The sequence below is a fragment of the Bradyrhizobium sp. GW821-FHT13H05 genome (assembly GCF_058804065.1).
The window spans coordinates 727,799-782,603 of record NZ_JBXAPO010000003.1; the positions used below are offsets into that span (position 1 = coordinate 727,799).

Genomic DNA, 54,805 nt, shown 5'->3' on the forward strand with positions numbered 1-54,805 from the left:
CGGCGCGAATGGCTTCGCAGGGCGGGCAACCGTGAGCGAAGGCGTCGCGCACACGACCGGTGCCATCAGCGTACGGCAAAATCGTGTGGTCCTGACGCCCGGGGTCTGTGCGTCAAGTCTTGCGGTGATGTGGCGGCCCGACCGGGCCCGCGCATCAGCCATCCGCAAGGCGACGGGGGCAATAGTGCAACGCTCCCCGGGGAGAGCACGACATAAGCCGTAAAACCACTGCGCAGGGAAGGCCGGGATGCTCCGGTTGCCCTGTTACCCGCTGTGCATGAAGCATGCGCAATCTGCTCATGGCATAGCGGTCAATGGGAGCCAACCGGCTCCCGGCCTTCCCTGCGCCCTCTTTCATCGGGGGTGAGGCGACGAAGCAAAGCTCGGGCGAAATGCGCCGCGAGGATGATGAGCCATGTCAGCCGTTCAACGACAGTCTCGTGCCCCGGGCGCTGCGCAGCGCAAAGCGGTGCGCTGCAGAACCGGGGCCCATGCATCAGTGTGCCGTGCGGCTTGCTGGGTCCCGGCTCTGCGGAGCGTCACTGCGTGCCGCACCGCGTCCGGGACACGCGAGCTGGGACGCCGCCACTCTCCACTCCGTCATTGCGCGCTCGTGCGCGGCCGCGCTCAGCGCATTTGCACAGCCGTCATAGTCTCTAACACGCACTAACCAACACCAGACTTAAAACTGTCATAATCACTAAATTGGAACCGCACCTGCGTCCTTTTTACACGCCATTAAGTGCATCTGCATTGGATGCGCTCGGAAAGTGCGTTGGGGACTGCAATGAGTGCCGCGAAGAAGATGCCGGGAAAACCGGCCACCGAAATGTTTGACGACATCCCGGTGCTTCAGCGCAAATGGCGTGCCGCGTTGAAGCCGGGCGAACGGCTGCCGCGCTACGAGGACGTGATGCTCGGCAGCCTCGGGCGGCTCGCCGATCACATCGCGCTGCTGAAGAACGACGGTGCGCTCGAACTGTCGCGCAGTGGGCGCTATGTGCAGAAATGGCTGGGCGAGGAGCGCTGGGACATCCCGGTCGCAGAGCTCTCGCCGGACTGTGCCACCGCGTTGTCTGAAGCGGTGACGAGCGCGCTCCAGAACGGACGGCCGCACCAGGGAAGCGCGCATTGCGTGCGCGATGGCATGGTCAGGACCTACGATGTGCTCGCGCTGCCGACATCCTCGCGCTGGGGCGCCACGCTGGTCGGCGCCTATGTCAACGAGCGCGGCACGCAATACAATCTGCTGGACGCGGTCTTTTCCTCGACCGACGACGCGGTCGTCGCTCTGGCGACGCTGCGCGATGCCTCGGGCCAGCCGTTCGATCTCCAGATCGTGCATCACAACAAGAGCGCCGGAATGCTGCTGCAGGCCGCAGGTGCGGGCCTGTTGTGGCGACGGATCGGCGAGGGCGACACCTTGCTCGCCTCGCCCGAGATCATCCAATTCCTGCTCAAGACCGTCTCCGGCGGCCGCGGCGAGCAGCTCGAGATCGAGCACGATGGCCGCCATCTGCGCCTTAGCGCCACCGCCTTCGCCGACGTGGTCTCGCTGACGATCTCGGACGTCACCGCGTTGAAGCGGCGCGACGCCTCGTTCCGCCTGCTGTTCGACAACAATCCGATGCCGATGTGGGTGTTCGACGCGCAGAGCAAGGAGTTCCTTGGCGTCAACGATGCCGCGGTCCAGCATTACGGCTACAGCCGCGCCACCTTCCTGCGCATGAAGCTGCACGAGATATGGCCCGAGGACGAGTGGGACAGCCACGCCGAGGCGCTGGAGCGCGTCGGCGACACCTATCATTCCTCGCGCAACTGGCGGCACCTGCGCGCCGACGGCAGCGAGATCGAAGTGCTCACCTTCGGCCGACGCGTCGCCTTCGACGATCGCGACGGCTATCTGGTCGCGGTGGTCGATATCACCGAGCGGCGCAAGGCCGAGGCGCGGATCGCCCACATGGCGCATCATGACGGTCTCACCGACCTGCCGAACCGCGAATATTTCCAGGAACGGCTGAAGCAGGCGCTCGACCAGGCCGGCGGAAAACGGGTCGGCGTGCTCTACGTCGATCTCGACCTGTTCAAGAACATCAACGATTCCTTCGGCCATCCGGTGGGCGACCGCCTGCTGAAGGAGGTCGCCGCACGGCTGACCACGGCAGTCCGGGGCGTCAATCTTGCGGCCCGGCTCGGCGGCGACGAGTTCGCCGTGATCCTGGCGGCTGACGTCTCGCCGAACGAGGCCAGCGCCTGTGCGACGCTGCTGATCGACCTGCTGAAGACGCCCTATGAGATCGACGGCCAGGAGATGGTGATCGGCGCCAGCATCGGCATTGCGCTGTCGCCGGGTGACGGCGTGACCTCGGAGGAATTGATGCGCAACGCCGACATGGCGCTGTATCGGGCGAAGTCCGACGGCGGCGGCGTGCATCATTTCTTCGAGCGTGAGATGGACCTCCAGGCGCAGAAGCGCCGCGACATGGAGCTCGATCTGCGCCGTGCGTTTGCCAATGGCGAGTTCGAGCTGCATTACCAGCCGCTGGTGTCGATCGCCTCCGACCGCATCTCCGGCTTCGAATCGCTGCTGCGCTGGCGTCATCCCGACAAGGGCATGATCTCGCCGGCGGAGTTCATTCCGGTCGCAGAAGATATCGGCCTGATCACCCAGCTCGGCGAGTGGGTGCTGCGCGAAGCCTGCGCGGAAGCGGTGAAATGGCCTGTTGACGTCAAGGTCGCGGTGAATCTGTCGCCGGCGCAATTCCGCAGCCGCAATCTGGTGCAGGTCGTCATCTCCGCGCTGGCGCAATCAGGCCTGTCACCGAAGCGGCTCGAGCTGGAGATCACCGAGTCGATCTTCCTCGCCGAGACCGATGCCAATCTTGCGATCCTGCATCAGCTGCGCGAACTCGGCGTCAGCATCTCCATGGATGATTTCGGCACCGGCTATTCCAGCCTGAGCTATCTGCGCAGCTTTCCGTTCGACAAGATCAAGATCGACCGCTCCTTCGTCAAGGATCTGGCACAGCGGCCCGATTGCGTCGCGATCGTGCGCGCGATCTCCGGCCTCGGCCGCAGCCTCAACATCACCACGACCGCGGAGGGCGTCGAGACCGAGGATCAGCTCGATTGGCTGCGGGCGGAGGGCTGCAACGAGGTGCAGGGGTTTTTGTTCAGCGCGGCGCGGCCCGCCGCCGAGATCGCAAAGCTGCTGGCCGATTTCGGCCAGCGTCCCTCACGGGCGGCGTAGCCCTTCCGGGTAGCAGCCGTAGACCAGTTCCTTGAAGGCGGGCGTGATGCGGCTGCGCTCGTTCTGGGTCTGCTGCATCAAGAGGTAGACCATGTCGAGCTTGGGATCGACGCCGAAATAGGTGCCGCTCCCTGAGTCCCATTTCAACTCGCCGATCGAGCCGGCCGGCGGCGGCCTGGCATTGCCGGGATCGGTGCGCACGCCGATTCCGTAGCCATAACCAAAACCGTCGCCCGGGAAATAGAAATAGTCGCGCCCCACACCCGAGCCGGGCCCGATGTGATCGGTCGTCATCGCCTTGAACGCGGCGGGGCTGAGGTAACGCTTGCCCTCGAACTCGCCGCCGTTGAGCAGCATCTGGGAGAAGCGTTGATAGTCGGTGATGGTCGAGAGCAGCCCGCCGCCGCCGGATTCCCATTCGGGATGGGCGAGGCGGTCGCGTTCGCCTTCGAGCAGGACCGGGTCGTTCGGCAGCGGCCGCGCCATCCGCGCGCGCTCTTCCGGAGTTTTCAGCACGAATTTGGTGCTGTTCATACCGAGGGGATCGAGAATGCGCAGCTTGAGGAATTCATACAGCGTCTGGCCCGAGATGATCTCGATGACCGCGCCGAGCACGTCGGTGGAATGGCCATAGCGCCACAGCGTTCCGGGCTGGCGCGTCAGCGGCAGGCGGGCGATGCGGTCGGCGAATTGTCTGTTGTTGAAGGGCCCGTCAAAAATGTTGGCGGCCTGGTAAACCTGCATCACCCAGGGGGCGCCGATATAGTCATAGCTGATGCCCGAGGTGTGCCGCAGCAGATCCTCGATGTTGACAGGTCGGATCGGTGCCTCGAGTTGCAGCTTCGCGCTGCCCTCGGGCTCCACGCCCACCTTGGTGTCGGCGAAGAGCGGGACGTATTTCGATACAGGATCGGTGAGCGCGAGCTTACCCTCGTCGATCAACATCATCGCGCCGAGACACGTGATCGGCTTGGTCATGGAGTGGATGGCGAAGATCGTGTCCGGCGCCATGGCAAGGCCGGTCCTGGTGTCGCGTACGCCGAAGGTCTTGAGATAGACCGGCTTGCCGTGTTGCTGGACCAGAACCACCGCGCCCGGCAAGCGACCGCTGGTCACCTCGTTGTCAAAATACGCGGTGATGCGGTCGAGCCCGTCGGGCGACGGAGCAGGGATGTCGGCTGCGCGGCTGCGGGCCATCGTGCCGGCGAGCAGCGCGGCTCCGACCAGAAATTCGCGACGCTTCATCCGGGCTTCCTCCCTCGCCGGGATCAAAGCCGCAAGACCTCAGAGACGTCAACAAGACTTCGATTAAAATCGCGTCACGATTTCCGAAAGGAACGGCCGCGGGCGGTCCTCGCTCGGTTTGGTCGGCGTACCCACGTGGATGAAGCCGGCGAGCTTTTCGTCCGGCTTGAGGCCGAGCCCGTCGAGCACGTCGCGGTCGAACGAGAACCAGCCGGTCAGCCAGCAAGCGCCATAGCCGAGCGCGGTTGCGGCCGTGACGATGTTCATGGCGCTGGCGCCCGCCGACAATTCCTGCTCGAACGCCGGCACCTTGGGATGCGGCCTGGTGAAGCTGACGATGCCGATCACCAGCGGCGCATCGGTGAGGCGCTTGCGCTCGGTCTCGACGTCGGCCGCGGGCGCCCCGGGATTCTTGCGGGCAAACACCTTGGCGATCACCTCGCCGGCACGTGCGCGAGCGTCGCCCTCGAAAATGATGAAGCGCCACGGCGCAAGCTTGCCATGGTCAGGCACGCGGGCACCGATGGTGAGGATGGTCTCGAGCTCGGCCGGGGAGGGCCCGGGGCCGGTCATTTCGCGCGGCTTGACCGAGCGGCGGGTCTTCAGGAGTTCGATGGCGTCAGGCACGGGGGCGTCCTTATGGCTTGCTGTTGTTGCCGGACATAAGCCTGGCAGAAGACGAATGGAAGGGATTTTAGAGGTATTATGAGATCTGCTGGTCGCAGGCCAGAAAGCTATGGTCCCAAGTTGGGACTATGCTAAGATGAATTGGATGAGGATCATAGCGCTCAGCACGATCAAGGCGTTTCTCGATCGGGCCGGCGAGGTCTCTGACGCACGCGAGCCCCTGATGGCCTGGTTTCGGCAGGTGAAACAGGCCGATTGGGCGAAGCCCGCGGACGTCAAGCGAGACATCCGAACCGCTAGTATCATCAGGGACGGCCGCGTCGTCTTCAACGTCGCCGGCAACAAATATCGCGTCGTGGTCTGGATCAACTATCCATATCGCGTGGTCTATATCCGTTTTGTCGGAACACATCGGCAGTACGACGCAATCGATGCTCAAACTGTTTAGAAGGTCGATGATGGAAATCGCGCCAATCAAGTCCAATCGGGATTATCGCCGCGTCCTCAAGCAGATCGAGACGTTGATGAGTGCGCGCCGGAACTCGCCTGAGGGCGATCGGCTGGATGTGCTCGTGACGCTGGTGGAGGCGTGGGAGCGTAAGCACTATCGGCTCGATCTTCCGGATCCGATCGAGGCGATCAAGTATCATATGGAACAGAGCGGCCTGCAGCCGAGAGATCTGATTCCCTTTATCGGTAGCCGAAACCGGGTTCACGAAGTGCTCAATCGGCGGCGTGAATTGACGCTCAGCATGATCCGCAGGCTGCATGAGGGGCTCGGCATTCCCGCCGAGTCCCTCATCAAAATCGGGCAAGATAGAGCCGCTTGAACGCCATCAGGCCGCGTCGCGGGCCCGCCGGACGTCCGGCGGGGTTGCCTCGTCCACCAGCGCGGTGATCGCCTCCGCGGTGGTCGTCACCTTCTGGCCGTCGCTGCCGAGCCGGCGGACAGAGACCGAATGCGTCTCTGCCTCCTTCTTGCCGACCACGAGCAGCGCCGGGATCTTGGCCAGCGAGTGCTCGCGGACCTTGTAGTTGATCTTCTCGTTGCGAAGGTCGATCTCGGCCCGAAGCCCGGCGCGGCGAACCTGCTCCAGCACCTGCTTGGCGTATTCGTCGGCTTCCGAGGTGATGGTGGTGACCACCACCTGTACCGGCGAGAGCCAGAGCGGGAAGTTGCCGGCATAGTGCTCGATCAGGATGCCGATGAAGCGCTCCATCGAACCGCAGATCGCGCGGTGGACCATGACCGGCGCCTTCTTGCCGCTGTCATGGTCGATGTAGAACGCGCCGAACCGTTCCGGCAGGTTGAAGTCGACCTGCGTGGTGCCGCACTGCCAGTCGCGGCCGATGGCATCGCGCAGCACATATTCGAACTTCGGCCCGTAGAAGGCGCCTTCGCCCGGATTGATCTCGGTCTTGATGTGGTTGTTCTGCGCCTGGATCTGGCTCAGCACGGTGGCCATCACGCGTTCGGCGTGATCCCACATCGCGTCGGTGCCGACACGCTTCTCCGGACGGGTCGACAGCTTGACCGTGAGATCGCCGGTGAAGCCGAAGTCCGCATAGGTCGACAGGATCAGGTCGTTGATCTTCAGGCACTCGTCGGCGAGCTGGTCCTCCATGCAGAAGACGTGCGCGTCGTCCTGGGTGAAGCCGCGCACGCGCATCAATCCGTGCATGGCGCCGGACGGCTCGTAGCGATGCACCACGCCGAACTCGGCGAGGCGCAAAGGCAGGTCGCGATAGCTCTTCAGGCCGTGCTTGAAGATCTGCACGTGGCCGGGGCAGTTCATCGGCTTCAGCGCAAACCAGCGCTTGTCCTCGGCCTCGTCGCCGGCCGACTGCGCCGCGAACATGTTCTCGCGATACCAGCCCCAATGGCCCGAGGTCTCCCACAAGGACTTGTCGAGGATCTGCGGCGCGTTGACCTCGCTGTAATCGCCGGCGAGGCGCCTGCGCATATAGGCGATCAGCTGCTGGAAGATGGTCCAGCCCTTGGCGTGCCAGAACACGACGCCCGGACCTTCCTCCTGGAAGTGGAAGAGGTCGAGCTCGCGCCCGAGCTTGCGATGGTCGCGCTTCTCGGCTTCCTCGATCTGCTTGAGGTAAGCGTCGAGGTCCTCCTGCTTGGCGAAGGCGGTGCCGTAGATGCGGGTCAGCATCGGGTTGTTGCTGTCGCCGCGCCAATAAGCGCCGGCCACCTTCATCAGCTTGAAGGCGCCTCCGACCTTGCCGGTCGAGGTCATGTGCGGGCCACGGCAGAGATCGAACCAGTCGCCCTGGTAATAGATCTTGATCGGCTCGTTGCCGGGAATGGCGTCGACCAGCTCGACCTTGAACGCCTCGCCCTTGTCGCGGAACACCTGCTTGGTCTTTTCGCGATCCCAAACCTCTTTGGTGAAAGGTTTGTCGCGCGCGATGATCTCGCGCATCTTCTTCTCGATCGCGGCAAAGTCCTCCGGCGTGAATGGCTCGTTGCGGAAGAAGTCGTAGTAGAAGCCGTTCTCGATCACGGGGCCGATGGTGACCTGGGTGCCGGGCCACAGCGACTGCACGGCCTCGGCCAGCACATGCGCGCAATCATGGCGGATCAGCTCGAGCGCGCGCGGATCGTCGCGGTTGATCAGCTCGATCTTGGCGTCAGCTTCGATGGGGTCGTCGAGGTCGGCGACCACGCCATCGAGCGCCATCGCAACCGTGCGCTTGGCCAGCGACGGCGAAATGCCCTTGGCGATCTCGAGGCCGGTGATGCTCTTGTCGTATTCGCGCCGGGCGCCGTCGGGGAAGGTCAGGGTGACTTTGGCGGCGGGGGTCACGGGCTTCAGATTGCTGAGGGAGTATTGGAAGCCGGATTCGGACTTGTTCTGGTCGGTCATTGCTTTTCTCCTGAAGCTCACTCCTGCGAACGAGCGCAGGTAAGCGGGAACGAGCGATATATCAGGCGATTCGGCCTGCGCAATCCGGCATTTCCAAGAAAGTGGCGCGCAAAAGCCGGGGCGATGCGCCAACTATTTCGCGCCGCGCCCTTTAACTGCCCACGGGTCTGCTCTACATGCATTTGCATGGAAAATCCGCCTGCCGCCGGCCGTTTCACGCCAACCGCCCTGATGCTTGGCAATCTCGTTACCGGCTGCTCGGTGCTGGCGCCGGCGGGCATGCTGCCGGAATTGTCGGCGGGGCTCGGCATCAGCATCCATGCGGCCGGGCTGCTGATCACCTTCGGCGCGGTGACGCTGTGCATCGGCTCGCCGCTGACGGCCTGGCTCACCAGCCGCATCGCGCGACGAACGCTGCTTGCGACGACGCTGGCGGTGCTCGCCTTGGGCAATCTCGCTTCGGCCTTTGCGCCCGACTATACGAGCCTCCTGATCATCCGCCTGGTGATGCTCGCGGTCGGCGCGCTCTATACGCCGCAGGCGGCCGGCACCGCGGCGCTGATCGTGCCGGTGGAGCGGCGCGGCAGCACGATTGCCTATATCTTCCTCGGCTGGTCGCTCGCAGCCGCCGTCGGCCTGCCGCTGATCACCTTCATCGCCAGCCGCTATGGCTGGCGCGCGGCCTATGGCGGGATCGGCGCGCTCGGCTGCATCAGCTTTCTGCTGTTGCTGCTGCGCCTGCCGGCCGGGCTGAAGGGCTCGCCCGTGGATATCAAGACCTGGAGCGCGGTTGCCCGCAGCAGGACGATTTTGCTCCTGCTCGCGATCACGATGCTGCAAATGTCCGGGCAGTTCGCGGTGTTCACCTTCATGGGTCCGCTGCTGAAGAAGCTAACCGGGGCAAGCCCCGATGCGATCGGCATGGTGTTCGCCATCTACGGTGTCTGCGGCTTCCTCGGCGTCGCCCTTGCAACCCGCATCGTCGACACCTGGGGGCCGTACCGAACGTCGCTGCTGTTCACCTGCCTCGTACTTGCAGGCATCACCGGATGGGCGCTGAGCGCCGGCACGCTTGTGATCATGGCGGGTGCGGTCGCGATCTGGGGCCTCGGCTTTGCCTCGACCAATTCGATGCAGCAGGTGCGGCTGGTTGCGGCCGCGCCACAGCTGGCATCGGCGACCGTCGCGCTCAACACCTCCGTCCTCTATATCGGCCAGGCGGTCGGCTCCGCCATCGGCGGATTGCTGTTCGCCCGCGATCTGCTTCATCCGCTCGGCTTCGTCGCGGTCGGCTTCGTCGTGGCGGCGCTGGTCCTGGTAATCCTGAGCCGGCCCCGGCCGGTGGCTGCCGCCACGGCCTGAAGGGCGCGTTTTCCTGTGCGCAAGGTGCTTGGCAAACCGCGCGGGAGAGCGCTAGAAGGCCGGTCATGGGGACCAAAGAGAGTTGACTGAAATGAGGATGATTCTGGCGGTTGCCGCGGTGCTCTATTCAGCCTCCGCGTTTGCGCAGACCGACAAGCCACCGATGGTGGGGGACAAGCCACTGGTGCAGGTCAAGCCGAAGGGGACCAAAGCGGGGACGAAGGAGGCCGCGGCCAAGCCGGCCGCAGCACCGAAGGGCAAGCCGCAATCGATCGCAGCGCGGCTCCAGGCCTGCCTCGACCTCGATGACGGCACCAAGGACCGGCTCAACTGTTACGACGCCATTATCCCGCCGACGCCGAAGCCGAAGCCCGCGAAGGCCAAGGGCTACGCCGATTGCCGTTTCTTCAAGGAAGAGGACGAGCGGCTGGCCTGCTTCAACGGCTTTGCCGAGAGCATTCCGAAGCTGCCCAAGACCTGACGTTTGAGAGCCGGACGGCTAATCGCTGATCCGGCTCAGCACGGCCCTGAAGGCAACGCCCGGCGCTTGCAGCGCGGTGCCTTCGAATTCCGCGGTGTCGCCGTCCTCGCGGCCGGTGAGCGTCAGCGTGATACGGTCGATGCCGAACAGCGCCTTGTAGGACGGATCGTCGTTGTAGCGCTGGGTCGAGATCTTGACCTTGATGCTGTCGCCTTCGCCCGTGTAGGTGCCGATGAAGGCGAAGGCGGAATTGCCGCCGCGCATTTTGCCATCCATCACATAGACGACGCCGCACCCGGTTCCGTGAACGGTGTGGAAGTCGACCTTGTACAATCCCTGACGCACCGTCTGTCCCCGCAGAATTCCAGCCAACACTTGGCCGGCAAATTATGATCGTTGCCAGCGGAAGCAATCCGGTGGCTCCCGGGGATGTCGGCCATCAACATCAGATTTTGATCAAGGCTCGAGAGAATTGCAGGCAGCGTGGCCAAATACCGGCTGGCGCAATATCAGACTATCGGTTCGATACCGATGGCGTGGTGGCGGCGACGCGCGTCAGCGCCAGCGCCGGCGTTGCCGACATCTTCACCAGCACGTCCTTGAGCGGATATTGCGTCCACGCGCGGTTGACGTAGTCGCGATGGGTGATGCCGTCGCCGGTCTCGACGAACACCACGCTGCCGGGACGCAAGGGGCCGTCCATGTCCTCGGCGACGCTGATGCCCTTCTGCCTCAGCATGCTCATCAGCTCGCGGTCGCGCCGCGCGGTGTAGTGGGTGTAGGAACTGACGAAGAAGCCTGAGCGGTGGCTCTCGATCCAGGCGGCGAATTTGTCCATTTCGCCATAGACGGCATCGAGCAGCACGACGCCGCGGACGCGGTCGCTGATGCCGCCGACCTCGAGGCTCCAGGCCGTCGGCAGGAAGCCGCCGCTGTAGCCGACGATGACGATCGGCATGTTGGCGAAGGCGCGCGCGCTGTTGGGATCGCCGGTGAGGCGGGCGAGGTGGCTCGCCGACTCCTCCATGAAGCGCTTGAGGCCGCCGGCCTGCCAGAACTTTCCGGCACTGGAATCGGCGGCATCGACCGCCATTTGCGGGGCGAGCAGGATGGCGTTGGCGCCGGAATCGGTGATCTGCTGCGGCACGAGCTGCCGGTCGCGCACGTCGCGCTCCAGCGTCGCGCCATTGCCGTGGAAGAACACCACGATCACGCCCGGCTTGCGGACGTCGAAATGCTCGGGCACGTGCATCAGCACGCGGCTGTCGCTGTAGGTTTCGTCCTGCCAGTAGACGCGGCCCGAATAGCTGCGATGGCCGCGGCGGTCGCCCTTGGCGATGTTGAGGAACGGCGCGTCGGACGCGGGGTTGTTGCCGAAATAGGGGAAGGCCGAGGACTTCATGCTGACGAGCGTCGTCAGGTCTTCGCGCGGCGGACGCTGATAGGGCACCTGCGGCGCGAGCGAAGCCACCTTGTAGGGCGCCTGCTCCGGCTGTGGCTGCTGCTGCACGGCGCGCTTGGGCGAGAAGTCCGACATCTGCCGTTGCAGAAAACTCTCGTTCGCCGAAGGGAAGCGTTCCCTGAACTGCGGGGCCGGGAAACGATCCTCGAACGTGTCGCCGCTCGCAACTTGCGGATTGGTTTTGGCGACGACCTGGACATTGGCCTGCGAGTTCGCCGCGAGCGCCGCCGGGTTCGGCGCCTTGCCGCATTGAACCAACGTCAGTGACAACGGCACCAAGGCTGAGATCAGGCCGATCCGGAGCGCACGACCGCGCGCACCGGACGTCGTCCGGTCGGCACACATGTCAGCTCTCAGTTTCGGAACGGCCCCGACCATCCACCCATGACCCCAAAGTCACGACCCAAGTCACACGTCCATCGGCAATCTCTCGACAATTGAGCCGACTGGCGTTTAGGCGACGTTAAACATCCGGAGAAACTTCCCCACATCCGGAACGCTCAAAAGGACCATGCAATCGTGTCGTGATTGTGGGGGAGGGAGACGGGATTCTCCGGTGCTTGGGCGGGTTTATTGCCCAGGAGCATGCATAAAAGGTGTCAAAATACCTATTTCGCTCGCCTCATTTAACCCTTGTTAACCCTGCTTGAATTGACTGGACCAAACTGCACGATGCTCCCCGCGAGGCGTGACGCCTGAGGTTAAGGACCCCGATGACGGCATCAGATGCGGGACCCGCGCCCTGGACCGGGCGGCTGACCGGAGGTGGCTCCGGGGTTTCCGTTCTGGTCGCGACCGCCATCGTCGTTGCCGACATGATCGGGGTCGGCGTCTTCACCAGCCTCGGCTTCCAGGTCAAGGACATCCCCTCCGGCTTCTCGATCCTGCTGCTTTGGAGCGTCGGCGGCATCGTCGCGCTGTGCGGAGTGTTCTCCTACAGCGAACTGGGCGCGATGTTTCCGCGCTCGAGCGGTGAATACAATTTCCTCGGCCGCGCCTATCATCCGGCCTTCGGCTTTCTCGCCGGCTGGGTCTCGGCGACCGTCGGCTTTGCCGCGCCGGTCGCGCTCGCGGCCATGGCGTTCGGCGAATACGCCAAATCTGTCGTGCCCGACCTGCCGCCGATTCCGCTTGCCATCGGCGTGGTGTGGCTGGTCTCGATCGTGCAACTGACCGGCGTCAGGCACTCCTCGACCTTCCAGCTGATCTCGACCATCTTGAAGGTCGTGCTGATCGTCGCTTTCCTGGTCGCGGGTTTCATCGTCGGCGTGCCGCAGCAGATCGCGTTCACGCCGCAGCCGGGCGATCTCGCGCATATTGTCAGCGCGCCTTTCGCGATCGGCCTCGTCTTCGTGATGTACTCGTTCTCGGGCTGGAATGCCGCGACCTACATCATCGGCGAGATGAACATGCCGCAGCGAGATCTGCCGCGCGCGCTGCTTGCGGGCACGCTGATCGTGCTGGTGCTCTATGTCGCGCTGAATGCGGTTTTTCTCTACTCCACGCCTGTCAGCGCGCTCGCCGGCCAGCTCGATGTCGCCAGCGTCGCCGGCAGCGCGATCTTCGGCAAGCTCGGCGGCAGGATCGTCGGCGCGATGATCTGCGTCGGCCTGATCTCGTCCATAAGTGCGATGATGTGGATCGGCCCGCGCGTGATGATGACGATGGGCGAGGACATTCCGGCGCTGCGCGCGTTCTCGAAGCGATCGGTGAGCGGCGCGCCGGCCTATGCCATCCTGTTTCAGCTTGCGGTCGCGACCCTGCTGCTGTTCACGCGCAGCTTCGAGGCCGTCCTCGACTTCATCCAGTTCGCGCTGTTGTTCTGCTCGTTCTTCACAGTCGCCGGCGTCATCAAGCTGCGCATCACCGATCCCGACCTCCCCAGGCCCTATCGCGCCTGGGGATACCCGTTCACCCCGCTCGTTTTCCTGCTCGTGACCGGGTTCATGATGTACTACCTTTTGACCGAGCGGCCGGTGCAGTCGCTCTCGGGAATGCTCGTCATGCTCTCGGGCCTGTTGATTTATGCTGTTTTCCGCAGGCGGCCGGTCGCCGCTGGCACTTCATCACATCGCGAATAGACATGTTTCGACTCATGAGATTTGCGGCCGTCGCCCTTGCCCTGCTGGCCGCGGCTGTCTCGTCCGCGCGTGCGGCCGACGTTACCTTTGACGATACCGCGCGTTTCCTCGCGGGCATGCAGCCTTCGGCGGACTCGCCGCTGGCGCCGCTCACAAAGGACCCGGGCTGGCAGCGCCACGCAAAATTCTTCGACGGCGCTTTCGCCCAGCTCGAGCAGCGGCAGCTCTCGAAGATCCGCAACTGGGCCGACCTCAATCTGGCCGCGCCCCGACCGACCATGTTCTACATGTTCAGCGGTCCGGATTTCCTCTACGCGAACGCGTTCTATTCCAAGGCCAGCACTTACGTGCTCGGCGCGCTGGAGCCGGTCGGCGCCGTGCCCGACCTGACACGGCTGCCGCGCGGCTCGGTCGGTGCGGCACTTTACAATGTCGAGCGCTCGCTCGGCTCGATCCTGAGCTTTTCGTTCTTCATCACCAAGCAGATGAAGGTCGACCTGCACGCCAACCAGGTCAACGGCACCTTGCCGATTCTCTATGTCTTCCTCGTCCGCTCCGGCAAGACCATTCGCAATGTCGAGATGGTCGCGCTCGACGACAAGGGCGGGATGCATGTCGGCAACGACAATCCGGGACCGAACGCGACACGCGGCGCCCGCATCACCTTTGCGGGCAGCGATGGGGAAGCGCGCACGCTGTATTATTTCTCGACCGACCTTTCCAATCCCGGCGCGCGCGCCGCAGGCTTCCTGAAGTTCTGCGAGACGCTCGGACCCGGCAACAGCCTGATCAAGAGCGCGTCCTATTTGCTGCACTCCGGCAACTTCACCGTTGCGCGCGACTGGCTGCTCGCCAACAGCGCGACCATCATCCAGGACGATTCCGGCATTCCGCTTGCGAACTATAATGCGCGGCAATGGCGGTTCTTCCCGTTCGGCCGGTACCTCGGACCGATCGGCGAGTTCCCCGGCCGCTACCAGGAGCGCTACGCCGAATTGTTCACGCGCGCCCAGCCGATCGATTTCGGCGTCGGCTATCGCTGGCGCATGCATGAATCCAACTTGCTGCTGTCGGTGAGGGTGCCGGGAAGCGAGGCCGCGCCGGCTGCTGAGGCCACCTCATCCGCCGAGCCGCCGCCCAAACCGGCGCGTCCGAAGCGGCCGCGTCCGCCCGAGCCGATCCCGCCGCCGCCCGGGCGCTTCTACTGGTTCCGCTAGGCGGTCAGCTGAAATCTGGCGTCACGAGCTCTGGGCTACGACGACCAGCACTTCCGCCTTCTGCCGGCCGAGGCTCCTGACCTCGTGCGGGGTCTCGCCTGAGAAATACAGGCAGTCGCCCTTGCCGAGTGTCAGCTCCTCGCCGTCGAGCTTGATCGAGATTTTGCCGTTGATGACGAACAGCAGCTCCTCGCCCGCATGCGAGGCGCGGGTCGCCGCCTTGTGCGGCGGGCTTAGCAGGAACGGCTCCATCATCTTGCGGGTGCGGCCGGTTGCCAGCGGGACTACGCCAAACGTGTCCTGGAACAACGGCACGTTGCCGCCTTCGCGGCGAAACAACGTGTAGCGCGGCGCGGGCTCCGCGTTCGGGTCGAAGAAGTTCGCGACATTGACCTCAAGGGCCGCGGCCATCCGCAGCAACGCGGCGAGCGAGGGGATCTTCAGGTTGCGCTCGACCAGCGAGATGTAGCCGCGCGTGAGATCGCTCTGCTTCGCAAGCTGATCCAGCGTCAGGCCCTTGGCAATCCGCGCCTGGCGGATATTGGCCCCGACCGCTGTCGCTTTGCTGACGTCAAGCACGCATGAGTCTCCCGAACTGCTGATGCCTCTTTTGCAACAGATGCGGCCGAACTGCCAGCCCGGCAGGGCGGGCTGCTCTTTACGCCCGCGGATGCGTGTATTCTAAAGGAAAACTCACGCGCAGAAATTTCGAGCAGGGCCGCAGATATTGTGAGCAGATGGGCTGGTATATCGCATGATTCAGCTGAAAATTGGAGCAATTTGCCTGTCCTGCCGCGATCGACGGCATTTGCCCCGTTCCGTGGCGTTGATTTCCATGAGTAAACATGATCGATTTTTACCGTCGCGGCTGCCGATGGGCTCCGCGGACCGAACCAACTGCTTTTCCCAGGCGCCGGTACCTTTTGGAGAGATCGATGACCGTAGCAGACGACGTAACCCTGAACGTAGCGCCGGACGAGGCGGCGAGCTTGCGGCGGATCGTGTGGTCGAGCGTGATCGGCACCGCGGTCGAGTGGTACGACTTCCTCATCTACGGCACGGCGACCGCGCTGGTGTTCAACAAGGTCTTCTTCGCCGCAGGCAATCCCACGCTCGCCACTATCGCCGCCTTCGGCACCTACGCAGTTGGCTTCCTGGCGCGGCCGCTCGGCGCTGCGATCTTCGGTCATTACGGCGACCGGGTCGGCCGCAAGGCGATGCTCGCGATCACCATCATGGTGATGGGCATCGGCACCTTCCTGATCGGCCTGCTGCCGACCTACCAGCAGATCGGCATTGCCGCGCCGCTGCTGCTGATCGGCCTCCGCTTTCTCCAGGGCATCGGCCTCGGCGGCGAATGGGGCGGGGCCGTGCTGATGGTGGTCGAGAATTGCCCGACGCACCGCCGCGGCCTGCTCGGCAGCATGGTGCAGGTCGGCAACCCCATCGGCAATCTCGCCGCGATCGGCATGTTCGCGCTGGTGGCGAGCCTGCCGGAGAGCGATTTCATGACCTACGGCTGGCGCATTCCGTTCCTGGTCTCGATCCTGCTGGTCGGCGTCGGCCTCTACATCCGTCTCAACATGGAAGAGACGGCGGCCTTTCGTCAGGTCCAGGCGAAAAAGGACGTCGCGAAGATGCCGCTGGTCGAGATCTTCAAGCACCACCGCAGGCCGTTCTTCACCGCTGTCGGGCTCAAGATTTCCGAGATCGCCTATGCCAGCATCGGTGGTGTGTTCGTGATGTCCTACGCCACCGCCAATCTCGGCCTGTCGCGCACAGTGGTGCTGAATGGCGCCTTCGCCGCATCGCTGGTCGCGCTGCTCGCGATTCCGCTGTTCGGGTGGCTATCCGACATCGTCGGCCGCAAGACAATGTTCTACGCGAGCTGCGTATTCTCGGCGCTGTTTGCCTTCCCGCTGTTCTGGCTGCTGAACACCCGCGATCCCACTATCGTCATCTGCACCATCGTGGTCGCGATCACCTTCGGCCAGATGGTGATGTTCGGTATCGGCGCGCCCTGGTATTCCGAGCTGTTCTCCGCGCGGCTGCGCTATAGCGGCGCCTCGCTCGGATTTCAGGTCGGCGCGGCGATCAGCGGCGGGTTGACGCCGCTGATCGCGGCGTCTCTGATGGCGTGGAGCGGCGGCGCCACCTGGCCGGTCTCGCTGCTGCTGATCGCCTGCGCGGCCGTCACGGCGACCGCGACCAATTTCGCGCCGGAGATGGCGAACAAGGAACTGACCTGATCCCGCGGCGCGCCGCCAACAGCGGCGCGCCATCGCCTCTCACAAGGATTTTGTCATGCTCGACACCATCAGCGCCGGCTCGGCACAGGGCGCAGCACAGCTTGGTTGGACCGGCGTGGTGCGCTTCCTTCATCTTACCCCGCGTGCGTTCCTGCCGATGCGCACTGCGGAAACGCTCACGCTCGTCGCTGGAAGAGGAATCGAAGGCGACCGCTACATGATCGGCAATGAGGAGGGGTTCTATTCGCACAAGCCTGAAGAGGGCCGGCAGGTCACGCTGTTCGAGCTCGAGACGCTGGTTGCGCTCAAGCGCGATGCCGGCATCGCGCTCGGCCCGGAAGAGCACCGGCGCAACGTCACGGTCGAAGGCGTGCCGCTGAACCATCTGGTCGGCCGCCGCTTCTGGCTTGGCGAGACCCTGCTGGAGGCAACCCGGCTGTCGGTGCCGTGCCGGCATATCGAGGAGATCACCGGCAAGGCGATCTTCGATCCCCTGATCAACCGCTCCGGCCTCAACTGCAGGATCCTGCAAGGCGGCGTTGTGAAGGTCGGCGATACCGTGCGGAACGCGGCATGAAGGCGCGCCCGATCACGACGGTCAAGACGGTCGTCACCGGCATCGAGGCAGCGGGGGCAGGCATCAAGCTGTTCACGCTGGCCGATCCGGACCGCTGGGAGCTACCGCCCTTCAAGCCGGGCGCGCATATTGACCTGCATCTGCCGAACGGGCTCGTGCGAACTTACTCGCTGTGCAACGAGCCCGCGGACAACACGCGCTATGTCATTGCGGTCAAGCGCGAGGCGGACGGGCGCGGCGGTTCGCGCGCGCTGCACGACGATGTCAGGGTCGGCGACGTCATCGGCGTCTCGCTGCCGCGCGGCGGGCTTGAACCCGATGCGCGCATCGGGCGCTACCTGTTCGTCGCTGGTGGCATCGGCGTGACGCCGTTTTTGTCCATGGCGCGGCATCTCGAACGAACGGAGCCGGCCGACTTCACGTTGCATCTGATCGTGCGCGAGGAGGTGCCGCTTGCCGTGCATCTCGGTGCGCTGATCGAACGGGGGCGTATCGTGGTGCACCGGACATCGCGGACCGGACGTCCTGATATTGCGGCGCTTGTCGGGGAAGGTGGATCGGACACGCTGGTTGCCTGTTGCGGTCCGGAAGGCATGACCGACGATTTCGAGCGGGCGACCACAGCATGGCCCGTAGCCAACGTTCACATCGAGCGTTTTGTCGCGCCGCCGCCGGTCATCGATCCCGACGCAAAGCCGTTCACGGTGTCACTGGCGCGCTCCGGCGCCGAGATCCAGGTCCGCGCCGGCCAGACCATGCTGGCCGCGTTGCAGGAAGGCGGCATCGACATCGCGACCTCCTGCTGCGGCGGCATCTGCGGCGCCTGCAAGGTCGGATGGATCGAGGGCAAGCCGCTTCACCGTGACCGCGTCCTGTCGCCGTACGAGCGCGAGCGCTATCTCATGGTCTGTGTCGCGGGATCGGAGACGGAAAGGCTGGTGCTGGACCTCTAGGCTTCGGCACTACCAGTGTACGCTTTGGCTGGGCTCGATGAAGGCGGTCGTGCTCGGCGGTGTGGCCTGGCTTGTCGACAGATACCAGCCGGAACCGAGAACGAGTGCCAGGAGTGCAATGATTGCGAGCACGTCGATGGTTCTGGGGTCATGGTGGTGGTGACCCCTGTGGTCCAGATTTGGACCGAACCTGAAGTGGAAGTGAGGGCTGATTTTCCAGCGCATTGTTGTTCCTCCCTGCGGAGCAGCACAACAACGCGGCGTAAAAGTTCCGGTTCCGCTCAGGGCAGCGATGCGCAAAGCACCGCAGCATACTTATGATGCGTTGACGCCCCGCCAGCGGGCGTAACGCCAGGGCAGATACCAGCGAGCCCGCTGCGGCGCGGCGAGGGGCACATTGTCGATGCCCGATGTGCCCCAGGGATTGCAGCGCAGCAGGCGCGCGAGTGTCATCCAGCCGCCGGCCCAGAGCCCGAACCGTTCGATCGCCTCGTCGCCGTAGACGGAGCAGGTTGGCAGGTGCCGGCAGTTGTAGCCGACCAGCGGCGACAGGGTGTGCCGGTAGACCCAGATCAGCGCGCGGCCGAATCTGCGCGGCAGACGGAGGGCGCCTTCGATGGGATTGGAGCAAAGCTCGCAGGCTGAATGCTTCATGTGCGATGTGCTGCGACGTTGAGCGGCGTATTGCGCGGTTCCGGCGCAGGGAACAGCAAGCTGTTGTTTGTGCGCCATATTTTGCGTGCTTTTTGGGAGCAGTGCAGCAAGTACCTATGGACGATCTGTATTCCCCCGGATACCATTTTTATGACATCCATGTGAGACTCATTGGAACGTCGGAACGGGGCTCGCCTGAATCGCTTTGGGGCTTGGGGAAGGGACCAGTTTGAAACTTCTGAAGTCGCTCAATCTACGCGGCTGGTTGCTGGTGGGAACCGCCGCTTGTGGGGTCGTGTTGGCTGGTGCCGTCGCGACCATCGGGTCATCGGCCCGGGCCGGGGCCGCGCTCGAAGAGCGCAAGCTGCCGATGAAGTTCAGCTGGATTGCCTGCGAACCGAATTGCCGCGGCTGGGTCAGCGCAGTCGGCATCATCACCGCCGATACGCCCAAGGATTTTGAGGACTTTGCCCAGGGACGCCAGCTCGGCGGCGCCACCGTGGTGCTCGATTCCAGTGGTGGCTCCGTCAACGACGCGATCACGCTCGGCCGGCGCTTTCGCAACCTCGGGCTCCTGACCACGGTCGGCATCAGCGTTCAGAACCGCGGCAGCCAGTCGGCCCGTCCGGCGGTCGCGTCTGAGGCCTATTGCGAATCCATGTGCGTGTTCCTGCTGCTGGCCGGCAAGAAGCGCTACGTACCTGATGCCGCGCATGTCCGCGTCCATCAGATCTGGATGGGCGATCGCGCCGACGATGCCAAGGCGGCGAGCTACAGCGCGCAGGACCTGATGATCGTGGAGCGCGACATCGGCCGGCTCGCCAAATACACCTTCGACATGGGCGGTGCCGGCGATCTGCTGTCGCTCGCGCTGAGCGTCCCGCCCTGGGAAGATCTGCACGAGCTGGACCCCGGCGAGCTGAAGCTCACCAATCTGGTGACGACGGATCTGGTGGCCGACGTGCTGCCGCATGTGGATATTGCGGCGCCGGTCATGGCGGAGTTGGCTCCGAAGACGCAGGCAAGGTTCGGGACGGAACCGGAGCAGCCGGCCAAGTCGACCAAGACGGCAGAAGCCGTGGTGCCGACCGGCGCTGCGCAAGTGGCGGCGTCGCAGAAGTAGATCCCGCGACGCGCCTCAGAATGACTTCAGTGCAGAACTGACTAACCCTGCGCCGCAGCCGGCTGCTTGGCCTTGGCTTCGATCTGGCCGATGGCATCGACGACGGCATCGAAGGTCAGAAGCGTCGAGGCATGCCTCGCCTTGTAGTCACGAACCGGCTCGAGGAATTTGATGTCCTCCCACTTGCCTTCGGGAGGCGACCCATTCTCTTTCAGCATCTTGCGAACGGTTTCGCGTAACTCACGGAGTTCGCTCGCAGTCGAGCCGACGACGTGACTTGCCATGATGGATGAAGAGGCCTGGCCCAGCGCGCAGGCCTTCACGTCATGGGCGAAGTCGGTGACGGTGTCGCCGCTCATCTTGAGATCGATCTTCACGGTCGAGCCGCACAATTTGGAATGGGCGGTGGCGGTGGCATCGGGATCCGACAACCGCCCGAGACGCGGAATATTCCCGGCCAGCTCGATGATCCGCTTGTTATAAATGTCGTTCAGCATGTGATGGAGTCCAGCACTTCCATACCCACTTCCGGGCCGGATCGGCCTTGGCGGGCGCCGTCCAGGGTCCTATATAGGAGCGGAACTGGCGGAAAAACAGTCCAGCGGTGCGGCGGCGGCGGTCCAGATCAGCGCTGCCGGCGTGATGACCCAAGGGCCTTTTTCGTCAAAACTGTTCTCTTCAGGCGTCCGGCGGCTTGCCGCCCCGTCTGCCGGTGACACTCCGGCCGCAAGGCCGTCGAACGGAGTAGACATGGACGCTGCAATCAAATCCATCCGCCCGGGTAAGCCCTCCGACCGGCAGCCCGAGAGCCGTCCGGCGGAGCTCGACCCTGCCGAATTCCTCGCGGCCGCCGTCCGTGCCGACCAGCCGCGCCCCGCGCGCGCCGAGGCGGAAGCGGCGGTGAAGACGCTGCTGGCCTATATCGGCGAGAACACCGAGCGCGAGGGTCTTCTGGACACACCGCGCCGTGTGGTGGAGGCCTTCGACGAGCTCTATCAGGGCTACCATCAATGCCCGGCCGAGGTGCTCGACCGTACCTTCGGCGAGACCGCCGGCTATGACGATTTCGTCCTGGTGCGCGACATCGAGTTCACCTCGCAGTGCGAGCATCACATGATGCCGTTCTACGGCAAGGCGCACATCGCCTATACGCCGGTGGAGCGCGTCGTCGGCCTGTCGAAGCTCGCCCGCCTGACCGATATCTTCGCCCGCCGGCTCCAGACCCAGGAGCACCTGACGGCGCAGATCGCCGCCGCCATCGACGAGATCCTCAAGCCGCGTGGCGTGGCCGTGCTGATCGAGGCCGAGCACACCTGCATGTCGGTGCGGGGCGTCGCCAAGCATGGTGCTTCCACCTTCACCAGCCGCTTCACCGGCATGTTCCGCGACAATCCGGCGGAGCAGGCCCGTTTCCTGTCCCTGGTGCGAGGCCTGCAGCGCTGACCTCGCGAGTTGACTGGCGAGGTTTGTCGTGTCTGCTCACTCCCATGAGATCGAGGAAGGTCTTTCCTTCCTTCCCAAGTTCGACGCCGCGGGCCTCGTGACGGTCGTCGCGACCGACGTCGCCACCGGTGACGTGCTGATGGTCGCGCATATGAACGACGAGGCGCTGCGCAAGACCATTGCGACCGGTGAGGCCTGGTATTTCAGCCGCTCGCGCAATGCCTTGTGGCGAAAAGGTGAGACCTCAGGTCAGACCCAGCGCGTGGTCGAGATCCGCACCGATTGCGATCAGGACGCGGTCTGGCTTCGCGTCGAGCAGATCGGCGCGGCTTGTCATACCGGGCGACGGTCCTGCTTCTATCGCAAGGTCGAGGCCGAGGGCGGCGGGGCAAAGCTGGTCTTCGTTGATGCCGAGCGGCTGTTCGATCCCAGCGCGGTCTACAAGAAGTAGCCTGCCGCCGTCCCGCGCTCGGACCTGCGGTGCGTCCCGGAATGACTCGGGGAGGGAGCGTCCCCGGAATTAACCCCGCATTAACCATACCTGTCCCACGGTGAGACGACAGGGTGCCGAATTGCCGGCATCCCTCAACGCCGCGCGGGGCGGGCACTTCAGCATGTCGGTCGACAATTCCAGTGCCTCTCAGACGGCGGGTCTCGATCCGTCGCGGGCACGTGTCGCCGGTGCGATCAAGCAGGTCTCCAGCCGGACCGGCGTCAGCTTCCAGTACATGCTGACCACAGCCAAGATGGAATCGGATTTCGATCCGGCCGCGGGCGCGACCACATCTTCCGCCCACGGGCTCTATCAGTTCATCGACCAGACCTGGCTTGGCACGGTGAAGGAGGCGGGCACCCAGCTCGGCTATGGCAATTATTCCGACGCCATCACCAAGACCTCGTCGGGCACCTACACCGTCGATGATCCCGTGATGAAGCGGTCGATCATGAAGCTGCGCGATGACCCGGAAGCCGCATCCAGCATGGCCGCGGCGCTGACGCAGTCGAACAGCTTCAAGCTCACCGGCCTGCTCGGCCGCAGGCCGAGCGACAGCGAGCTCTACATGGCCCATTTCATGGGCGTCGGCGGAGCGGCAAAACTGATCGCCAATGCCGAGGACAATCCGCAAGCGGTCGGCGCGCGGCTGTTTCCCAATGCAGCCTCCGCCAACCGCTCTATCTTCTACGCCAAGGATGGCCGCGCCCGCAGCGTCTCCGAGGTCTATTCGGTGCTCGACGCGCGCTACGCCAGCGCGGCAAACTCGAAGACGACCCGCGGTGCAATGGCGATGTATGGCGATACGCCCTCGACCACGCAGGTCGCGAGCGCGAACGGCGTGCAGCCGACTGCGCCGATGGTCAACAGCGCCGCCTACCTCCAGACTTTCCCAAATACGAATGGCGTGACGCCGGTGAGCGCGACGTCGTCAACGACGGTCGCGGACAATGCGCCGACCACGCCGGCCTTCCGTTCGATCTATCAGCCCGGCGACACCACGCAGCCGGTCTCGACCACGGTGCAGAAGCTGTGGGGCAACAACGCCTCGCTGACCTCGGTCGCACCCGCGACCTCGTTCGCATCGGCGACGCCCGATGTGCGGCCGCCGCAGCCACTCGATCTCTTCAGCGATCGCAGCGGCGCGTTCTCGAGCTAGCCGAGGTCTCGTGTCCCGGACGCGCTGCAGCGTGAAACGCTGCTGCGCAGAGCCGGGAACAAAGCAACAAGCACTGCTCTCGAACATTATGGGCCCCGGCTCAGCAGCGCATCACTTGCGTGCTGCGCTGCGTCCGGGGCACGAGAGCTCAGCGTCGCTGTTCCCTTAACAAAACGTCAATAAAACCAGCCAGTTATGGTGAACGCTTTGTTAAGCGTCGTGGTTTATTTTGTGTTGCAGGTGACGAGTCGTCATCCTTTTTCGTTAGGTTGCGTAAGCCGGAAGCACCATGATCGTTCGGCAGTTCATCAATTGGATCAGGACGGCGCCCGCAGGTGAGCGGGCCGAGGCCACACGGGCATTGGCCCGGGCCTGGCTGATCTCGGATCTTTCCCATGACGACCGCGTCGCCGCGGAAGGCGCGCTGCTGATGCTGCTCGACGATCCCTCGCCGCTGGTGCGGCAGGCGATGGCGGAGGCGTTTGCGCGCAGCACGGATGCGCCGGCGTCGATCGTGCGGGCGCTGTCGGCGGACCAGCCGACCGTCGCGCTACCCGTACTCGAACATTCTCCGCTGCTGATCGACGCCGATCTCGTCGACATCGTCGCGACCGGCAATGACGAAGTGCAATGCGCGGTCGCCCGCCGCATCGCGCTGCCGGTGTCGGTCTGCGCCGCCATCGCCGAAGTCGGCTGCGCGGCCGCAGCGCTCGAGCTGATCGAAAATCCGCACGCCGAGCTTGCGCCGTTCTCCTGGAATCGCATCGTCGAGCGTCACGGCCATCTCGCCGCGATCCGCGAGGCGATGCTGGTGCTGGAGGATCTGCCGTCGGCAACGCGCGCGGCACTGGTGGCCAAGCTCTCCGAGACCCTGGCGCAATTCGTCGTGGCGCGGAACTGGCTGAGCGCCGACCGTGCCGAGCGCGTGACAATCGAGGCGCGCGACCGTTCCACCATCAACATCGCGGCGCGCTCGCGCGACGAGGACATGCAGGGCCTGGTGCATCATTTGCGCGTCACCGGCCAGCTCACCGCGGGCCTGATCCTGCGCGCGCTGCTGTCGAGCAATCTCGATCTGTTCGATGCGGCGCTGGCCGAGCTCGCCGATCTGCCGCTGGCACGCGTCTCCGCGCTGCTGCATGACCGCGGCGGCAACAGCCTGCATGCATTGCTCCGCCGCGCCGGCCTTCCCGAGGCGACGTTCGCGGCGTTCCAGGTGGCGCTCGATGCCTGCCATGAGCAAGGTTTTGTCGACAGCGACGACGGCGCGGCGCGGCTGCGCCGGCGCATGGTCGAGCGCGTGCTCACCCATTGCGAGACCGATCGCGGCGCCACTGAGCCGTTGATGGTCCTGCTCCGCCGCTTCGCCACCGAATCCGCGCGCGAAGAGGCGCGGCTGTTCTGCGACGAACTGGTCGCGGATGACGCCGTCGATCCGGTGTATGACGATTTGATCGCGGCGTAGGTCGAGGTCGGTCCCGCAAACTCCGTCATTGCGAGCGCAGCGAAGCAATCCAGAATCCCTCCGCGGGGCAGTCTGGATTGCTTCGCTGCGCTCGCAATGACTGGAGGAGTGAGGCGCGCCCTTACTCCGCCGGCACGATGCTCGGCGCGAGGATTGCCTCGAGGTGCTCGGGGCGGTCGCGGTTGACCTGGGCGAGATAGTCGTCGGCGACCTTGCGCAGGCGCCGGCTGAGCTCGGCGGACACGCTGATGCTGTCGAGCTTGGTGTTCTCGTGCACGATGGCCAGGATCGCGTTGATGTGGTGCGTGAACAGCTCGGCCGGCACCTTTTCGAGATCGGGGGCATGTTCGATGACGCGGCACAGGCTTTCGGCGACTCCCGCCGCCGCCGGATAGCCGAACGTCGCTGCGTCGCCCTTGATGTCGTGTGTGGCGCGGAACAGCTCGTCGCGCCGCTCCTTGGTGAAGCCCTCATGGCGGATGGCGACGTAGGCGGCCGATAGGCGATTGACCTCGGTTGCCATCCAGTCCTTGAACTCGCCGGAGAGGCCCGCGAGCGCCTGCTCGGCGCGGCCGACCGGATCGTCCATGTCCTTTTCCTCGACACGGCGCAGAACCCTGCGCAGCGGATTGGGCTGCGTGATCAATTGGTGCGTGGCGAAGGCCGTGACCTCGATGTCCTTTGCGCTGTTCTTCGCCATGATACCTGCCTCGCGTCAGACGTTGCGCTAGATGGAGGAGCGGGCCTTGTCGAGCAGCGAGGGTTGCTGGAGCACCTCGTGCTTTTCGCCGACACGGCGCTCGGGGCCCATATAAGCGGAGTTGGTGTTGCGACGCCGGTCCGGACCGAAATAGGTCTTGGTCTTGATGAAGGGCCGGGGATTGGCGACGACGTTGAGGATGCGCTGGTAAAGGCCCTTGGCCGAGATCGGCTTGGCCAGGAATTCGGTGACGCCGGCATCGCGCGCGACCGTGACGCGGCGCTTCTCGGAATGGCCGGTCAGCATGATGATCGGCGCGTAGGGGTTGCCCTTGGATTCCGGCTGCCGGATCATCTGCGCGAGCTCGAGCCCGTCGAAGATCGGCATCGCCCAGTCGGTGATGACGATGTCGGGCACGTAATGGCTGTACATCTCGAGCGCGGTGGCGCCGTCCTCGGCCTCGTAGACCTCGCGCGCGCCGAACGAATGCAGCAGCGTCCGCAGGATGCGGCGCATGTGCGGATTGTCGTCGCAGACGAGAAAGCGCAGCTTGTTGAAGTCGATGCGGAACATGGCGCCCGGGCTGAAGCGGTCAATCTTCGTTAACCATATCGTGGCGGGGGTTAACGAAGGGTTGCGACCGGGGCCTTAAGGCTCGGGGCAGGGGGGCTCAGTAGCCGAACTGCTCGCGGAGGATGCGTTCTTCCAGGCTGTGGCCGGGGTCGAACAGCATGCGCATCGAGATGGTCTTGTCCGAGAGCACCTCGACGCGGCGGACGTCGCGCACCTCGTCGTGGTCGGCGACCGCGGCGACGGGGCGCTTGTCGCCCTCTAGCACCTCGATCACGACATAAGCTGTGTTGGGCAGCAGCGCGCCGCGCCAGCGGCGCGGGCGGAAGGCGCTGATCGGGGTCAGCGCCAGCAGCGCAGCGTTGATCGGCAGGATCGGGCCCTGCGCCGACAGATTGTAGGCGGTCGAGCCGGCCGGCGTCGCCACCATGATGCCGTCGGCGATCAGCTCCGGCATGCGCTCGCGCTCGTCGATCAGAATGCGCAGGCGCGCCGCCTGGTAGGTCTGCCTGAACAGGGCGACCTCGTTGATGGCGTGGTGCAGGTGGACGCGGTCGTTGACGTCGGTCGCACGCATCAAGAGCGGGTTGATCTCGGATTCGTGCGCCGCCTCGAGGCGGGCACGCAGATCGACCGTCGAGTACTCATTCATCAGGAAGCCGACGGTGCCGCGGTGCATGCCGTAGATCGGCTTTCCCGTGTGCATGTTGTCGTGCAGGGTCTGGAGCATCAGCCCGTCGCCACCGAGCGCGACGACGATATCGGCTTGCTTCGGGTCGCAATTGCCATAATCCCTGGTGAGCTGGCCGTAGGCGGCCTGCGCCTCGCTGCTCTGGCTGGCGACGAAGGCGATCCGGTCGTATCGCGCTGGCTGGGTCATGGCTTCCGGGCAGGGCCGCTGGCTGGAGATAAGTTCCGCCGCGCTCGTCTATAGAGCTGGGCCTCAATTGTCGAGGATGACCGCTCTTCAAGGCAAACGGGCGGCTGACGGTAGCAGGGCGAAATCGGGTCGTTTCGAGCCCGATCGGCCTCCTTGGGCGCCCTCGGCTCCATAATCCCCCAAACCGTCGCAATTCCGCGCTAGCCTTTCGACCTCAGCGGCTCTCGCAGCCGGGCAGGGAGAACGATCATGGTCACGAGTTTGCCGGCGCTTCGTTGCACGGCCCTGGTGCTGGCGATGTCGGCTTTCGCGCTCGCGGGATTTGCGTACGCGGACGATCCGCCGCAGCCGCGATCGGAGACGACGGCGCCGGCCGGACAGAAGGGCGGGCGCGGCAGCACCGCGCAGAACGCGACGCAGGCTTCGCCGTCAGCCACCGAGCCGCACCGTCTTCCCTCGGATTCGACCACGAAGCAGACGCTCGATCTGCCCGGCCGCACCCTCAACTTCGCCGCGACCGCCGGCTCGATCCGCGTGTTCGATGGCAAGGGCGAGCCGCTGGCCGATATCGCCTACACCTCCTATGAGCTCGACGGTGCCGATCGCGCGACGCGCCCGGTGACGTTCCTGTTCAATGGCGGACCCGGCGCATCTTCGGCCTGGCTCCAGTTCGGGGCGGCTGGTCCGTGGCGGCTGCCGCTCGATGGCGAGGCCCTGTCGCCGTCGGCCTCGCCCGAGGTGAAGCCGAACGCGGAGACCTGGCTCGACTTCACCGATCTCGTCTTCATCGACCCTGTTAGCACCGGCTACAGCCGCTTCATTGCAAGCGGTGAGGACGCGCGAAAATCCTTCTACTCCGTCGACGGCGACGCCAACTCCATCGCGCTGATGATCCGCCGCTGGCTCGAGAAACACGATCGGCTGACCTCGCCGAAATACGTCGCAGGCGAAAGCTATGGTGGCATTCGCGGGCCGAAAGTGGTGCGCCAGTTGCAGCTCCAGCATGGCGTCGGCGTCAGGGGATTGATCCTGGTGTCGCCGCTGCTCGATTTCCGCGAGTTCACCGGCACGAGCCTCCTGCAATATGTCGCGACGCTGCCGAGCTACGTGGCGGTGGCGCGTGAAGCCAAAGGCCCGGTCAAGCGCGCCGATCTCGCAGACGTCGAGGCCTACGCGCGCGGCGAATTTCTGGCCGATCTCGTCAAGGGTGTGGCCGACAAGGAGGCCACCAATCGCTTGGCCGACAAGGTCTCCGAACTCACGGGCATCGACCAGGCGGTGAGCCACAGGCTGGCCGGCCGGTTCGACGTCGGTGAATTCCGCCGCGAGTTCGACCGCAAGAGCGGCAAGGTGACGGGCCGCTACGATGCCTCCGTGCGCGGCTTCGATCCCTATCCGGACTCGGGCAGCTCGCGCTTCGGCGATCCCTCAGGCGATGCGCTCCAGGCGCCGCTGACGAGTGCTGCGGTCGATGTCCTCACACGCAAGCTCAACTGGCGGCCGGACGGCTCCTATGAAGTCCTGAACGGCACCGTGGAGGGCAATTGGGATTTCGGCCGTGGCATCAACCCGCCGCAATCGGTGTCGGATTTACGCCAGATCCTCGCCACCGATGCGAAGCTCAACGTGCTGGTCGCGCACGGCCTGTTCGATCTCGCCACGCCCTATTTCGGATCGAAGCGGGTGCTCGACCAGCTGCCGGCCTTCGCGACACAGCGCGTGAAATTCGTCGTCTATCCTGGCGGCCACATGTTCTATTCGCGCGACGGCTCGCGGCAGGCGTTGCGAAGCGAGGTCGAGGCATTGATCAGGGAGTAGGCCGGCGCCTGCGGGGCGGATAGCGACGCGCAATCTCGCGCGCCACAACGCTCGCCGGCTTCACATTGGCGCCCGCAATCCAGACGTCGCTGACCTTGCCGCGTGCGTCGCGGACGCGGCGCACCGGCTCGCCATGGCTTGAATGGCCGGCGGCCCAGGCGAGCTTGCCGGTGTCGCGGCCGGTCACCTCGATCTCTCCGGCATCCATGAACGGATTGTTGAACTGCGGGTTGGCGATGAGCACCCGGTCGCCCATCGGCACGAGATCCGTCGCGCCCCACATCGTCCACCAGCGGCCGGTCCAGTCGCGTACACGCCGGTCGGGTGCGCCGCGGGTCTTGAACGTGCGCAGGATCTGCATCGCGCCGTCCATCCAGAACGGCGCTGCGCCGTCGATGGAGTTGCTGATGATGCTGATCGCGAGCTCGCAGGCGGGAATGGCGCAGGTCCGCGAGATGTAACCCTGAAAGTGGCCGCCATGGCCAAACCAGTCCCAGCCGTCGAGCTTGCCGGCGCCGATACCCAGGCCGTAATAGGCCTCGAAACTCTGCGGGATGCGCCAATGATGTCGAGTCATCTCGCGGCGGCTGGCGACCGACAGCAGGCTCTTTTTCGCATTGGGCGCGAGCTGCGCGAAGAAGCGGGCGGTGTCGGCGGCGGTGGCAGTGAAGCCCGTCGCGGACGCCATCGCGTTCGTGGGATTGACGCCGGGGATGACGCAACGCTCGCCCAGCGGCACTCTTCGCGTGTGGCCGCGCGCGAACGATGCGCCCTTCGGAAGCGGCGCGTCCGGCTCGGTTTCGCGCAGGCCTGCAACCTCGATGATCTCGCGTTTGATCCAGACGGAGTAGGGCTCCTTCGTCACGGCTTCGACCACAAGACCGAGCAGGCCAAAGCCGTGGTTGGAATATTTGAAGCGCGTGCCGGGCTCGATCGCGGTCGGCAGCGTCAGCTCCGCGAGCAATTCCTTGGCGCTCAGATACGGACGACGATCGATGAACTGGCCGGAATCGGCGCCGTCGCGCGTCAGCCCGGCGCTGTGCGAGAGCAGCTGCGCGATGGTCGTGTCGGCGACGCGCGGATGCAGGCCGCTGACATATTGGCCGACCGTGTCGTCGAGCCGGAGCTTGCGCTGCTCGCGCAGCTTCATGATGCCGGCGGAGGTAAAGCTCTTCGAGTGCGAGGCAATGCGGCAGCGGTGGCGCGGCGTGAGTTTCTCGCCGGTGTCGAGATTGGCGAGGCCGAAGGCGTGCTCGGCAACGATCTCGCCGCGATAGGCAAAGGCGACGATGACGCCGGGCTGCTGGATTGTGGTCTGCTGGAATTCGATCCAGGAACTGATGTAGTCGATCGCGGATCGCAGCCACTTGTCCATTGCGCACCAATTTGCGTGGGAAAGATTTGGTGCGGGAAGCTAGCCGAGAAAGCGGAACGGGCACAACCCCAAGGTTGTGCCCGTTCGTTTCGTTCGAAGATGCGCGGTCTTCAGTAGACGAGCGTCGCGCCAGTCGGCTTGTCGAGCGCGGCCGCAAGCGAGCGGTACTCGGAGCTGTCGGTGCCGGCGAGCGAGGCGATCTTGTTCAGGTGATACTGCGCCTGCTCGCGGTTGCCCTGCTCGAGCTGCCAGAGGCCGTAATACTGCCAGGTGCGGACGTGGTTCGGATCGTCCTTGAGCGCCAGCTCGTAATAGACCTTCGATGACTGGTAGTCGCCGAGCTTGCGATAGGAATAGCCGATCAGATTGGCGACGTCGGCGACGTCGTCGCGCTTGAGCGATTTCAGCTGGCCGATCGCGCCGTTGTAGTCGTGGCTGTCGTAGATCGTGGTGTAGGCGGTGCGATAGGCCGCGAGGAATTTCGGATCGCTGACGGAGGAGCTCTTCTTCTTGCCCTTCTTGGACGAGGAGTCCGATTTGGGTGGCGAGGACGGCTCGTCGCTGCCCGCGGCGTAGGCGCTGGACAACACCGGCGCGACCGCCAGCGTCATGGCGACAAGTCCCGGCACAACAAGCATTGAGAGTTTGCGCATCTAAGTTCTCCCGTATGGAACGTGGCGATCCTACACGATTGCCTGAAGACCGGAACACCCGCCGGGCAAAAACATTCCCGGCTGCCCCGCCGATTCGCCCTGCCGCAGATGACAAACTTGTCATCCAGATGAACGGAAGCCTGCAGCCGGCTTCAGACTGGGTTCAGTGCGCCCCGCCTAGGCTCCCAGCTACGATCGAAGGGTCGGCGAGAGGGCGCCGTCTCAAGATCCTTCCAAGAGGAGACAAACCATGTTGAAGACCATTTCCGCAGCCTTGCTTGCAGCCTCCGTGATCGCAGCCCCGGCCTTCGCCGCCGAGACCGCCAAGACCACCACGCCCGCGCCGGTGATCAAGGCGGACCAGAGCCAGACCAAGGCGTCGACCACCGCCGCGAAACCGGATGCCAGCGTCAAGCCTTCGGATGCCAAGGCTTCCGATACCAAGGCTTCCGATACCAAGGCTTCCGTTGCAAAGGCCGCCGACGTCAAGGCGGACGCCAAGCTCGACACCAAGTCGAAGGCGATGAATGCGAACGCTGCGGTCACGCCCGACGAGCACAAGGCCGTGCGCACGCATCGCCATCACCACAAGCATCTGTCAGCCAAGAAGTCGCTGAAGACGCAGCCCGATGTCACCAAGCCGGTGACGATCGAGAAGCGCAGCCAACTCTGATCCCGCGCGGCGGCATCCCTGGCATTGCCCCGCTGCCGCGTGCGGACTTCAGGCCCGCCCCGCCGTTCCGGCGTCTTGCGCGAAAGCGAAAGGCACCGGCGGCGGGACGGTGCGTTGCGCAAGCGAATTCCCTTCGTGCAACCTTGGGGCTAGAACGTCTCCCTGACTTGAGCGAGCGGAGAGCGTGACTGTGGGGCGATTGGCGAGATGTGCGATGGTTCTGGTATTGCCGTTGGCGCTCGCGGCATGTTTCGGCAGTGACGGTGACCGTCCCTCTCTGATGGAGGGAAGCCAGGCCGGAGGGCCGCAGTCGTTTCCCGACAATTTTCGCAGTGATACGCTGGCGCTGATGCGCGCCTATCTCAACAATCCCGTCGGCGTGCGCGAGGCCAGCATGGCCGAGCCGATGCTGCGCGAGATCGGCGGACGGCAGTTCTATGTCGCCTGCCTGCACTTCACCCCACGCGAGAGCGACGGCAGCTACAAGGCCATGCGCGAACGGGCCGCCGTCTTCGTCAACGGGCGGGGCGACCGCATCGTCGACCGCGCCGGCGAGCTCTGCACCGGCGCGGTTTACGCACCCTTTCCGGAACTGGAAAAGATGACGCGGTAGCGCAAAGCCCGCCTTCATCGGCCGGTGCTAGAACAGGGGCCGCCGGAGCCGCTGGATCACATTTTGGCGAGCTTTGAACGGGGCTCGTTGACCTCGCGACAAATCGTTACGGCCTGCCTTGTGCAGACGACGAAAAACAGTCGGTGCGAGCAGGCGTGACGGAACAAAATCGCGTTGTTGCCACCCCGTCACAGTTACGAACGATCAACGTTCCGGCATCGCCGCGAAGCAACCTAATTCACGCCACGTTGTTTCCTGAGTGTCGAATTTGAAAGAACGGGGATGATCATGAAGACGATTTTGCTGGGCGCTGCAGCCGCTCTGCTGGCGCTGGCCGCGCCGGCCGCAGCGGCCGACATGCAGCCGCGGACCTACACCAAGGCACCGGCCTATACGCCGCCGCAGGTGATCTACAACTGGACCGGTTTCTACATCGGCGGTCATGTCGGCGGCGCGTTCGCCGGTGACAGCAGCTTCCAGTCGAGCGACGCCCGCTTCCTCGGCGGCGTGCAGGGCGGCTTCGACTACCAGTTCGCGCCCAATTGGGTGGTGGGTATCGAGGCCCAGTATTCCTGGCTGCCGACCAACAACAACGGTGTCACGTTCCCGCTGGGGACGCAGGTGACGTCCAACACCGACCAGCTCGGCTCGGTGACCGGCCGCATCGGCTACACCTGGGGACCGGCGCTGGTCTATGCCAAGGGTGGTTATGCCTGGCGCAACGGCGGTCTTGGCGTCAACGTCGCCGGCGTGCCGCAGGCCTTCACCGCCACCGGCAACAACAAGGACGGCTACACCGTCGGCGCCGGCCTCGAATACATGTTCGCACCGAACTGGTCGGCGAAGGCCGAGTACCAGTATTACAACTTTGGCAGCACGACGATCACCTCCGGTCCGGCCGACGTCGTCGGCGTCCGTGGCCGGGAGGACGAGCATACCGTCAAGGTCGGCGTGAACTATCGCTTCGGCTGGGGCGGTCCGGCAGCCTCGCGCTACTGACCAGCCAGCGGCGATCCCAGATCTGACAAAGGCCGGCTTCACGCCGGCCTTTCGTTTGCCGGCCTGTCGCTTGTCCACCCTTGTTTGCTTTGCGTGAACCATCTGGCGCGTCATTTGCAAGCAAACAGTCCGGCGCGCGCCTTCTCACGCGTGTCATGGGGCTGGCGTAAAGCAAAAATAATTTTTGCGACTTACGGAACTCACGCTCCGGAAGGCGTTATATGAGAATTACCGGGCTGGTGGGACGACGGACATGCGTATCTTGGTGTCGGCTGGTGTGCTCTCGTGCTTCATTTCCTTGCCGTGCGCTGCACAGACAATCCTCAAGTCCGAGCCTCTGATGCTGGCCCCCTATGAGGTGGCCTTCGTCAAGGACGCCTCCTGTCCGTCCGGCAAGGTGCTGAAGGTAACAGGCGCAATCCGCGGCCTGCATCGCCGCAAGGCCTGCGTGGCGCTGGCGGGCGAGCAGGCCTCGCTGGCGACCGCGACACCCTGAAATCCCCTCCGGCTTCCGGGCCGGACCTCAAGAATTCAGCTGAAGCTCTAATCTGGACTGCCGCTCGGCCTCGGCCTTGTTCCTGGCGGGGTCCTCGCCCTGGGCGGCCCGACAGGGCTTGATCTCGTAGTCATTGTCGAGCACCCGGCGCGGCCCGGCACGCTCGTCATCGGCGCTGACATCCACGACCAGGCCGCTCCGCTGCGCCAATTTCCAGACGTCGGACTCATCAGGATAGGCTTTGCTGATCTGGGCGTCGTTACAGAACAGGGCGTAGGGCATTCTTTCCGCTCCGGGAAAGCGCGTTAACGACTCTCCCTGGCGAGGGGTTCCGGTCGATAGGGCGATCACGGGACCGTGATCAGACCGTCGGGCCCTGAGTCCTTAACGAGTCCTGAATCCGCAAAAAAAGAATCCCTGGGACTCATCGGCCGGAATCAGCGGATGTTTTCGGCCATGACGAGCGACCTGAAAACCTCCTGCGGGCACATGCTTCTGCCGCTGACGCTGGCGTTGTTCGGCGCCTGCGCAGCCAATCTCTGGCTGGTCTGGTCCTGGCTGTAAGCCCACTGCCGAACCGGCGCCTGCCTTACTTGTCGGCCGGCGGATGGGAGGAGGGGTCGCGGATGGCGGCGCGGAGTTTTGTCAGGGTGGCCGCGCAATATTCCTCGCGTTCACGCTCGAACCGTTCCTGATGCTTTCGGAAGTTGGCAATCCGGGCCTGCATTTCGGTCCGGAACTCGCCCCCCGTGCGCGGCGGCGTGACCAGGACGGGCCGAACCTCCGGGGCGGGCGGAGATACCGCCGGCGGCGTCTCGGTTGGGACCGCAATGGCCTGGACGGTCACGATCTCCGCAGTCATCGCGAATGCAGCAGGAGGGGGCTCCGGCGGATGGAGGTCATCCTTCTTGCCGGTTACCGATTGGACGAAGGCCAGTGTCTGCGCGATCAGTGCGTCGCGCTCCCTGATCCACTTCATGGGCCACCTTTGTTGCAGCCATTCCACCAAAGCTCGAGGGACGAATCAAGAAGGTATCCTGCAAGGGATTGCATATTTTTCCCGGGCGCCCGACAGTGGGCGGATGGATGCCGGAAAAGAACAGTCGGACGAAGCTGAGGGCTTGAGGCTCGTTCGCGCGTTCCTGAAGCTGCCGCCCGACAAGCGGGCGGAGGTGATCGCGTTCGTCGAGGAACTGGCGCGTGCCCATGTCCAGCCTGGCGAGGGCGAAGGCGCCTCCCCGACCTGAGCGCTATCGCTCGCGCGGTTTGACGTTGGGCACGAATGGCGCTCCGACCACCCGGACCGCCGCCGGGACTTCGGCACCGACTGACCTGCTGTCGGCGACCTGCCTCTCCGGCGCCTGTCCGAAGACGGGCTCGAACAGCGCGAGCGTGCCGGCCACGACGATGCAGCAAAGCATCACCGCCCCGAGCAGAAACATGTTTCGATTTTCTTCTCTGATCCGCATGGGCCGAGAACGACCGACGCTGGCCAATGGTTCCGGTCGGGTGTGCGGGGCGCGGTGCCGATGAAGGAGGCTGAAGCTTACGCGACGCTTACGACGGAGCGGCGGAAAGTTATTTTTCCGTAAGATTACTCGGACCATTTGGTATTAATTTTTAACGTCCGCCGGTTCCAATGGCGCGGCTGGGGCAGCTTCGGTCGCTGGGACCGGAAAATCATTGGACGGCTGAGATGAGCTTTTTGAACAACTTGAAGATCGTGTGGAAGGTCGCGCTGATTGTGGCCGTGATGGGCTGCGCGATGGTCGCCGTGGCCGGCTTCGGCACGCGCGAGCTGTCTGCGACTGTCGACGGCTTCGGCGAGCTCGATGCTGCACAATCGGCGGCGCTCAATATCACACGGGCCCAGCGCCGCATCGAGACCTATCATGCCGCTCTCTACGCCGTGTTCACCGAAGCCACCGAAGCGGGCAACGCCAATCGCCTCAAGACCGCAAACCAGAACCGCAATGAGATCGCCCAATACCTCGATGCAGCGGAAAAGGATGATCCTTCCCGTACGGCCGAGATCAAGAGTATCAGCGGCCAGTTGAAGGCGGTCTTCGGCGGCTGCGATCCGGTGCTTCAGGCCGGCGCCCAGGCGAGCAGCCCGGACGAGAACGCAAAGGCGGCAGAGCGCGCCCACAAGGAGTGCGACCCGTTGATCGACGCATCGTTGGATCGCGTCGCCAAATTCACGGCGGAGGTCTCGAAAGCTGTTGCAGCTCGCAAGGAAGCCATCAACCGCGACGCCAAATCCGCGACCTGGACCGTGATGGGCGTCAGCGCCGGCGGCCTGCTGCTGGGCATCGCCATCGCGCTGTTCATTGGCCTCAAGGCGATGTCGCAGCCGATTGCACGGCTCAAGCTCGCGATGGAAGGCCTTGCCAGCAACGATCTCAAGATCGAGGTACCTGAGAAGGACCGCCGCGACGAGATCGGCGACATGGCCAGAACCGTCGAGATATTCAAGACCAACGGCCTCGAGGTCGAGCGCCTCAAGGCGGCACAGGCCGAAACGGAGAAGCAGGCGGCCGAGCAGCGCAAGCGCGACATGATCAACCTTGCCGACGGCTTCGAGCGCGCGGTCGGCGAGATCATCGAAACCGTCGGGTCCGCCTCCACCGAGCTCGAGGCATCGTCCTCGACGCTGGCCACCACCGCGCATCGCGCGCAGGAGCTGACCTCGGTCGTCGTGATGGCGTCGGGCGAAGCCTCCGGCAACGTGCAGTCGGTCGCGACCGCTACGGAAGAGTTGTCCTCGTCGGTCAACGAGATCAGCCGCCAGGTGCAGGAATCGGCGCGGATGGCCGGTGAAGCCGTTACCCAGGCCCGCACCACGACCGAGCGCGTCAGCGAGCTGTCGGTTGCGGCCACGCGCATCGGCGACGTCGTCGAGCTGATCAACACCATTGCCGGGCAGACCAATCTCCTGGCGCTGAATGCCACGATCGAAGCCGCACGCGCCGGCGAAGCCGGCCGCGGCTTTGCGGTCGTTGCCTCCGAGGTGAAGACGCTGGCCGAGCAGACCGCCAAGGCGACCGGTGAGATCAGCCAGCAGATTTCCGGCATTCAGACCGCGACCCAGGAATCCGTCAACGCGATCCGCGATATTTCCGCGACGATCGAACGGCTCTCGGAGGTGTCGTCGACCATTGCCGCCGCCGTCGAGGAGCAGGGCGCCGCGACCCAGGAGATCTCGCGCAACGTGCAGCAGGCCGCTCACGGCACCCAGCAGGTCTCCTCGAACATCACCGACGTGCAGCGCGGCGCGGCCGAGACCGGCTCGGCCTCCTCGCAGGTGCTCTCGACCGCCAAGATGCTGGCGACCGACAGCAACCGGCTGAAGGACGAAGTCGGAAAATTCCTGCGCACGGTGCGCGCCGCCTGAGCCTGCGCGGCGGCTGACGTCCGCCGCGTCGATGGCGGTTACACGCCAGCAGAAATCCTATTGCGATCGCGAGCAGCACGGCCGTCATGATGACGGCCGTAGCCGCATCTGCGACCATACTGGCCGTGGTGGTGGAGCGCATGGGACCTGATGCTTCCTCATGTTGAACTTCGGTCCAATCTGTGGTCAGTAGCCGTCCCCGCGGCGGCTTGTGCCCGCGTTGACTCCCGAAGGCCGATCCATGAGCGAAGATGTCAGCGACGGCTGGGCCGCGTCCGCAGCCGCCTGGATCGCCGAGCAGGGTGAGGACGGCGACTACGGCCGCCGCTTCGTCCTGGACGCGCCGATGCGTGCACGGATCGAAGGGCGCGGCTTCCGCAACGCGCTGGATGTCGGCTGCGGCGAGGGGCGCTTCTGCCGCATCATGCAGCGCGCGGGCATCCGCACCACGGGCATCGATCCAACCGCAGCTCTGCTCGCGCGTGCCAGGGAATTGGATCCGAACGGCGACTATCGGCTCGGCCGCGCCGAAACGATGGAGGCGGATGCCTCCTATGACCTCGTCATCAGCTATCTCAGCCTGATCGACATGCCCGATCTCGCTGGGGCTATAGCGAAGATGGTGGCGGCGCTGCGGCCGGGCGGTACGCTGCTGATCGCCAACTTGACCAGTTTCAACACCGCCGGTCCGCCTGACGGCTGGACGCGTGACAGCGATGGCGCCTTGCGCTTCATTATCGATCATTACATGGACGAGCGGCCGACCTGGGTGGCTTGGCGCGGCATCCGAATTCAGAACTGGCACCGTCCGCTCAGCACCTACATGACGCTGCTGCTCGATCACGGACTCCAGTTGCGCCTGTTTGTCGAGCCGCAGCCCACAGGCGGCGATTCCGACAGGAATGAACGTCACCGCCGCGTGCCTTTCTTCCACATCATGGAGTGGCAGAAGCCGGCCTGACGGAGGCGGTCAGACGGCGAGCTTCGCCTGGAAGAACCGCGTGACGCGATCGATCGCATCCGGCGTCGCCGGGTCGGTATCGGAGAAGTCAAAGCCGTGGGCCTTGCCTGGATATGGCACGAACTCGGCTTCGGCGCCGGCGGCCTTGCCGAGGTCAACGAGCTCTCGTCCTTCAGCGATCGGCACGTTGCGGTCCTCCTCGCCATGCAGCACGATCAGCGGCGGCAGGTGCTTGACCTTGGCGACCATGGCCTCGGGCATGCCGCCATAGAGCACGGCGAGCGCGGCGATGCGCGTGTCGCGCGCGGCGGCGTCGGCCGCGATGTAGCCGCCCAGCGAGAAGCCGAGCAGGCCGATATGCCCCGAACTCTCGGGTCGACCCTGGATCGCCGTCACGGTGCTGGAGACCGTGTCGGCCCAACCGTCGAACCGCGTCGTGTAATAGGCGTCGCGGCTCTCATGTGTGCTGGACTTCGACGTCAGCGCAGCCGTATCGGCGGGCGTCATGTAGCGGAGAAGATAGGCGTCGATGCCGCTGGCCGTCAGCGCCTCGACATATCGCTCATAGGCACGCGGCCTGAGCTCGATGCCGCGCGATCCGTGCAGCGCGATCACGGCGGGGCGCTTCCCGGCCGCTGTCGCCGCGTAGCGCGACACCGGCAGGCTGTCATGGCCGGAGGTGACGCTGAACTCCTCGCCCCGCGCGGCGCGCACGGTCGCGGGCGCCAGCAGTGCGGCAATGGCAGTCAACGCCGTTCGTCGGGTGATCATCGGTGCGCTCGCAAGGGAGATTTTTGGAGATAGAGCGCCGCTGTATGGTAAGGTTGCGACAGAATTTTGACTCGCGTCCTGCTCCATGATCACCAATCGTCCTCCCGTGCTCGCCCATGAGCGGTTCGTGGCCGACCGCCACAATTTCGCGGGCCTCGATCTTGCCGCGCGGTTCGAGCACATCGAGCGGACGAACCTGTGGGGCGCGGCCACCTCGGTGTCGGGCCTCGGCTCGGAGGATTCCGCCACCGCCGCGATCCGGGACGCGCTTCCTGCACTGCTGCACCGGCTCGGCGCGCGCGCGCTGCTCGATGCGCCCTGCGGCGATGCGGGCTGGATCAGTCGCATCGAGCTCGACATCGACTATACCGGCCTCGATATCGTGCCGTCGTTGATCGCGGCCAACAGCGAGCGCGCGGCCCGCGGCGAACTCGCCGGCCGCTTCCGCGTTGCCGACATCACGCGCGATGCGCTGCCGAACGCGGATGTCATTCTCTGCCGGGACTGTCTGGTGCATCTGAGTTTCCACAATATCGCCCGCGCCGTCGCGAACTTTCGCGCCAGCGGCGCGCGCTTCCTGCTGGTGACGACATTTCCTGAATCGGACGGCAATTGCGATTGCGAGGACGGCGACTGGCGCGCGTTGAACATGGAACAAGCGCCGTTCAACTGGCCGGTGCCGCGCGCGCTGATCAATGAGCGTTGCGAGGAGGGCGGCGGCGCTTGGCGCGACAAGAGCCTCGGGCTGTGGCGGCTGGATGAATTGCCGCAATCGGAATGTTCGGCGCGTTTGCCGGTGCGCTAATCCTGACGCTGCTGCCGTTGTGGTGGTCGCAGCTTGAGACACCAGGTTGAGGGGTTCATCACCCTTTCAATCATGCAACCTCGCGGGCCGTCGTGGGGCGCTCCTCGCGTTGGAGTTTTTGTACGTTCGCGCGGCCCGCGGCAAACAGGTCGTCGAAGCGATGCGATGCTGCGATGGCCTGTTTGTTGACGGGCGCGAACGCGTAAGCGGCCGCGAAAGACAATATGACGACCAGGAGGTCGATGCCGATGCGCCACGACAGACTCTCCGTGTGACGCGTCAGAGGCTCCCCGATCAACACGATCACGGGGCCGTGGATCAGGTAGAGCGGGAATGATATCTCGCCGAGATGCGCGGAGAGGGGAGTGGAAAGCCACTCGCGCACCGGACGCAGACAGATGCATCCCAAGGTGAATGGGCTCGCGCCAAGCAGGATCACTGCCGACATCTCGGTTGCGATGAACGGTTGAGCAACCCCGATTCCGATCAGTGCGGCGGCAGCGACGACTGGACACTTCTCGATCCAGCCGCGATTGAAGCAATCGGCGATGGCGGCGCCGACCGGGAACAGTGACAGCAATTGGATGCGGTAGTTTGGCGCAAACAGAACGATGCCAAGCGCTATCAGGACAAGGGCGGGAAGACGCCACGTTGCGCGGCCGAGCACCAGGACGAGCGCCAGCACGAAGAAAGAACCGATGAGTTCCGGTCCCATCGTCCAGAGCGGTCCGATATAGGTATGCTCCGGAGTGTAGGCAAAGAAGACGTCCCACAGAGCAAACCGGAGCAGGTGCTCGATTGTCGGGTCGAAGTCGAGGGTAGATTGAAAATCCCGCAATCGATCGGCGGCCGGAGACACGGCGCCGATGACCATTGCCAGATGCATGACCAGGCAGGCAGACAGGATGGGAATGACGAGGCGGACGTAACGGCCTCTCAGGATCCTGAGCCAGCCGTGAAGGTCTCCCTTGTCGAGATACCGTACGGTGAGCGAGAATCCGGAAGCGATGAAGAAAACCATGACCGCAAGCGGCCCGTTGAACGGCAAATAGCTGTTAAGCATTTTGAAGCCGGCGGCGGGCGGCAGACTGCCCCAGAAGGTGTGGTAGAGCAGAACAACGACCGCGCCCCAGCCGCGCAGTCCATCCAGGAACCTCAGTCGCATGAATTTGCCGTGGGTTGTTTCTTGGTTTCAACTCCTACCTCAGATTGCCGTCATCTGCAAATTTTAAGGATCGTTCCATCCAACCGATCATTGTCTTCATGCCATGGTGGTTCCCAACGGGATTTTCCTGCGGCCCAGCTCGCCACGCGATCTACAATTGAGCAAACTTCCGCGTAGCTCAGGCATAGACCTCCGAGAAGGAGAGCCTTTCGATGATCGATGCCAGATGCAGTTGTGGCGCAGTCGCGCTGTCGCTTCCGGGTCCAACCAATCTGGTCGCGGCCTGTCATTGCATCGACTGCCAGCGGCGAACCGGGGCGCCGTTCGGTGTCGGTGCGTTCTATCCGGTCGAAGTCGTCACGATCTCCGGCGCGCCAAGGGAATACGTGCGTGCCGCCGAAGGCGGGGGCAAGGTCCGCTTCTATTTCTGCTCCGACTGCGGCTCGACGGTCTATTGGAAAGCCGACAATCTGCCGGCGATGCTCGGCGTGGCCGTCGGCGCCATCGCGGATCCGAATTTCCCGGCGCCGATCAGATCCGTCTTCGAGCAGTCGAAACATGCCTGGGTGGTGATCGACGGCGCCGGCGTCGAGCATCTTCAGCATGGCAGCGCGCGGAAGCGTACAAGCTGAGGGACAGGCGTCGAGCGCTGGTGCCGGCTGAGGGGATTGAACCCCCGACCTTCGGTTTACAAAACCGCTGCTCTACCGCTGAGCTAAGCCGGCGACGCTGGGAAGCGGCAGGGCCGGCATGCGCCGGGGCTGTCCGCCCGCGCCGCAATATCAGACTTGGGCGGAAAGTGCCAGAACTCGAAGGCGGGGTTTTGCCGGCATGAAACAGGCGGCCCAATGGGCCGCCTGCAACCATTCAACCCGGTAGAAGGCCTTACTGGCAGATGTGCTGACGGCCGTCTTCGCCCTTGACCCAGGTACCGGGCCGACAAACGATGCCGTTACGGGCCGCATAGGTATCCCAATTGCCGTACCAGCCCATTTCGCCGTATCGGCCATCGTAGCCGCCGGAATTGTCATAGGCATAGGAATTGTCCCAGCCGCGGAACGGTGCAGACGCAACGGCTGCCGCGGTACCGACGGCGGCACCAGCGACTGCGCCCGCGGTGTCTACCGGCCAGAAGCCAGACTGATTTCGGTCATTCGGGTTCACCTGTCGGGCCACGTGCCGGCGCCGATAGGCGCGATCGGTCGCGGGATTGCCGGGGCCGAGATTCTGGCAATTGGGATCCTGGAAGAGCCCCGTGCAGCGGCCGGAATTGTCGGCCGTGGCTTGCGCGAAGGCCGGTGTTGCCAGCGTGGACGCGACGATTGCGGCCAGGCCAAGAAGCTTCAGGCTCGTCATGGCATTTTCTCCATGTTGTTGAGACCTGTGCTAAGTGCGACATCGCGCGGTCGTTCCGCGGATTCTCGCCTGCGGGGTCACATCGACGTGAGCCCGCCCAGGATGTGCAGTTTGTGCCACGCAACCTTGCGCGCTCCGGCACTCACGCCGGATTTGCGTCGCGTTAACGCTTCGCTAGCGCGCCTCACGGCATTTGAGCCGCTGTCGATCCTTGCGCGTTAGCCTTACCTGAATTTGGTCAGCAGGCCTTAACCCTCTCTGCGTCGTGATCGGATAGGTTGTCGCCGGATAACCGGGATCCCCTCATGCGCGTTGTGGCGCTCGCTGCTCTCTTGATCGGACTGCCTGCGACGGCGTTTGCCGGCGGCGGCTTCGATATCGTCGTGCCTGGCCGCCCGGGCGTGCCCATCATCATCAACAATATCGACGCGTCCTATAGCGTCGTCGAGGGGGTCTGGGGCCTCGGAAAGAACAACCAGGTGCAGCCGACCATCTATGGCGGACGCTACATCGCCGAGCGGCAGCCCGAGGACGTCGGCCACTACTATCCGACGCTGGGCTTGCGGCCGGGCTATGGCCGGCTCGAGGTCGAACCGCCCGCGAACCGCAAATTGCCGAAGCCTGCCGAGAGCTATCACCAGAGCTGGGGCGCGCAATCGGCGCCGCTGCCGCCGCAGATGGACGTGCCGACCGATCCGCCGCCGGTGATCTTCGCGCCTGACATCAATGATCGTCCGCGGCGTCCTCGGCCGCGGCCGCATGCAGAAATGCCCGTCAAACCGCCGGGTTAAGAAACGTCAAAATCCAACAAACGGAAATCAACAGGAGAGAGTAATGCGTCAGATGATTTCGGGACTGGTCGCGGCAGCTGCCGTGATGTTCGTCGGGGCCGCGCCGGCCGCGGCCTGCGGCTTCAATCCGTGCCAGCCGGTTGCACCGGTCTATTCCGGCTGCAACACCGGCTGTGGCGGCTACGGTTATGGCGCCTATGAGCGTCTCGCCGAGCCGACCACGCAGTACTACTACGTCAACCAGGGCCCGACCTATACCGGCCCGGGCGCCTTCGCGCCGCATCCGACCTACCGTGAGGACGCGGTCGTTGCCCCCGCCAATTATGGCTACGGCTATGGCTATCGCGCCGCCGCTGTGGAAGCGCCGGCTGCCTATCCCTATCGCCGCCCGTACTACCGTCCGTATCGCTATGGCTACGGCCCGCGCACCGGCTATCTGCCGCGCGCGCATTACGGCTATGGTCCGCGCTACGGCTACGCTCACCGCTACGCGCCCGCGCCGTATTACGGCGGCCGTCGCGTGCTGCGCCGTTACTACTGATCGCCTGATCGGTTGAGTTCTGCGAAGCGCCCGTCCGCACCAAGCGGACGGGCGCTTTGTTTTGCTAGGAGTCTCATTCTGACGCGTTTTCTTTACGCGAACCGGTATCCACTTCGCTCGAAAACGCTTTACCGCTTCATCAGCCCGAGACGGCTCGCGCCGACATAGAGCGAGAGCACGGCGGCGTTCGAGACGTTGAGGCTCTTGATCTCGCCGGGCATGTCGAGCCGCGCCACGACGCTGCAGGTCTCGCGTGTCAATTGCCTGAGGCCCTTGCCTTCGGCCCCGAGCACCAGCGCGAGCGGCTCGCGCAGCGTGACGTCTGAAAGATCCTCGCTGCCTTCGCTGTCGAGGCCAACGGTCTGGAAGCCGAGCTCGTTCAGCGTGGTCAGCGCGCGGGCGAGGTTTTGCACGGTCACCATGGGCACCAGCTCGAGCGCACCGGAAGCGGCCTTGGCCAGCACGCCGGTGGCTTCCGGACTGTGGCGCGCGGTGGTGATGATCGCCTTCACCGCGAACGCTGCCGCCGAGCGCAGGATCGCGCCGACATTGTGCGGATCGGTGATCTGGTCGAGCACCAGCACCATGCCGTCCTGCTCCAGATCCTCGATATCAGGCGAGGGCAGGGGATCGGCCTCCGCGAGCAGGCCCTGATGCACGGCGTCGGGCGACAGCAGCCGGTCGATCTCCTGGGGCCGGACGATCTCGGGGGTTATGCGGGTTTCGATGTTCTCGTCCGCCAGGCGCCTTGCGGCATTCTCGGTCAGCGTCAGCTTGCGGATCTGGCGCTGAGGGTTGGCGAGCGCCATGGTGACGGTGTGCCAGCCATAGAGGATGACCGGCCCGTCGGGTGCCGAATCGCGGTCACGCCAGGCCGGCCGGCCGGCCGATTTTCCGGGCCTGTTGAAGGGCTTAGCCCCGCCACGGGGCCCCCTCGGAGCGAATTTTTTATCCTTCATGGGCTCGCTTGTGTCACGGGTTCCGGAATATGGCAATTTGGGTGGCGTCGGGGGCGATTTTAGCTGTTCGCCGCGGTTGACTTTGCCCCACCGCATCGCCCATAACCGCGCCCGGTCGCGCCCCCATCCGGGCTGTCGCGGCCTTCACGTTCCATGGCCGTCTTCGGTCGCCGGCAAGGTCCGGCCCGATTGTGCTGCCGTTGAGCGGGGGAGTGTCCCGAGTGGCAAAGGGAGCTGACTGTAAATCAGCCGCCTCATGGCTTCGCAGGTTCGAGTCCTGCCTCCCCCACCAACCTCACGCGCGCGCGATGCGGCGTGTTATCGTTGGCGTTAAGCAGCTTGCTTCTCCGAGATCTTGGCGATCGCGCCCCTTAGCACGCTGACGTCGGCCCCGGGCTGCGTGCCGTGCTCGGCCAGGTGTCGCCGGAAAGCTCGCGCGCCGGGCACGCTGAAGAATGCGCCGACGAAATGACGGGTGATGGCATGCAACCGCATGCCCCGTGCCAGCTGTTGCTCGATATAGGGCATCATCGCTTCGAACGCGTCCTGCATGGTCGCGTGCGGCGCAGCTTCGCCGAAGACGTCCTGATCAACCGAGAGGAGGCGCCACGGCTCCTGATACGCAGCGCGGCCGAGCATCACCCCATCGACGTGTTCGAGATGTGCTTTGGCCTCATCGACGCTCAGGATGCCGCCGTTGATGATGACAGGCAGATCTGGCATCGCGCGCTTGAGACGATAGACGCGATCATAGTCGAGCGGTGGGATGTCGCGGTTCTCTTTCGGTGACAGGCCGTTGAGCCAGGCTTTTCGGGCGTGGACGATCAGCGCATCGCAGCCGGCGGCGACCACCGCGCGCGCAAGCTTATCGAGTGCGACTTCAGGATCCTGATCGTCGATGCCGATGCGGCACTTCACCGTGACGGGCACGGCGACCGCGCCTTTCATTGCCGCGACGCATCTCGCCACCAGCTCCGGCTCCGCCATCAGACAGGCGCCGAAACGCCCATCCTTCACGCGATCCGACGGACAGCCGACATTGAGATTGATCTCGTCATAGCCAAATGCTTCGCCGATCCGCGCCGATTCAGCCAGATCGCGCGGATCCGAACCGCCAAGCTGAAGCGCCACCGGATGCTCGCTCGCGTCGAACCCGAGTAACCGCTCGCGGTCGCCATGGATCACGGCCCCGGTGGTCAGCATCTCCGTATAGAGCAGCGCCCGCCGGGTCAGATGGCGATGGAACACGCGGCAATGCCGGTCGGTCCAGTCCATCATGGGGGCCACGGAAAAACGATAGTATTGCGACGTCACAGTTTATACGATCTCACATCGAGATTTGACATGGTGCGGAGACTATCGGTCAATCTCCGCAGATTTTGCGGATCATAGCGAAAGCCGCCCTATGTATCTACACCAGCAGCCAAATTGGCCGAAATTCTACTGGGATTCCGCAGCCATTGCACGGAGGCTGTGACAGGCGCACTGCCGCTGGCATCGCTTGTGCCGCATAAGTTCGCGGCAGAATGCTGATCGACACCGCCGCTGCGATGAATGGCTTGCCCGCATCAACTTCATCGCAGATGCGAGGGAACAGTGAAGTAGATCACCATCAATCGTCAAATACCGTTGCTACAAGCACTCATTTCCATTGGGAGGTTCAACGATGAAGATTCCTCGCGGCTCTCTCGGACTGGTCTTGTGCGTGATTTGCGGCACTGTGCCCGGCCTTGCCCAGGCACAGGCCCAGGCCCAGACACCGGCGCCGGCCCAGGCGCCTGCGGCGGCAAGCCCACCGCCGCCACCGACGCCGGTCCCCTTCGAGGCTGCACTGCTGAAGGCGGCCAACGATCTTTTCTCCAAGGCCAATCTCAACGGCGCACCTGACAAGGTCACGCTGGTGATCGATCCCTTGATCGACGGCGTCACCGGTGCGCAGTCCAATGCGACCCATCTGGAAGAGAAGCGCATCACCGATCTCGTGAAGAGCACCTATCCGCGCTTCCAGGTCGCGCGCTTCTCCTCCGAGAGCGTCGCCAAGAGCCCGGTGGTGCTGATCGGCACCTTCACCGCGGTCAACAATGCCGGCGTCGCGGGCGGGGCGAAGGATGCCTACCGCATCTGTCTTGCGCTCGCCGACATGAAGACCAAGACCATCATCTCCAAGGGCGTGGCGCGCGCACTGCCCGAAGGCATCGACCCGACGCCGGCGGCGTTCTTCAACGACAGCCCGGTCTTCGCCAAGGATGCATCGACCGACAGCTACATCAAGACATGCCAGGGCACCAAGGTCGGCGACAATGTCGATCAGGCCTATGCCGACCGTATCGTCGTGGCCTCACTGGTCAATGACGGCATCGAGGCCTACGATTCACGTCGCTACCGCGATGCGCTCGAAGTGTATCAGAGCGCCCTGAAGACACCGGGCGGCCAGCAACTGCGCGTGTACAACGGCATCTATCTGGCCAACGCCAAGCTGCATCGCACCCGCGCCGCGATGGATGCTTTCGGCAAGGTGGTGGACTACGGGCTGTCGAGCGACAAGCTGGCGGTGAAGTTCCTGTTCAAGCCGGGCTCGACCCTGTTCATCAACGATCGCAGCCTGCGCGCGCCCTATGATGCCTGGCTCGAGAAGATCGCGGAGCGGACCGCGGCGAGGCAGGGATGTCTCGAAGTGGTCGGCCATACCAGCGCCACCGGCCTGCCGGCGGTGAACGATCGCCTGTCGGCGCTGCGGGCCGACTACATCAAGGACCGGCTCGAGGACAACGAGAAGTCGCTGCGCAACCGGCTCACTGCGAGTGGCAAGGGCTCGCGCGAGATGATCGTGGGCACCGGCAGGGACGATGCCAGCGATGCGCTCGATCGGCGCGTCGAGTTCAAGGTCGCGCCTTGCGGCGGCGCGCCCGGAGGCCGGTCGACCTGATCTGAAACGTCAGACAGCTGATCCCGGCTCCACGATGTGGGGCCGGGATTTTTCGTTCCAGCAGCAGCTTGCTTCAACGCGCCAGCGTGCGCGCGACCCGGAAGCCGATGTCGTCGTGATGTGCGTCGGGACCGGCCTTGGCGCGGACTGCCGGCCGCAGCGAGGATGCGGCGGAAAACCAGTCGCCGCCGCGCACCGCGCGTGACGCGCAGTCCGCTTGCGAACGCGCCGCGCTGTCCGAGCTCGCGCCGCGATAGTCATCGGCAAAGCAGTCGGCCGTCCATTCCCAGACATTGCCGATCAGATCGGAGAGGCCGAAGGCGTTGGCCTTGAGCGAGCCGACCGGCGCGGTGAAGGGATAGCCGTCGCTACACGCCATGTATGGCGCATCCTGCGGCAGGCCCGCATTTCTGGCCGCCTGGTCGGCGCCGTTGACGTAGCGGCAGAGATCGGCGGGATTGTCGGTGAAGGCATAAGGCAGGGTGGTGCCGGCGCGCGCGGCATATTCGAACTCGGCCTCCGACAGGAGGCGGTAGGGCTTGCCCGTTGTCTTCGACAGCCAGTCGACATAAGCCTGCGCGTCGTTCCAACTGACGCAGACGGCCGGATGGCTGCCGTCCTGCGCATAGCCCGGCGTCAGATAGGAGCGGTTCTCGCGCTCCGTCGGGACATTCTGTTCGAACGTGAAGCAGCGGTTGCCGGCCCTGTAGCCCGAGGCGGTCACGAAGGCGGCGAACTGATCGCGCGTCACCTCGAAGTGGCCGAGCGCGATCGGCTCCTTGAGCACGACCCTGTGCTGCGGCGCTTCATTGGCAGCCGCAAGTCCGCTGCCGATCTCGCCGGCAGGCGAACCCATCATGAATTCGCCCGCGGGAATGACCACCATCTCGGGACAGTTCTGGCACTCCCTGAAACTCTGCTTCGGCTTCAGGCTGCATTCTTCCGGCAGCGACAGCGCCTTCGGCGCGTCGAGCGACAAAGAGGCAGCCTGCGGCTCCGTTCCCGCACAGCCGCCCTGCACGCGCGGCTGGGCCCTGCCGACGTCGGGAGCGGGCCTGACATCGTGGGGCAATATCGCGGCCAATTGCTGGCCGGGGGCCGGCTGCGCCGCTTTTACCCGCTCGGCTTCCGCAGCCTTGGCCGCTGCGGCCGCCTTCGTGATCCTGGCATCTTCAGCCGCCTTCGCAGCTCTGGCTGCTTCAGCCGCTTTTGCGGCCCTGGCTTCCTCAGCCGCTTTCGCAACCCTGGCCTCTTCCGCCGCCTTCGCGGCTCTGGCTTCATCAGCTGCCTTTGCGGCCTTGGCCTCTTCGGCCGCTTTGGCAAGCCTTGCCGCGTCGGCGGCCTTCGCGACCCTGGCGTCTTCAGCAGCCTTCGCGGCTCTGGCTTCTTCGGCTGCCCTCTTCGAAGCCGCAATTCGTGCATCCTCTGCCACCTTGGCGTCGTCGATGGCCTTCTTCTCCGCCGCAAGGCGGGCCTGCTCAGCATCCCTGGCGGCGATCAGCTTGTCGCGCTGGGCGCGGGCGAGGTCGCTGTAGAAGCCAGTCGGATATTTGGCGATGAAGGATTCCCAGGCTGCAACGACGTTGATCTGCGAGGTGAGCTGGTAATCGTCGCGCGCCGCGAGCGCCGGATCCACCTTGGGGGCAGGCGGCAGCGGCACCAGGGCAACGTCATCGCCGCCCAGCGAGCCGTAGATGAACGGCTCCTGCTTGTAGTTCGTCACCTTCAAAACGTCGTCGCGCACGAAGCCGAAGGATTTGCGGACATCGAGGCCGGGAACCGGCAGATGCTTGACCAGCGCTGTGGTGAAGGGGCTGTTCTTGGTGTCGCCGTCGTCGGCGGTCGAGCCGGCCTTGGCCGCGAAGGCGACCAGCGTATTCGGACTGGTCGGCTCGACCATCACCAGCCCGCGCTGGAGCGAGCGCGAGGCGACCGGGCGCCTCATCCGCTTGGCGAACGGATTGTCGCGGCAGGCATCGAGGATGACCATCCGCAGCCGCTTCGCCGGCTCGACGACGGCCAGCAGCCGATCCAGCGGGATCGCTTCGTCGAAGGCATCGATGTCGCGTTCGAGGACGGCATCGATGGGGACGAGGTAGTTGCTGCCCTCTATTTCGAGACCGTGGCCGGCGTAGTAGATGATAGCGAGATCGGCATCGCGCACCGCATCGGCAAATTCGCGCAGCGCGCGGCGCATCTCGAGGGCCTTGAGGTCGAGCTTGAGCGTCACCGCTTCGAAGCCCGCCTTCTTGAACATCTCCGCCATCGCGGCGGCGTCGTTGGCAGGATTTGGCAATTGCGGAACCCGCTCATAGGCGGAGTTGCCGATCACCAGCGCAATCCGCCGGTCAGCCAAAGCGGGTTCGCTGAGCAGGCAGATCGCACAGAGCATCAAGACGATGGCCGAGACGACACGCATCATGCTTCCAGCATAATCGCAAATTACGGCATAAAACACCGTATCGCATCATGCTCTGTGATCTCGCTCACAGTCAGCGCGAGAATCCGCCGCCCTCGGATGATGGCGGCGATGATTGCCTCACCCCATCATCTCCCGCACCAGCGGCACCACCTTGCGACCATAGAGCTCGATGCTCTTCATCAGCTTCTCGTGCGGCAGGGGACCCGCCGAATACTTTAACTGGAAGCGCGAAATACCGAGTGCTTTCGCGGTCGCCGCGATCTTGCGCGCCACCGTTTCCGGCGAGCCGACATAGAGCGAGCCGTGCTCGGCCTCGCTGACGAATTCGTCGCGGCCCATCGGCGGCCAGCCGCGTTCCTTGCCGATGCGGTCGCGCATGGCCTTGTAGTCCGGCCACAGCTCTTCGCGCGCCTGCGCGTCGGTCTCGGCGACGTAACCGGGCGAATGCACGCCGATCGGCTGCACTGGGCGGCCGAACTCCTTGAAGGCGCGGTGGTAGAGATCGACGTAGGGCGCAAAGCGCGTCGGATCGCCGCCGATGATCGCGAGCATCAAGGGCAGGTCGTAATGCGCCGCGCGCACCACCGATTGCGGGCTGCCGCCGACGCCGATCCAGGTTTTCAGTGTGCCGTTCTCGACCGGCGGATAGACCAGCTGATCGCGCAAGGGCGGACGCAGCTTGCCTTCCCAGGTCACCGGCTTCTGCGACAGCAGTGCTGCAAACAGGTCCAGCTTCTCCTCGAACAGCGCCTCGTAGGCGCGCAGGTCGAAGCCGAACAGCGGAAAGGATTCCGTGAAGGAGCCGCGGCCGAGGATCACCTCGGCGCGCCCGTTCGAGAGCGCATCGAGCGTGGCGAAGCGCTGGAACACCCGGATCGGATCGTCCGAGCTCAGCACGGTCACGGCCGAACCGAGATGGATGTGCTTCGTTCGCGCCGCGACGGCCGCCAGAACGGTCTCGGGCGAGGAGATTGCGAAATCGGCGCGGTGATGCTCGCCGAGCCCGATGAAGTCGAGGCCGAGCTCGTCGGCCAGCACCGCCTCCTCGACGACGTTGCGGATCACCTGCGCATGGGAAATCATGGCGCCGGAGGCATCCTTGGTGACGTCGCCAAAAGTATCCAGTCCGAATTCAAGCGGTGCGGTCATCGATCGGGTCTCTGTTGGGAGGATCGATGACAGTTAGGGGGCAGGCCTGTCGCGGCAAGGCTGCTTCTGGAAATGCTCGGTTTCCGTTTTGGACGTCAGCGGGGCGCCAGCCATTTCTCGAACTTGCCGAGGATTCCCCAGGTACCCGTGCCGAGGAAGATCGGCAGCACGGCTTGACCGAGTTGGGCAAAATCGCCGAACAGCGGCACGGTCGTGTCCAGATGCGGGCCGACCTGCTGCAGCAACGCCGTGATGACGGTGCCGATGATGCCGATCGCGCTCTTCTTGCCGTCGAGCAGATTGCCGACGGTCTGTCCGAGCGCACCGTTGACCTGTCCCAACTGTCCGTCGGCGGTCTTGCCGGTGAGTATCGTCAGGAGCTTGATGAAGTCGTCGACTTGCCTCGTTGCCGGCACCTGGCCTGTCCCGGCCTGTTGCGATTGTTGTCGCGCGGCGATCGCCTGCAAGATGGCCATCGCCGCTTGCACCAGCGTCGGGAGATCCCGCTGGCCGGCCGGAATCGTTGGAATGGTTCCGGTGCCGGCGATCGGGCCGGGATCGGTCGGGATGTGAACGTCCACCGGCGTGTCGTGGGCGAGCGCCAGATAGTGCTGGAAGTTCTCGCCGTAGAAGGGGCCGCCCTCCTTGGGCCGGAATCCCTGTTGCGGGCCGGCGCCGACCCGCACGCTCCCATGATTATACGCGATTGCAACGTACATCATCTCATCGTCGGTGAGTGTCGACTTCCGCGTCCCGAAGGCGCGTTTGCAGGCGGCGTCCAGCTCCTGGATGAGGCGCTTGATGCATTCGGCCATATCGTACCAGCCGCGCGTCAGGAAGAAGCTCGGATCGGTCTTGAAGAACTGGATGTCGTATTGGAAGATTCCGTAGCCGTGGCAGAACTTGTCGGGATTCTGCGCCACTTTCGCATAGGTGCGGTTGACCTGGGCGACGTCGAGGAGCGCCTGGCGGGCGACGTCGAACATGCTTGAACCCGACGGCACCGCAAGAAGAGCCCCCTTGCTGGTGGGAAACGCGCTGCGGTTCGGCGCGTCTAACGTGTCACCGACGCAGAGCTTGAGCACCTCGCTGGCCGGTTTGGTCTTGTAAATGGGGCCCCAGCAATCGGAAAAGGTCTCCTGCATCGCGATCGCGGTGGCCATGTCGAGCGTGTAGGGCGTGCCGCGGCAGGCTGCGGTGATCGCCCCGCCGAACTGCGTCTTGAACCATCGAATTGCATCCTGCTCGGACATGTCTGCCATCCTGGTCGTGGTTTGACGCGGGCGAATTTCCGTTCAGTCCTGCCTTGCTTTGGTTGCCGCGCTCACTGCTTCGGCGGCGTGGTCGGCGGCATCCATTTCTCGAACTTGCCGAGCACACCCCAGGCCGTGAGGCCAAGGAAGATCGGCAATATCGCCGGCGCGAGCGGGCCGCCGATCGCGGTGGTCAGCGCCGCGGGTAGGCTCGGACCGACGACGTGGAGCACCGCCGTCAGCACCGAGCCGATGATGCCGATTGCGCTCTTCTTGCCGTCGAGCAGATTGCCGATGGTGCTGCCGAGCGCGCCATTGACCTGGCCCAGCCCCTTGGGGCCGCCGAAATCGCCGACCAGTGCGCCCAGCACCTTGATGAACTGCTGGACTTGGTCCGGTGTCGTGCCGGTTCCGCCCGTGGCCGGCGGCGGTTGACCGCCTGGCCCACCGAGGGTCTGGAAAACCTTGAGCGCCTCTCCGATCAGCGCCGCGAAATCGGGCGGTCCGCCGGCTGGCGGTGTGGTTGGATTGGTGGGCATCTTGGCGGCCTCCAGTTGAGCTAGCAGCTGTTGCACCAGGTCGGGGGACGATGAGTCTCTGTGGAACGGGAACGGAATGAACGGCGTGGTCAGCGGGGCGCCCACGAACTCCCAGTCGACCTCGCCCTTGTCGATGAGACCGATCGCCTTCGCTGCGGCCGGCGTGAGATCGATGCCCGCGCCATTGGTCTTGTGTCCCTGGCTGTCGACGCCGGACTCGGCCTGGGGTCTCGCGCCGGCCTTCCAATAGGGATCGTCGGTGTTCCAGGGGCCGATATGCACGACCTTGCAGATGACCGTCTTGCCGTCCTTGGACACGCTCACATTGGGACGCGGATCGGAAATGTGGGCGGGCAGCGCCACACCGAGCTCGGTGTCGTCGATCATGTGCCCGTCATAGGCGCTGGTCTTCGGATCGGATGCGCCGCCGAATACGGTCGCAATGACGCGGCTTTGCATCTGCGCCGGTGAGTGAACGGTGTCTGCCGTCGTCGCGATGGCGGCGGCCGGCGGCCTGCGGATGGCGACGCAGCGGTTTTTCGGGAGGTTCGACAGCTTGACCTGATGGTCCTGGTTGCCGCCGCGACAGACATAGCTGCTGCCGCTCGTCTCCTCGTAGAGGGTGACGTGATGTCCGCCACTAGCCCATTTGAACACCAGCACGTCGCCGGGTTGCGGCGCGCCGCCGGCATCGGTTCCAAACTCGGTCCAGGCGTTGGCCCAGAGGAAGCGCGAGTCCGAGTCACCGCCGAACTGAGGCTTGATGCCGTTCACCGCCATGCAATAGCCGACGGTGAGGCCGCACCATGCGATGGAGTCGTGCGTGTATTCCTTGCAATAGTCCCTTGTGTCCGGGAAAAGCTCGCCGATCTTTTTCGGCCAGCTCATGATGACGGGGTTGTCGCCGTTGTCGAGCGCCCGCGTACCCGTGATTTGCCGCATCGTTGCCAACCAGGGAGGGATTGTCGCGGCCATGGCTATGCCTCTCTACGTTGCGCGCACCAGCGGTGCGGCAGATTGAGGAACGCGTTCAGGGCTTTGTGAGGTGAGCAGTCCCGCGCGACGGACGCGATGGCGCGGCCCGCAAAAACAAACTTGCTGAAACATGTTCGACCTGCGCTGGCAGGGATCACCAAGGGTACGCAAAACAATTATCCCAACAGCTCAAAGTAATATCGGGCAATAGAAGCAACTGCCGATCGAACCGTCAAGCGCGGCATTTTGCTGCGGTGCCGCATTCGTGGCGGCGTATGCTGGTTAATGACGGGCGGAAAGGGGGTGGCGTCAGCCGGCTCAGTCGGATCCGGCGAACATCTCGACCAGGGTCTCGCGCAGCCAGCGCTGCGCCGGCACGGTGTCGTTGCGCTGGTGCCAGAACAGGCTGACGATGCGCGGCGGCGCGCGGAGCGGCAGCGGCATGGCGTGTAGCAGCGGCGCATGCCTTGACTGCGAGCGCAGATCGCTCGGCAGCACGGCGATCAGGTCGGACTGGCGCACGACCTCATAGGCGGCGCTGTAGTGGTTGACGGTTGCGACCAGGTTGCGTGACAGCCCACGCGAGGCGAGGAAGAGGTCGTAGGACGGCAGGGTCTTGCCCGCGAGGCTGACATCGACATGTCCCGCATTCAGGAAGGTGCGGGTGCTCAGTCGCTTCTGGGCGGCGAGCGGATGGCCGCGCCGCATGAAGCAGGCGTAGTCGACCGTCCACAGCGAGCGCGAGCGAATGGCGGCCGGCTGCTGCGCCTCGTTGACATAGACACTGAGCACACAATCGACCCGGTTGTCCTCGAGCTGGTCGGCGATCTCGATGACGGTGTTGGGCACGGTGTGGACGCGTGCCTTGGGCGCGACCTTGCCGAGGTGCTGGAGAAGGTTCGGCATCACCAGCGAGGAGACGTAGTCCGACATCGACAGGCTGAACTCGGTCTGCGCGCGGGCGGGATCGAACACCTGCTCGTCGAGTGCGCCGCGCACGCTTTCCAGCGCTTCGCCGATCGGCTCCCACAGCACCACCGCGCGCTGGGTGGGGCGGATCCCGGTGCCGGATCGCACGAACAGGGGATCGCCGAGCGCGTCGCGCAGCCGCGCCAATGCGTTGCTGACTGCGGGCTGGGTCATCGTCAGCGCGCTTGCCGCGCGGGTGACGCTGCCCTCGGTCATCAGCGCCTCGAAGACTTTCAGGAGATTGAGGTCGAGCGCGCGGAACGACACACACATTCACCATGGTGATATATTAGATCATGATTATAAATTATGACGATAATGTCACTTTGTCT

General features: G+C 64.5%; 54 protein-coding genes and 2 tRNA genes. 29 read left to right on the plus strand and 27 right to left on the minus strand.

The features are described 5' to 3' along the window. Positions 1-787: 787 nt before the first annotated feature. Entirely contained in the window at positions 788-3,250 is a 2,463-nt protein-coding gene (locus AC1RR3_RS12335) for a putative bifunctional diguanylate cyclase/phosphodiesterase (RefSeq protein WP_492822765.1), read from the plus strand. On the opposite strand, the gene AC1RR3_RS12340 is transcribed toward AC1RR3_RS12335, so the two are convergent. Together AC1RR3_RS12340 and AC1RR3_RS12345 are read right to left on the minus strand one after the other, a co-directional pair. Continuing rightward, positions 3,236-4,495: a serine hydrolase domain-containing protein gene (locus AC1RR3_RS12340; protein WP_492822767.1), complete on the minus strand. Its 1,260-nt coding sequence runs from the start codon at positions 4,493-4,495 to the stop codon at positions 3,236-3,238. The genes AC1RR3_RS12335 and AC1RR3_RS12340 overlap by 15 nt on opposite strands. Before the next feature lie 63 nt (positions 4,496-4,558). Further along, the gene (locus AC1RR3_RS12345; RefSeq protein WP_492822769.1) at positions 4,559-5,122 is read right to left on the minus strand and encodes a nitroreductase family protein; all 564 of its coding nucleotides are present in this window, start codon (positions 5,120-5,122) and stop codon (positions 4,559-4,561) included. A 145-nt stretch (positions 5,123-5,267) separates the two neighbouring features. Here AC1RR3_RS12345 and AC1RR3_RS12350 point away from each other — a divergent pair, with 145 nt between their 5' ends. Next, the gene (locus tag AC1RR3_RS12350; protein WP_492822771.1) at positions 5,268-5,570 is read left to right on the plus strand and encodes a type II toxin-antitoxin system HigB family toxin; all 303 of its coding nucleotides are present in this window, start codon (positions 5,268-5,270) and stop codon (positions 5,568-5,570) included. Positions 5,571-5,580: 10 nt separating this feature from the next. Further along, on the plus strand, positions 5,581-5,952 hold the full coding sequence (locus tag AC1RR3_RS12355; protein WP_492823155.1) for a helix-turn-helix domain-containing protein: 372 nt from the start codon (positions 5,581-5,583) through the stop codon (positions 5,950-5,952). A gap of 6 nt (positions 5,953-5,958) precedes the next feature. On the opposite strand, the gene thrS is transcribed toward AC1RR3_RS12355, so the two are convergent. Continuing rightward, entirely contained in the window at positions 5,959-8,001 is a 2,043-nt protein-coding gene (gene thrS, locus AC1RR3_RS12360; RefSeq protein ID WP_492822773.1) for a threonine--tRNA ligase, read from the minus strand. A gap of 186 nt (positions 8,002-8,187) precedes the next feature. Between thrS and AC1RR3_RS12365 the strand changes: the two genes are divergently transcribed. Both AC1RR3_RS12365 and AC1RR3_RS12370 read left to right on the plus strand, forming a co-directional pair. Then, positions 8,188-9,363 (plus strand): MFS transporter, encoded by a 1,176-nt coding sequence (locus tag AC1RR3_RS12365; protein WP_492822775.1) that lies wholly within the window; start codon positions 8,188-8,190, stop codon positions 9,361-9,363. A 91-nt stretch (positions 9,364-9,454) separates the two neighbouring features. Continuing rightward, positions 9,455-9,844 (plus strand): hypothetical protein, encoded by a 390-nt coding sequence (locus AC1RR3_RS12370; RefSeq protein WP_492822777.1) that lies wholly within the window; start codon positions 9,455-9,457, stop codon positions 9,842-9,844. Between the two features lie 18 nt (positions 9,845-9,862). Here the strand turns inward: AC1RR3_RS12370 and AC1RR3_RS12375 are convergent, their stop codons facing one another. Both AC1RR3_RS12375 and AC1RR3_RS12380 read right to left on the minus strand, forming a co-directional pair. Further along, positions 9,863-10,189: a hypothetical protein gene (locus AC1RR3_RS12375; protein WP_492822779.1), complete on the minus strand. Its 327-nt coding sequence runs from the start codon at positions 10,187-10,189 to the stop codon at positions 9,863-9,865. 169 nt (positions 10,190-10,358) lie between these two features. Beyond that, positions 10,359-11,651 (minus strand): alpha/beta hydrolase, encoded by a 1,293-nt coding sequence (locus AC1RR3_RS12380; RefSeq protein ID WP_492822781.1) that lies wholly within the window; start codon positions 11,649-11,651, stop codon positions 10,359-10,361. A gap of 368 nt (positions 11,652-12,019) precedes the next feature. On the opposite strand from AC1RR3_RS12380, the gene AC1RR3_RS12385 reads away from it, so the two are divergent. Beyond that, positions 12,020-13,387, plus strand: a complete 1,368-nt coding sequence (locus AC1RR3_RS12385; RefSeq protein WP_492822783.1) for an APC family permease — start codon at positions 12,020-12,022, stop codon at positions 13,385-13,387. A 2-nt stretch (positions 13,388-13,389) separates the two neighbouring features. Then, positions 13,390-14,604: a hypothetical protein gene (locus AC1RR3_RS12390; protein ID WP_492822785.1), complete on the plus strand. Its 1,215-nt coding sequence runs from the start codon at positions 13,390-13,392 to the stop codon at positions 14,602-14,604. A 21-nt stretch (positions 14,605-14,625) separates the two neighbouring features. On the opposite strand, the gene AC1RR3_RS12395 is transcribed toward AC1RR3_RS12390, so the two are convergent. After that, on the minus strand, positions 14,626-15,183 hold the full coding sequence (locus AC1RR3_RS12395; protein WP_492822786.1) for a helix-turn-helix domain-containing protein: 558 nt from the start codon (positions 15,181-15,183) through the stop codon (positions 14,626-14,628). Positions 15,184-15,539: 356 nt separating this feature from the next. On the opposite strand from AC1RR3_RS12395, the gene AC1RR3_RS12400 reads away from it, so the two are divergent. Genes AC1RR3_RS12400 through AC1RR3_RS12410 form a run of 3 tightly spaced genes read left to right on the plus strand, consistent with a single transcriptional unit; the run spans position 15,540 to position 18,383 of the window. After that, complete coding sequence (locus AC1RR3_RS12400) at positions 15,540-16,853, plus strand: MFS transporter (protein WP_492822788.1); 1,314 nt, start codon at positions 15,540-15,542, stop codon at positions 16,851-16,853. Between the two features lie 55 nt (positions 16,854-16,908). After that, positions 16,909-17,430 (plus strand): MOSC domain-containing protein, encoded by a 522-nt coding sequence (locus tag AC1RR3_RS12405; RefSeq protein WP_492822790.1) that lies wholly within the window; start codon positions 16,909-16,911, stop codon positions 17,428-17,430. Beyond that, positions 17,427-18,383 (plus strand): PDR/VanB family oxidoreductase, encoded by a 957-nt coding sequence (locus AC1RR3_RS12410; protein ID WP_492822792.1) that lies wholly within the window; start codon positions 17,427-17,429, stop codon positions 18,381-18,383. Before AC1RR3_RS12405 ends, AC1RR3_RS12410 begins: the two co-directional genes overlap by 4 nt. Positions 18,384-18,698: 315 nt before the next feature. Here the strand turns inward: AC1RR3_RS12410 and yidD are convergent, their stop codons facing one another. Further along, entirely contained in the window at positions 18,699-19,037 is a 339-nt protein-coding gene (gene yidD / locus AC1RR3_RS12415; protein ID WP_492822794.1) for a membrane protein insertion efficiency factor YidD, read from the minus strand. 229 nt (positions 19,038-19,266) lie between these two features. Between yidD and AC1RR3_RS12420 the strand changes: the two genes are divergently transcribed. Continuing rightward, positions 19,267-20,160, plus strand: a complete 894-nt coding sequence (locus tag AC1RR3_RS12420) for a COG3904 family protein (RefSeq protein WP_492822796.1) — start codon at positions 19,267-19,269, stop codon at positions 20,158-20,160. A gap of 41 nt (positions 20,161-20,201) precedes the next feature. Here the strand turns inward: AC1RR3_RS12420 and AC1RR3_RS12425 are convergent, their stop codons facing one another. After that, positions 20,202-20,657 (minus strand): iron-sulfur cluster assembly scaffold protein, encoded by a 456-nt coding sequence (locus AC1RR3_RS12425; RefSeq protein ID WP_492822798.1) that lies wholly within the window; start codon positions 20,655-20,657, stop codon positions 20,202-20,204. A gap of 253 nt (positions 20,658-20,910) precedes the next feature. On the opposite strand from AC1RR3_RS12425, the gene folE reads away from it, so the two are divergent. The 4 genes from folE (at position 20,911) to AC1RR3_RS12445 (ending at position 24,720) form a co-directional block, all read left to right on the plus strand. Beyond that, on the plus strand, positions 20,911-21,603 hold the full coding sequence (gene folE / locus AC1RR3_RS12430; RefSeq protein ID WP_492822800.1) for a GTP cyclohydrolase I FolE: 693 nt from the start codon (positions 20,911-20,913) through the stop codon (positions 21,601-21,603). A 28-nt stretch (positions 21,604-21,631) separates the two neighbouring features. Continuing rightward, complete coding sequence (gene hisI / locus AC1RR3_RS12435) at positions 21,632-22,054, plus strand: phosphoribosyl-AMP cyclohydrolase (RefSeq protein WP_492822802.1); 423 nt, start codon at positions 21,632-21,634, stop codon at positions 22,052-22,054. A 121-nt stretch (positions 22,055-22,175) separates the two neighbouring features. After that, entirely contained in the window at positions 22,176-23,255 is a 1,080-nt protein-coding gene (locus AC1RR3_RS12440; RefSeq protein WP_492822804.1) for a lytic transglycosylase domain-containing protein, read from the plus strand. 289 nt (positions 23,256-23,544) lie between these two features. Next, the gene (locus AC1RR3_RS12445) at positions 23,545-24,720 is read left to right on the plus strand and encodes a DUF2336 domain-containing protein (RefSeq protein ID WP_492822806.1); all 1,176 of its coding nucleotides are present in this window, start codon (positions 23,545-23,547) and stop codon (positions 24,718-24,720) included. Between the two features lie 121 nt (positions 24,721-24,841). Here AC1RR3_RS12445 and AC1RR3_RS12450 read toward each other — a convergent pair whose 3' ends face one another. The 3 genes from AC1RR3_RS12450 to AC1RR3_RS12460 form a co-directional block, all read right to left on the minus strand. Beyond that, complete coding sequence (locus AC1RR3_RS12450; RefSeq protein ID WP_492822808.1) at positions 24,842-25,420, minus strand: Hpt domain-containing protein; 579 nt, start codon at positions 25,418-25,420, stop codon at positions 24,842-24,844. A 27-nt stretch (positions 25,421-25,447) separates the two neighbouring features. After that, positions 25,448-25,993 (minus strand): response regulator, encoded by a 546-nt coding sequence (locus AC1RR3_RS12455; protein WP_008549760.1) that lies wholly within the window; start codon positions 25,991-25,993, stop codon positions 25,448-25,450. Between the two features lie 97 nt (positions 25,994-26,090). After that, positions 26,091-26,870, minus strand: coding sequence for an NAD kinase (locus tag AC1RR3_RS12460; protein WP_492822810.1), 780 nt, complete (start codon positions 26,868-26,870; stop codon positions 26,091-26,093). Between the two features lie 249 nt (positions 26,871-27,119). Here AC1RR3_RS12460 and AC1RR3_RS12465 point away from each other — a divergent pair, with 249 nt between their 5' ends. Next, positions 27,120-28,688, plus strand: coding sequence for a S10 family peptidase (locus AC1RR3_RS12465; protein ID WP_492822812.1), 1,569 nt, complete (start codon positions 27,120-27,122; stop codon positions 28,686-28,688). Here AC1RR3_RS12465 and AC1RR3_RS12470 read toward each other — a convergent pair. After that, on the minus strand, positions 28,678-30,063 hold the full coding sequence (locus AC1RR3_RS12470) for a serine hydrolase domain-containing protein (RefSeq protein WP_492822814.1): 1,386 nt from the start codon (positions 30,061-30,063) through the stop codon (positions 28,678-28,680). The two genes, AC1RR3_RS12465 and AC1RR3_RS12470, sit on opposite strands and share 11 nt — an antisense overlap. Positions 30,064-30,173: 110 nt before the next feature. Continuing rightward, on the minus strand, positions 30,174-30,716 hold the full coding sequence (locus AC1RR3_RS12475) for a tetratricopeptide repeat protein (protein ID WP_492822816.1): 543 nt from the start codon (positions 30,714-30,716) through the stop codon (positions 30,174-30,176). 250 nt (positions 30,717-30,966) lie between these two features. On the opposite strand from AC1RR3_RS12475, the gene AC1RR3_RS12480 reads away from it, so the two are divergent. From AC1RR3_RS12480 to AC1RR3_RS12495, 4 genes are all read left to right on the plus strand, one after another. Beyond that, positions 30,967-31,389 carry a His-rich protein BRANT gene (locus tag AC1RR3_RS12480; RefSeq protein WP_492822818.1) on the plus strand — a complete coding sequence of 141 codons (423 nt, stop codon included), beginning with the start codon at positions 30,967-30,969 and terminating at the stop codon, positions 31,387-31,389. A gap of 214 nt (positions 31,390-31,603) precedes the next feature. Next, positions 31,604-32,002, plus strand: a complete 399-nt coding sequence (locus AC1RR3_RS12485) for a hypothetical protein (protein ID WP_492822820.1) — start codon at positions 31,604-31,606, stop codon at positions 32,000-32,002. A gap of 288 nt (positions 32,003-32,290) precedes the next feature. Continuing rightward, positions 32,291-33,001, plus strand: coding sequence for an outer membrane protein (locus AC1RR3_RS12490; RefSeq protein WP_492822822.1), 711 nt, complete (start codon positions 32,291-32,293; stop codon positions 32,999-33,001). A 253-nt stretch (positions 33,002-33,254) separates the two neighbouring features. Then, on the plus strand, positions 33,255-33,497 hold the full coding sequence (locus AC1RR3_RS12495; protein WP_129267991.1) for a DUF6719 family protein: 243 nt from the start codon (positions 33,255-33,257) through the stop codon (positions 33,495-33,497). A 27-nt stretch (positions 33,498-33,524) separates the two neighbouring features. Here the strand turns inward: AC1RR3_RS12495 and AC1RR3_RS12500 are convergent, their stop codons facing one another. Next, positions 33,525-33,779, minus strand: a complete 255-nt coding sequence (locus AC1RR3_RS12500; protein WP_492822824.1) for a hypothetical protein — start codon at positions 33,777-33,779, stop codon at positions 33,525-33,527. 307 nt (positions 33,780-34,086) lie between these two features. Further along, positions 34,087-34,476, minus strand: a complete 390-nt coding sequence (locus tag AC1RR3_RS12505; protein ID WP_492823157.1) for a hypothetical protein — start codon at positions 34,474-34,476, stop codon at positions 34,087-34,089. A 142-nt stretch (positions 34,477-34,618) separates the two neighbouring features. Here AC1RR3_RS12505 and AC1RR3_RS12510 point away from each other — a divergent pair, with 142 nt between their 5' ends. Beyond that, entirely contained in the window at positions 34,619-34,744 is a 126-nt protein-coding gene (locus AC1RR3_RS12510; RefSeq protein ID WP_492822826.1) for a hypothetical protein, read from the plus strand. A gap of 3 nt (positions 34,745-34,747) precedes the next feature. On the opposite strand, the gene AC1RR3_RS12515 is transcribed toward AC1RR3_RS12510, so the two are convergent. After that, a complete protein-coding gene (locus AC1RR3_RS12515) occupies positions 34,748-34,939 on the minus strand; it encodes a hypothetical protein (protein WP_492822828.1) in 192 nt (63 codons plus the stop codon). Between the two features lie 254 nt (positions 34,940-35,193). Here AC1RR3_RS12515 and AC1RR3_RS12520 point away from each other — a divergent pair, with 254 nt between their 5' ends. Both AC1RR3_RS12520 and AC1RR3_RS12525 read left to right on the plus strand, forming a co-directional pair. Further along, entirely contained in the window at positions 35,194-36,891 is a 1,698-nt protein-coding gene (locus tag AC1RR3_RS12520) for a methyl-accepting chemotaxis protein (protein WP_492822830.1), read from the plus strand. 241 nt (positions 36,892-37,132) lie between these two features. Continuing rightward, the gene (locus AC1RR3_RS12525) at positions 37,133-37,852 is read left to right on the plus strand and encodes a class I SAM-dependent methyltransferase (RefSeq protein WP_492822832.1); all 720 of its coding nucleotides are present in this window, start codon (positions 37,133-37,135) and stop codon (positions 37,850-37,852) included. A 9-nt stretch (positions 37,853-37,861) separates the two neighbouring features. On the opposite strand, the gene AC1RR3_RS12530 is transcribed toward AC1RR3_RS12525, so the two are convergent. Then, a complete protein-coding gene (locus tag AC1RR3_RS12530) occupies positions 37,862-38,623 on the minus strand; it encodes a dienelactone hydrolase family protein (protein ID WP_492822834.1) in 762 nt (253 codons plus the stop codon). 85 nt (positions 38,624-38,708) lie between these two features. Between AC1RR3_RS12530 and AC1RR3_RS12535 the strand changes: the two genes are divergently transcribed. Next, positions 38,709-39,428: a class I SAM-dependent methyltransferase gene (locus tag AC1RR3_RS12535; RefSeq protein WP_492822836.1), complete on the plus strand. Its 720-nt coding sequence runs from the start codon at positions 38,709-38,711 to the stop codon at positions 39,426-39,428. A 70-nt stretch (positions 39,429-39,498) separates the two neighbouring features. Here AC1RR3_RS12535 and AC1RR3_RS12540 read toward each other — a convergent pair whose 3' ends face one another. Further along, a complete protein-coding gene (locus tag AC1RR3_RS12540; protein WP_492822838.1) occupies positions 39,499-40,593 on the minus strand; it encodes an acyltransferase family protein in 1,095 nt (364 codons plus the stop codon). Positions 40,594-40,805: 212 nt separating this feature from the next. Here AC1RR3_RS12540 and AC1RR3_RS12545 point away from each other — a divergent pair, with 212 nt between their 5' ends. Beyond that, on the plus strand, positions 40,806-41,225 hold the full coding sequence (locus AC1RR3_RS12545; protein ID WP_492822840.1) for a GFA family protein: 420 nt from the start codon (positions 40,806-40,808) through the stop codon (positions 41,223-41,225). 18 nt (positions 41,226-41,243) lie between these two features. Here AC1RR3_RS12545 and AC1RR3_RS12550 read toward each other — a convergent pair. Further along, positions 41,244-41,318 (minus strand) — tRNA-Thr (locus tag AC1RR3_RS12550). A 160-nt stretch (positions 41,319-41,478) separates the two neighbouring features. Beyond that, positions 41,479-41,949, minus strand: a complete 471-nt coding sequence (locus tag AC1RR3_RS12555) for a hypothetical protein (protein WP_492822842.1) — start codon at positions 41,947-41,949, stop codon at positions 41,479-41,481. A gap of 305 nt (positions 41,950-42,254) precedes the next feature. Between AC1RR3_RS12555 and AC1RR3_RS12560 the strand changes: the two genes are divergently transcribed. Next, entirely contained in the window at positions 42,255-42,740 is a 486-nt protein-coding gene (locus tag AC1RR3_RS12560) for a hypothetical protein (protein WP_492822844.1), read from the plus strand. Between the two features lie 43 nt (positions 42,741-42,783). Beyond that, complete coding sequence (locus AC1RR3_RS12565) at positions 42,784-43,281, plus strand: hypothetical protein (RefSeq protein ID WP_492822846.1); 498 nt, start codon at positions 42,784-42,786, stop codon at positions 43,279-43,281. 128 nt (positions 43,282-43,409) lie between these two features. Here the strand turns inward: AC1RR3_RS12565 and rlmB are convergent, their stop codons facing one another. Next, entirely contained in the window at positions 43,410-44,240 is an 831-nt protein-coding gene (gene rlmB, locus AC1RR3_RS12570) for a 23S rRNA (guanosine(2251)-2'-O)-methyltransferase RlmB (RefSeq protein ID WP_492822848.1), read from the minus strand. Positions 44,241-44,446: 206 nt separating this feature from the next. On the opposite strand from rlmB, the gene AC1RR3_RS12575 reads away from it, so the two are divergent. Beyond that, positions 44,447-44,532: transfer RNA gene (locus AC1RR3_RS12575), tRNA-Tyr, on the plus strand. Positions 44,533-44,570: 38 nt separating this feature from the next. On the opposite strand, the gene dusA is transcribed toward AC1RR3_RS12575, so the two are convergent. Continuing rightward, positions 44,571-45,554 carry a tRNA dihydrouridine(20/20a) synthase DusA gene (gene dusA, locus AC1RR3_RS12580; RefSeq protein ID WP_492822850.1) on the minus strand — a complete coding sequence of 328 codons (984 nt, stop codon included), beginning with the start codon at positions 45,552-45,554 and terminating at the stop codon, positions 44,571-44,573. A gap of 352 nt (positions 45,555-45,906) precedes the next feature. On the opposite strand from dusA, the gene AC1RR3_RS12585 reads away from it, so the two are divergent. After that, positions 45,907-47,166 carry an OmpA family protein gene (locus AC1RR3_RS12585; protein WP_492822852.1) on the plus strand — a complete coding sequence of 420 codons (1,260 nt, stop codon included), beginning with the start codon at positions 45,907-45,909 and terminating at the stop codon, positions 47,164-47,166. Positions 47,167-47,239: 73 nt separating this feature from the next. Here AC1RR3_RS12585 and AC1RR3_RS12590 read toward each other — a convergent pair whose 3' ends face one another. The 5 genes from AC1RR3_RS12590 to AC1RR3_RS12610 form a co-directional block, all read right to left on the minus strand. Continuing rightward, on the minus strand, positions 47,240-49,585 hold the full coding sequence (locus AC1RR3_RS12590; RefSeq protein ID WP_492822854.1) for an SUMF1/EgtB/PvdO family nonheme iron enzyme: 2,346 nt from the start codon (positions 49,583-49,585) through the stop codon (positions 47,240-47,242). A 120-nt stretch (positions 49,586-49,705) separates the two neighbouring features. Next, complete coding sequence (locus AC1RR3_RS12595; RefSeq protein ID WP_492822856.1) at positions 49,706-50,737, minus strand: LLM class flavin-dependent oxidoreductase; 1,032 nt, start codon at positions 50,735-50,737, stop codon at positions 49,706-49,708. A 95-nt stretch (positions 50,738-50,832) separates the two neighbouring features. Beyond that, the gene (locus tag AC1RR3_RS12600) at positions 50,833-51,990 is read right to left on the minus strand and encodes a hypothetical protein (RefSeq protein WP_492822858.1); all 1,158 of its coding nucleotides are present in this window, start codon (positions 51,988-51,990) and stop codon (positions 50,833-50,835) included. Positions 51,991-52,061: 71 nt separating this feature from the next. Beyond that, the gene (locus AC1RR3_RS12605) at positions 52,062-53,471 is read right to left on the minus strand and encodes a DUF8814 domain-containing protein (protein ID WP_492822860.1); all 1,410 of its coding nucleotides are present in this window, start codon (positions 53,469-53,471) and stop codon (positions 52,062-52,064) included. Positions 53,472-53,822: 351 nt separating this feature from the next. Beyond that, positions 53,823-54,746 carry a LysR family transcriptional regulator gene (locus AC1RR3_RS12610; RefSeq protein WP_492822862.1) on the minus strand — a complete coding sequence of 308 codons (924 nt, stop codon included), beginning with the start codon at positions 54,744-54,746 and terminating at the stop codon, positions 53,823-53,825. Positions 54,747-54,805: the final 59 nt, after the last annotated feature.

Excerpts from the sequence above, each read along its gene's own strand:
- AC1RR3_RS12480 (WP_492822818.1), top strand. The coding sequence starts at position 30,967 with ATGTTGAAGACCATTTCCGCAGCCTTGCTTGCAGCCTCCGTGATCGCA.
- AC1RR3_RS12405 (WP_492822790.1), top strand. The coding sequence starts at position 16,909 with ATGCTCGACACCATCAGCGCCGGCTCGGCACAGGGCGCAGCACAGCTT.
- AC1RR3_RS12355 (WP_492823155.1), top strand. The coding sequence starts at position 5,581 with ATGGAAATCGCGCCAATCAAGTCCAATCGGGATTATCGCCGCGTCCTC.
- AC1RR3_RS12515 (WP_492822828.1), bottom strand. The coding sequence starts at position 34,939 with ATGTTTCTGCTCGGGGCGGTGATGCTTTGCTGCATCGTCGTGGCCGGC.
- AC1RR3_RS12485 (WP_492822820.1), top strand. The coding sequence starts at position 31,604 with ATGGTTCTGGTATTGCCGTTGGCGCTCGCGGCATGTTTCGGCAGTGAC.
- AC1RR3_RS12425 (WP_492822798.1), bottom strand. The coding sequence starts at position 20,657 with ATGCTGAACGACATTTATAACAAGCGGATCATCGAGCTGGCCGGGAAT.
- AC1RR3_RS12545 (WP_492822840.1), top strand. The coding sequence starts at position 40,806 with ATGATCGATGCCAGATGCAGTTGTGGCGCAGTCGCGCTGTCGCTTCCG.
- folE (WP_492822800.1), top strand. The coding sequence starts at position 20,911 with ATGGACGCTGCAATCAAATCCATCCGCCCGGGTAAGCCCTCCGACCGG.
- AC1RR3_RS12465 (WP_492822812.1), top strand. The coding sequence starts at position 27,120 with ATGGTCACGAGTTTGCCGGCGCTTCGTTGCACGGCCCTGGTGCTGGCG.
- AC1RR3_RS12525 (WP_492822832.1), top strand. The coding sequence starts at position 37,133 with ATGAGCGAAGATGTCAGCGACGGCTGGGCCGCGTCCGCAGCCGCCTGG.
- AC1RR3_RS12470 (WP_492822814.1), bottom strand. The coding sequence starts at position 30,063 with ATGGACAAGTGGCTGCGATCCGCGATCGACTACATCAGTTCCTGGATC.
- AC1RR3_RS12490 (WP_492822822.1), top strand. The coding sequence starts at position 32,291 with ATGAAGACGATTTTGCTGGGCGCTGCAGCCGCTCTGCTGGCGCTGGCC.
- AC1RR3_RS12610 (WP_492822862.1), bottom strand. The coding sequence starts at position 54,746 with ATGTGTGTGTCGTTCCGCGCGCTCGACCTCAATCTCCTGAAAGTCTTC.
- AC1RR3_RS12595 (WP_492822856.1), bottom strand. The coding sequence starts at position 50,737 with ATGACCGCACCGCTTGAATTCGGACTGGATACTTTTGGCGACGTCACC.
- AC1RR3_RS12535 (WP_492822836.1), top strand. The coding sequence starts at position 38,709 with ATGATCACCAATCGTCCTCCCGTGCTCGCCCATGAGCGGTTCGTGGCC.
- AC1RR3_RS12475 (WP_492822816.1), bottom strand. The coding sequence starts at position 30,716 with ATGCGCAAACTCTCAATGCTTGTTGTGCCGGGACTTGTCGCCATGACG.
- AC1RR3_RS12400 (WP_492822788.1), top strand. The coding sequence starts at position 15,540 with ATGACCGTAGCAGACGACGTAACCCTGAACGTAGCGCCGGACGAGGCG.
- AC1RR3_RS12555 (WP_492822842.1), bottom strand. The coding sequence starts at position 41,949 with ATGACGAGCCTGAAGCTTCTTGGCCTGGCCGCAATCGTCGCGTCCACG.
- AC1RR3_RS12565 (WP_492822846.1), top strand. The coding sequence starts at position 42,784 with ATGCGTCAGATGATTTCGGGACTGGTCGCGGCAGCTGCCGTGATGTTC.
- AC1RR3_RS12450 (WP_492822808.1), bottom strand. The coding sequence starts at position 25,420 with ATGGCGAAGAACAGCGCAAAGGACATCGAGGTCACGGCCTTCGCCACG.
- rlmB (WP_492822848.1), bottom strand. The coding sequence starts at position 44,240 with ATGAAGGATAAAAAATTCGCTCCGAGGGGGCCCCGTGGCGGGGCTAAG.
- AC1RR3_RS12335 (WP_492822765.1), top strand. The coding sequence starts at position 788 with ATGAGTGCCGCGAAGAAGATGCCGGGAAAACCGGCCACCGAAATGTTT.
- AC1RR3_RS12495 (WP_129267991.1), top strand. The coding sequence starts at position 33,255 with ATGCGTATCTTGGTGTCGGCTGGTGTGCTCTCGTGCTTCATTTCCTTG.
- AC1RR3_RS12350 (WP_492822771.1), top strand. The coding sequence starts at position 5,268 with ATGAGGATCATAGCGCTCAGCACGATCAAGGCGTTTCTCGATCGGGCC.
- AC1RR3_RS12560 (WP_492822844.1), top strand. The coding sequence starts at position 42,255 with ATGCGCGTTGTGGCGCTCGCTGCTCTCTTGATCGGACTGCCTGCGACG.
- AC1RR3_RS12365 (WP_492822775.1), top strand. The coding sequence starts at position 8,188 with ATGGAAAATCCGCCTGCCGCCGGCCGTTTCACGCCAACCGCCCTGATG.
- AC1RR3_RS12520 (WP_492822830.1), top strand. The coding sequence starts at position 35,194 with ATGAGCTTTTTGAACAACTTGAAGATCGTGTGGAAGGTCGCGCTGATT.
- AC1RR3_RS12410 (WP_492822792.1), top strand. The coding sequence starts at position 17,427 with ATGAAGGCGCGCCCGATCACGACGGTCAAGACGGTCGTCACCGGCATC.
- AC1RR3_RS12500 (WP_492822824.1), bottom strand. The coding sequence starts at position 33,779 with ATGCCCTACGCCCTGTTCTGTAACGACGCCCAGATCAGCAAAGCCTAT.
- AC1RR3_RS12590 (WP_492822854.1), bottom strand. The coding sequence starts at position 49,585 with ATGCGTGTCGTCTCGGCCATCGTCTTGATGCTCTGTGCGATCTGCCTG.
- AC1RR3_RS12530 (WP_492822834.1), bottom strand. The coding sequence starts at position 38,623 with ATGATCACCCGACGAACGGCGTTGACTGCCATTGCCGCACTGCTGGCG.
- AC1RR3_RS12370 (WP_492822777.1), top strand. The coding sequence starts at position 9,455 with ATGAGGATGATTCTGGCGGTTGCCGCGGTGCTCTATTCAGCCTCCGCG.
- AC1RR3_RS12585 (WP_492822852.1), top strand. The coding sequence starts at position 45,907 with ATGAAGATTCCTCGCGGCTCTCTCGGACTGGTCTTGTGCGTGATTTGC.
- yidD (WP_492822794.1), bottom strand. The coding sequence starts at position 19,037 with ATGAAGCATTCAGCCTGCGAGCTTTGCTCCAATCCCATCGAAGGCGCC.
- AC1RR3_RS12505 (WP_492823157.1), bottom strand. The coding sequence starts at position 34,476 with ATGAAGTGGATCAGGGAGCGCGACGCACTGATCGCGCAGACACTGGCC.
- AC1RR3_RS12380 (WP_492822781.1), bottom strand. The coding sequence starts at position 11,651 with ATGTGTGCCGACCGGACGACGTCCGGTGCGCGCGGTCGTGCGCTCCGG.
- thrS (WP_492822773.1), bottom strand. The coding sequence starts at position 8,001 with ATGACCGACCAGAACAAGTCCGAATCCGGCTTCCAATACTCCCTCAGC.
- AC1RR3_RS12385 (WP_492822783.1), top strand. The coding sequence starts at position 12,020 with ATGACGGCATCAGATGCGGGACCCGCGCCCTGGACCGGGCGGCTGACC.
- AC1RR3_RS12605 (WP_492822860.1), bottom strand. The coding sequence starts at position 53,471 with ATGCGGCAAATCACGGGTACGCGGGCGCTCGACAACGGCGACAACCCC.
- AC1RR3_RS12600 (WP_492822858.1), bottom strand. The coding sequence starts at position 51,990 with ATGTCCGAGCAGGATGCAATTCGATGGTTCAAGACGCAGTTCGGCGGG.
- AC1RR3_RS12540 (WP_492822838.1), bottom strand. The coding sequence starts at position 40,593 with ATGCGACTGAGGTTCCTGGATGGACTGCGCGGCTGGGGCGCGGTCGTT.
- AC1RR3_RS12460 (WP_492822810.1), bottom strand. The coding sequence starts at position 26,870 with ATGACCCAGCCAGCGCGATACGACCGGATCGCCTTCGTCGCCAGCCAG.
- AC1RR3_RS12455 (WP_008549760.1), bottom strand. The coding sequence starts at position 25,993 with ATGTTCCGCATCGACTTCAACAAGCTGCGCTTTCTCGTCTGCGACGAC.
- AC1RR3_RS12390 (WP_492822785.1), top strand. The coding sequence starts at position 13,390 with ATGTTTCGACTCATGAGATTTGCGGCCGTCGCCCTTGCCCTGCTGGCC.
- AC1RR3_RS12445 (WP_492822806.1), top strand. The coding sequence starts at position 23,545 with ATGATCGTTCGGCAGTTCATCAATTGGATCAGGACGGCGCCCGCAGGT.
- AC1RR3_RS12340 (WP_492822767.1), bottom strand. The coding sequence starts at position 4,495 with ATGAAGCGTCGCGAATTTCTGGTCGGAGCCGCGCTGCTCGCCGGCACG.